The 55776-nt window shown below is 65.7% G+C and carries 53 protein-coding genes and 3 pseudogenes (2 of these 56 only partly in view); 27 read left to right on the top strand and 29 right to left on the bottom strand.

Going from position 1 to position 55776, the window contains the following annotated elements; genetic code table 11:
* Nucleotides 1–511: the start of a histidine ammonia-lyase gene (gene hutH / locus E4K64_RS01300; protein WP_135161802.1), read on the bottom strand. Its footprint begins 1061 nt before the window's first position; 511 of the gene's 1572 nt are visible here — the first part of the coding sequence; the start codon lies at nt 509–511; its stop codon lies off the left edge, out of view.
* Nucleotides 508–1722 (bottom strand): imidazolonepropionase, encoded by a 1215-nt coding sequence (gene hutI, locus E4K64_RS01295; protein WP_135161801.1) that lies wholly within the window; start codon nt 1720–1722, stop codon nt 508–510. Before hutI ends, hutH begins: the two co-directional genes overlap by 4 nt.
* Before the next feature lie 88 nt (nt 1723–1810).
* Here hutI and E4K64_RS01290 point away from each other — a divergent pair, with 88 nt between their 5' ends.
* From E4K64_RS01290 to E4K64_RS01265, 6 genes are all read left to right on the top strand, one after another.
* Nucleotides 1811–3169 (top strand): formimidoylglutamate deiminase, encoded by a 1359-nt coding sequence (locus E4K64_RS01290; protein WP_135161800.1) that lies wholly within the window; start codon nt 1811–1813, stop codon nt 3167–3169.
* The gene (gene hutC, locus E4K64_RS01285; RefSeq protein WP_135161799.1) at nt 3166–3894 is read left to right on the top strand and encodes a histidine utilization transcriptional repressor HutC; all 729 of its coding nucleotides are present in this window, start codon (nt 3166–3168) and stop codon (nt 3892–3894) included. Before E4K64_RS01290 ends, hutC begins: the two co-directional genes overlap by 4 nt.
* Before the next feature lie 102 nt (nt 3895–3996).
* Complete coding sequence (locus E4K64_RS01280) at nt 3997–4941, top strand: ABC transporter substrate-binding protein (RefSeq protein ID WP_135161798.1); 945 nt, start codon at nt 3997–3999, stop codon at nt 4939–4941.
* 72 nt (nt 4942–5013) lie between these two features.
* Nucleotides 5014–5787, top strand: coding sequence for an ABC transporter permease (locus tag E4K64_RS01275; RefSeq protein ID WP_135161797.1), 774 nt, complete (start codon nt 5014–5016; stop codon nt 5785–5787).
* Nucleotides 5784–6569, top strand: a complete 786-nt coding sequence (locus tag E4K64_RS01270) for an ABC transporter ATP-binding protein (RefSeq protein WP_167771735.1) — start codon at nt 5784–5786, stop codon at nt 6567–6569. Before E4K64_RS01275 ends, E4K64_RS01270 begins: the two co-directional genes overlap by 4 nt.
* Nucleotides 6562–7794, top strand: a complete 1233-nt coding sequence (locus E4K64_RS01265; protein ID WP_135161795.1) for a Zn-dependent hydrolase — start codon at nt 6562–6564, stop codon at nt 7792–7794. The genes E4K64_RS01270 and E4K64_RS01265 overlap by 8 nt, the downstream gene beginning before the upstream one ends.
* On the opposite strand, the gene bamA is transcribed toward E4K64_RS01265, so the two are convergent.
* On the bottom strand, nt 7791–10304 hold the full coding sequence (bamA, locus tag E4K64_RS01260; protein WP_135161794.1) for an outer membrane protein assembly factor BamA: 2514 nt from the start codon (nt 10302–10304) through the stop codon (nt 7791–7793). The genes E4K64_RS01265 and bamA overlap by 4 nt on opposite strands.
* 298 nt (nt 10305–10602) lie before the next feature.
* On the opposite strand from bamA, the gene E4K64_RS01255 reads away from it, so the two are divergent.
* The 8 genes from E4K64_RS01255 (at nt 10603) to E4K64_RS01205 (ending at nt 23562) form a co-directional block, all read left to right on the top strand.
* Nucleotides 10603–10971, top strand: coding sequence for a hypothetical protein (locus E4K64_RS01255; RefSeq protein ID WP_135161793.1), 369 nt, complete (start codon nt 10603–10605; stop codon nt 10969–10971).
* Between the two features lie 1625 nt (nt 10972–12596).
* The gene (locus E4K64_RS01235) at nt 12597–14039 is read left to right on the top strand and encodes an efflux transporter outer membrane subunit (RefSeq protein ID WP_235884468.1); all 1443 of its coding nucleotides are present in this window, start codon (nt 12597–12599) and stop codon (nt 14037–14039) included.
* Nucleotides 14036–15259: an efflux RND transporter periplasmic adaptor subunit gene (locus E4K64_RS01230; protein ID WP_135161790.1), complete on the top strand. Its 1224-nt coding sequence runs from the start codon at nt 14036–14038 to the stop codon at nt 15257–15259. The genes E4K64_RS01235 and E4K64_RS01230 overlap by 4 nt, the downstream gene beginning before the upstream one ends.
* Before the next feature lies 1 nt (nt 15260).
* Nucleotides 15261–17222 (top strand): MacB family efflux pump subunit, encoded by a 1962-nt coding sequence (locus E4K64_RS01225; protein ID WP_135161789.1) that lies wholly within the window; start codon nt 15261–15263, stop codon nt 17220–17222.
* 86 nt (nt 17223–17308) lie between these two features.
* On the top strand, nt 17309–18022 hold the full coding sequence (locus E4K64_RS01220; RefSeq protein ID WP_167771775.1) for a response regulator: 714 nt from the start codon (nt 17309–17311) through the stop codon (nt 18020–18022).
* Nucleotides 18019–19350 carry an ATP-binding protein gene (locus E4K64_RS01215; RefSeq protein ID WP_135161787.1) on the top strand — a complete coding sequence of 444 codons (1332 nt, stop codon included), beginning with the start codon at nt 18019–18021 and terminating at the stop codon, nt 19348–19350. Before E4K64_RS01220 ends, E4K64_RS01215 begins: the two co-directional genes overlap by 4 nt.
* A 58-nt stretch (nt 19351–19408) precedes the next feature.
* Nucleotides 19409–20563, top strand: coding sequence for an MFS transporter (locus E4K64_RS01210; protein ID WP_135161786.1), 1155 nt, complete (start codon nt 19409–19411; stop codon nt 20561–20563).
* A gap of 155 nt (nt 20564–20718) precedes the next feature.
* Complete coding sequence (locus tag E4K64_RS01205) at nt 20719–23562, top strand: ATP-binding protein (RefSeq protein WP_135161785.1); 2844 nt, start codon at nt 20719–20721, stop codon at nt 23560–23562.
* A gap of 17 nt (nt 23563–23579) precedes the next feature.
* Here E4K64_RS01205 and msrA read toward each other — a convergent pair whose 3' ends face one another.
* A complete protein-coding gene (msrA, locus tag E4K64_RS01200; RefSeq protein WP_135161784.1) occupies nt 23580–24095 on the bottom strand; it encodes a peptide-methionine (S)-S-oxide reductase MsrA in 516 nt (171 codons plus the stop codon).
* Between the two features lie 131 nt (nt 24096–24226).
* Entirely contained in the window at nt 24227–24649 is a 423-nt protein-coding gene (locus E4K64_RS01195; protein ID WP_135161783.1) for an OsmC family protein, read from the bottom strand.
* 244 nt (nt 24650–24893) lie between these two features.
* Between E4K64_RS01195 and E4K64_RS01190 the strand changes: the two genes are divergently transcribed.
* On the top strand, nt 24894–25601 hold the full coding sequence (locus E4K64_RS01190; protein WP_135161782.1) for a hypothetical protein: 708 nt from the start codon (nt 24894–24896) through the stop codon (nt 25599–25601).
* A 257-nt stretch (nt 25602–25858) separates the two neighbouring features.
* Nucleotides 25859–26362: pseudogene (locus E4K64_RS01185) on the top strand (helix-turn-helix domain-containing protein); the annotation flags it as partial.
* On the opposite strand, the gene E4K64_RS01180 reads toward E4K64_RS01185, so the two are convergent.
* A complete protein-coding gene (locus tag E4K64_RS01180) occupies nt 26290–28611 on the bottom strand; it encodes a molybdopterin guanine dinucleotide-containing S/N-oxide reductase (protein ID WP_135161781.1) in 2322 nt (773 codons plus the stop codon). The pseudogene E4K64_RS01185 and the gene E4K64_RS01180 overlap by 73 nt on opposite strands.
* A gap of 212 nt (nt 28612–28823) precedes the next feature.
* Here E4K64_RS01180 and E4K64_RS01175 point away from each other — a divergent pair, with 212 nt between their 5' ends.
* Nucleotides 28824–29174, top strand: a complete 351-nt coding sequence (locus tag E4K64_RS01175; RefSeq protein WP_135161780.1) for a RidA family protein — start codon at nt 28824–28826, stop codon at nt 29172–29174.
* Between the two features lie 36 nt (nt 29175–29210).
* Here E4K64_RS01175 and E4K64_RS01170 read toward each other — a convergent pair whose 3' ends face one another.
* Nucleotides 29211–29393: a hypothetical protein gene (locus tag E4K64_RS01170; protein WP_135161779.1), complete on the bottom strand. Its 183-nt coding sequence runs from the start codon at nt 29391–29393 to the stop codon at nt 29211–29213.
* 129 nt (nt 29394–29522) lie between these two features.
* The gene (locus tag E4K64_RS01165) at nt 29523–29717 is read right to left on the bottom strand and encodes a hypothetical protein (RefSeq protein WP_135161778.1); all 195 of its coding nucleotides are present in this window, start codon (nt 29715–29717) and stop codon (nt 29523–29525) included.
* 86 nt (nt 29718–29803) lie between these two features.
* Here E4K64_RS01165 and E4K64_RS01160 point away from each other — a divergent pair, with 86 nt between their 5' ends.
* Nucleotides 29804–30319: a YciE/YciF ferroxidase family protein gene (locus tag E4K64_RS01160; RefSeq protein WP_018318057.1), complete on the top strand. Its 516-nt coding sequence runs from the start codon at nt 29804–29806 to the stop codon at nt 30317–30319.
* A 296-nt stretch (nt 30320–30615) separates the two neighbouring features.
* Here the strand turns inward: E4K64_RS01160 and E4K64_RS01155 are convergent, their stop codons facing one another.
* From E4K64_RS01155 to ubiT, 4 genes are all read right to left on the bottom strand, one after another.
* Complete coding sequence (locus E4K64_RS01155; protein ID WP_135161777.1) at nt 30616–31473, bottom strand: SDR family oxidoreductase; 858 nt, start codon at nt 31471–31473, stop codon at nt 30616–30618.
* Nucleotides 31474–31584: 111 nt separating this feature from the next.
* Complete coding sequence (gene ubiV, locus E4K64_RS01150) at nt 31585–32520, bottom strand: ubiquinone anaerobic biosynthesis protein UbiV (protein WP_135161776.1); 936 nt, start codon at nt 32518–32520, stop codon at nt 31585–31587.
* Between the two features lie 26 nt (nt 32521–32546).
* Nucleotides 32547–33524 (bottom strand): ubiquinone anaerobic biosynthesis protein UbiU, encoded by a 978-nt coding sequence (ubiU, locus tag E4K64_RS01145; protein ID WP_167771774.1) that lies wholly within the window; start codon nt 33522–33524, stop codon nt 32547–32549.
* Nucleotides 33524–34069, bottom strand: a complete 546-nt coding sequence (gene ubiT, locus E4K64_RS01140) for a ubiquinone anaerobic biosynthesis accessory factor UbiT (RefSeq protein ID WP_135161774.1) — start codon at nt 34067–34069, stop codon at nt 33524–33526. The genes ubiU and ubiT overlap by 1 nt, the downstream gene beginning before the upstream one ends.
* 100 nt (nt 34070–34169) lie before the next feature.
* Between ubiT and E4K64_RS01135 the strand changes: the two genes are divergently transcribed.
* Complete coding sequence (locus tag E4K64_RS01135; protein WP_167771733.1) at nt 34170–35699, top strand: UbiD family decarboxylase; 1530 nt, start codon at nt 34170–34172, stop codon at nt 35697–35699.
* Entirely contained in the window at nt 35696–36298 is a 603-nt protein-coding gene (locus E4K64_RS01130) for a UbiX family flavin prenyltransferase (protein WP_167771732.1), read from the top strand. The genes E4K64_RS01135 and E4K64_RS01130 overlap by 4 nt, the downstream gene beginning before the upstream one ends.
* Here the strand turns inward: E4K64_RS01130 and E4K64_RS41845 are convergent.
* The 13 genes and pseudogenes from E4K64_RS41845 to dapA form a co-directional block, all read right to left on the bottom strand.
* Nucleotides 36223–36414 (bottom strand): annotated as a pseudogene (locus tag E4K64_RS41845) (hypothetical protein); the annotation flags it as partial. The gene E4K64_RS01130 and the pseudogene E4K64_RS41845 overlap by 76 nt on opposite strands.
* A 291-nt stretch (nt 36415–36705) precedes the next feature.
* A complete protein-coding gene (locus E4K64_RS01125; RefSeq protein ID WP_135161772.1) occupies nt 36706–37644 on the bottom strand; it encodes a dihydrodipicolinate synthase family protein in 939 nt (312 codons plus the stop codon).
* 6 nt (nt 37645–37650) lie between these two features.
* Complete coding sequence (locus E4K64_RS01120) at nt 37651–38451, bottom strand: amino acid ABC transporter ATP-binding protein (protein WP_135161771.1); 801 nt, start codon at nt 38449–38451, stop codon at nt 37651–37653.
* The gene (locus E4K64_RS01115) at nt 38448–39179 is read right to left on the bottom strand and encodes an amino acid ABC transporter permease (protein WP_135161770.1); all 732 of its coding nucleotides are present in this window, start codon (nt 39177–39179) and stop codon (nt 38448–38450) included. The genes E4K64_RS01120 and E4K64_RS01115 overlap by 4 nt, the downstream gene beginning before the upstream one ends.
* Nucleotides 39180–39196: 17 nt before the next feature.
* Nucleotides 39197–40033: an ABC transporter substrate-binding protein gene (locus E4K64_RS01110; protein ID WP_135161769.1), complete on the bottom strand. Its 837-nt coding sequence runs from the start codon at nt 40031–40033 to the stop codon at nt 39197–39199.
* Between the two features lie 123 nt (nt 40034–40156).
* Nucleotides 40157–40459, bottom strand: a complete 303-nt coding sequence (locus E4K64_RS01105; RefSeq protein WP_235884466.1) for a DUF4286 family protein — start codon at nt 40457–40459, stop codon at nt 40157–40159.
* A gap of 11 nt (nt 40460–40470) precedes the next feature.
* Entirely contained in the window at nt 40471–41424 is a 954-nt protein-coding gene (locus E4K64_RS01100; RefSeq protein WP_135161767.1) for a dihydrodipicolinate synthase family protein, read from the bottom strand.
* Nucleotides 41421–41852, bottom strand: a complete 432-nt coding sequence (locus tag E4K64_RS01095; RefSeq protein WP_135161766.1) for a MaoC family dehydratase — start codon at nt 41850–41852, stop codon at nt 41421–41423. Before E4K64_RS01095 ends, E4K64_RS01100 begins: the two co-directional genes overlap by 4 nt.
* A gap of 3 nt (nt 41853–41855) precedes the next feature.
* Nucleotides 41856–42263 (bottom strand): MaoC/PaaZ C-terminal domain-containing protein, encoded by a 408-nt coding sequence (locus tag E4K64_RS01090; RefSeq protein WP_135161765.1) that lies wholly within the window; start codon nt 42261–42263, stop codon nt 41856–41858.
* An 11-nt stretch (nt 42264–42274) separates the two neighbouring features.
* A complete protein-coding gene (locus tag E4K64_RS01085) occupies nt 42275–43144 on the bottom strand; it encodes an acyl-CoA dehydrogenase family protein (RefSeq protein WP_235884462.1) in 870 nt (289 codons plus the stop codon).
* The gene (locus tag E4K64_RS41025; protein ID WP_235884461.1) at nt 43138–43437 is read right to left on the bottom strand and encodes an acyl-CoA dehydrogenase family protein; all 300 of its coding nucleotides are present in this window, start codon (nt 43435–43437) and stop codon (nt 43138–43140) included. The genes E4K64_RS01085 and E4K64_RS41025 overlap by 7 nt, the downstream gene beginning before the upstream one ends.
* Nucleotides 43434–44624 carry a CaiB/BaiF CoA transferase family protein gene (locus E4K64_RS01080; RefSeq protein ID WP_135161764.1) on the bottom strand — a complete coding sequence of 397 codons (1191 nt, stop codon included), beginning with the start codon at nt 44622–44624 and terminating at the stop codon, nt 43434–43436. Before E4K64_RS01080 ends, E4K64_RS41025 begins: the two co-directional genes overlap by 4 nt.
* Nucleotides 44625–44638: 14 nt before the next feature.
* On the bottom strand, nt 44639–45547 hold the full coding sequence (dapA, locus tag E4K64_RS01075; protein ID WP_167771773.1) for a 4-hydroxy-tetrahydrodipicolinate synthase: 909 nt from the start codon (nt 45545–45547) through the stop codon (nt 44639–44641).
* Nucleotides 45548–45731: 184 nt separating this feature from the next.
* Between dapA and E4K64_RS01070 the strand changes: the two genes are divergently transcribed.
* The 6 genes from E4K64_RS01070 to E4K64_RS01045 are packed head-to-tail and all read left to right on the top strand — an operon-like array spanning nt 45732 to nt 51333.
* Nucleotides 45732–46817, top strand: coding sequence for a LacI family DNA-binding transcriptional regulator (locus tag E4K64_RS01070; RefSeq protein ID WP_135161762.1), 1086 nt, complete (start codon nt 45732–45734; stop codon nt 46815–46817).
* Nucleotides 46818–46820: 3 nt separating this feature from the next.
* Complete coding sequence (locus E4K64_RS01065; protein ID WP_135161761.1) at nt 46821–47189, top strand: tautomerase family protein; 369 nt, start codon at nt 46821–46823, stop codon at nt 47187–47189.
* Nucleotides 47190–47203: 14 nt separating this feature from the next.
* A complete protein-coding gene (locus tag E4K64_RS01060) occupies nt 47204–48346 on the top strand; it encodes an acyl-CoA dehydrogenase family protein (RefSeq protein WP_135161760.1) in 1143 nt (380 codons plus the stop codon).
* Nucleotides 48347–48362: 16 nt separating this feature from the next.
* Nucleotides 48363–49946 (top strand): acyl CoA:acetate/3-ketoacid CoA transferase, encoded by a 1584-nt coding sequence (locus E4K64_RS01055; protein ID WP_135161759.1) that lies wholly within the window; start codon nt 48363–48365, stop codon nt 49944–49946.
* Between the two features lie 10 nt (nt 49947–49956).
* Nucleotides 49957–50439, top strand: a complete 483-nt coding sequence (locus E4K64_RS01050; RefSeq protein ID WP_126255492.1) for a MaoC family dehydratase — start codon at nt 49957–49959, stop codon at nt 50437–50439.
* 57 nt (nt 50440–50496) lie between these two features.
* Nucleotides 50497–51333 carry an ABC transporter substrate-binding protein gene (locus tag E4K64_RS01045; protein WP_135161758.1) on the top strand — a complete coding sequence of 279 codons (837 nt, stop codon included), beginning with the start codon at nt 50497–50499 and terminating at the stop codon, nt 51331–51333.
* Nucleotides 51334–51351: 18 nt separating this feature from the next.
* Here E4K64_RS01045 and E4K64_RS41020 read toward each other — a convergent pair whose 3' ends face one another.
* Nucleotides 51352–51726, bottom strand: coding sequence for a Rieske 2Fe-2S domain-containing protein (locus tag E4K64_RS41020; protein WP_488225965.1), 375 nt, complete (start codon nt 51724–51726; stop codon nt 51352–51354).
* A 30-nt stretch (nt 51727–51756) separates the two neighbouring features.
* Here E4K64_RS41020 and E4K64_RS01035 point away from each other — a divergent pair, with 30 nt between their 5' ends.
* Nucleotides 51757–52656, top strand: a complete 900-nt coding sequence (locus E4K64_RS01035; RefSeq protein WP_126255490.1) for a LysR substrate-binding domain-containing protein — start codon at nt 51757–51759, stop codon at nt 52654–52656.
* 9 nt (nt 52657–52665) lie between these two features.
* Here the strand turns inward: E4K64_RS01035 and E4K64_RS01030 are convergent, their stop codons facing one another.
* From E4K64_RS01030 to E4K64_RS01020, 3 genes and pseudogenes are all read right to left on the bottom strand, one after another.
* Nucleotides 52666–54156 carry an amidase gene (locus tag E4K64_RS01030; protein WP_135161757.1) on the bottom strand — a complete coding sequence of 497 codons (1491 nt, stop codon included), beginning with the start codon at nt 54154–54156 and terminating at the stop codon, nt 52666–52668.
* A 16-nt stretch (nt 54157–54172) separates the two neighbouring features.
* Complete coding sequence (locus E4K64_RS01025) at nt 54173–54970, bottom strand: FAD binding domain-containing protein (protein ID WP_135161756.1); 798 nt, start codon at nt 54968–54970, stop codon at nt 54173–54175.
* 11 nt (nt 54971–54981) lie between these two features.
* Nucleotides 54982–55776, bottom strand: a pseudogene (locus E4K64_RS01020) (xanthine dehydrogenase family protein molybdopterin-binding subunit); it runs 1514 nt beyond the window's last position.

Raw genomic sequence — 55776 nt, 5'->3', positions numbered from 1 at the left:
GTCCGTCAACGATCGCCTGTCCCTCGCCGATCATCACCGCTGTCATATGCGCGAGCGGGGCGAGATCGCCGGAGGCACCGACCGAGCCCTGCTGCGGCACCAGCGGGGTGACGCCCCGCGCCATCATGGCCTGCAGCTGCTCGATCACCGCGCGGCGCACGCCGGAGGCGCCGCGGCCGAGCGAGATGATCTTCAACGCCATCATCAGGCGAACGATCGGCTCCGGAGTCGCGGGGCCGACGCCGCAGCAATGCGACACGATCAGGTTGCGCTGGAGCAGCGCGGTCTGATCGGGCGGAATGCGCTTCGAGGCGAGCTTCCCGAAGCCGGTGTTGATGCCATAGACTGGCGCAGCGGCTTGCGCGGCCTTTGCGACAATCTTCGCAGCCGCCTCCACGCGCGGCCAGAACGACGGATCGAGCACGACAGGAGCGCCCGCAAGCACGCGCGCGAGCTCGTCGAGGCTGACCGTTCCCGGCTTGACGATGATCGCTGCGCCCTGCTCCGTCACTGGCCCCTCCACACCCGGCGATGCAGCGGATTGAAGCCGATGCGGTAGACGAGCTCGGCCGGCCGCTCGACGTCCCAGATTGCGAGATCGCACCATTTGCCCGCTTCCAGCGTGCCGGTCTCATCGAGCACGCCGAGCGCCCGCGCGCCTTCGCGGGTGATTCCGGCAAGGCACTCAGCCACATTCATCCGGAACAACGTCGCGCCCATATTCATGGTGAGCAGCAGCGAGGTCAGCGGCGAGCTGCCGGGATTGCAATCGGTCGCGAGCGCCATGGGCACGCCCTGCCTGCGAAAGGCCTCGAACGGAGGCTTCTGCGTCTCGCGAATGAAGTAGAACGCGCCGGGCAGCAGCACGGCCACAGAACCAGCCTTCGCCATCGCGGCGACGCCGGCTTCGTCGGTATGCTCGAGATGATCGGCCGACAGCGCCGAGAATTTTGCCGCAAGCGCCGCGCCGCCGAGGTTCGACAGCTGGTCGGCGTGGAGCTTGACCGGGAGCCCAAGCGCTCTCGCCGTCTCGAATACAAGCGTCGTCTGCTCCGCCGAAAATGCGATGCCTTCCATGAAGGCGTCGACAGCGTCGGCGAGGCCAGCCTTCGCAACGGCAGGCAGCATCTGTTTGCAGACGAGATCGACGTAGCGATCCTTGTCACCGTCCGCCTCGACCGGCAATGCATGCGCGCCGAGAAAGGAGGTGCGGATCGCGACCCGCCGCTGGCGACCGAGGCTGCGCGCGGCCGCCAGTTGCCGCATCTCCGTCTCGGTGTCGAGGCCATAGCCGGATTTGATCTCGACGGTGGTTGCGCCCTCGCCAATCAACGCGTCGAGCCGCGGCAGCGCGCTCGCGACCAGCTCGGCCTCGCTCGCCTTGCGCGTCGCCGCCACCGTGGAGACGATGCCGCCGCCGGCGCGCGCGATCTCCTCGTAGCTCGCACCTTTCAAACGCAGCTCGAACTCGTGCGCGCGGTTGCCGCCATAGACGAGATGGGTGTGGCAATCGACGAGGCCGGGCGTGATCCAGCGCCCCTCGCAATCGATCCGCTCGATCGCGTCCGCATTCGCGGGAAAGTCCGTCGCCGCACCGGCGTAGCTGATACGGCCGCCGCGCGCGGCGATGACACCAGGCGCGATCTCGCCGAGATCGGGACGGTCGGCCCGCATCGTGGCGAGCCGGGCATTGTGCCAGATCCGGTCGAAGCGCTCTGCCATGCCACTTTCCCCTGGGGTGGGATGCTTGACTTATATGTCTAGACATATAATCGTAAGGCGGTTCTGTCCAGCCGGCGTGTAATCAATCATGACCCGACTGCATTTCGCCTCCGCGCTCCTGCCCTCGGGCTGGGCCAATGACGTGCAGGTGGTGATGACCGCCGGCGCGATCGCGGCGGTGACCGCGGGCGTGCAGCCTGCCGCCGGCGACGAGCGCCACGCCATTGCGCTTCCGGGATTGGCGAGCCTGCACAGCCACGCCTTCCAGCGCGGCATGGCGGGCCTTGCCGAGCTGCGCGGCGACAGCACCGATACATTCTGGACCTGGCGCGAGACGATGTACCGCTTCGCCCTCGCAATGACGCCGGACGACGTCGCGGCCGTTGCGACGCTGCTTTATGTCGAGATGCTGGAGCAGGGTTTTACCCGCGTCGGCGAATTCCACTATCTGCACCACGACCGCGACGGTTCTCCCTATGCCGATATCGCCGAGATGGCCGCGCGGATTGCGGAGGCTGCCGAGGCATCGAGCATTGCGCTGACGCTGCTGCCGAGTTTCTATGCGCACGGCTCCTTCGGCGGTGCCGCGCCGCATGCCGGCCAGCGCCGCTTCGTCTGCTCGGTCGATCGGTTCGCCGAGCTCATGGCCGCCTCCCGCAAGGCGATCAATGCATTGCCGGGCGCCAATATCGGCATCGCACCGCACAGCCTGCGCGCGGTCGCGCCGGATGAGCTCGCGGCCATCGTTCCGCTCGCGAACGGCGGACCGGTGCACATTCACGCCGCCGAACAGGTGAAGGAAGTCGAGGATTGCCTGGCCTGGTCGGGCCGCCGCCCGGTGCAGTGGCTATTGGAGCACGCGCCCGTCGGTCAGCGCTGGTGCCTCATTCATGCGACTCATATGACGGACGCTGAGGTCAGCGCATTTGCCAGGACGGGCGCAGTCGCCGGGCTCTGCCCCATCACCGAAGCGAGCCTTGGCGACGGCATCTTTCCGGCCCGCGAATTCCTCGACGCCGGCGGCGCGTTCGGTATCGGCACCGATTCCAACGTGCTGGTCGGCGTCGCCGACGAATTGCGCCAGCTCGAATACGGCCAGCGGCTCAAGCACCGCGAGCGCAATGTGCTTTCCGCCGGGGCCGGCCGCTCGACCGGACGGGCATTGTTCGACCATGCGCTCGCGGGCGGCGCGCAGGCGCTGGCGCAGACGACGGTCGGCCTCGCGCCCGGCGCGCGCGCCGACATCGTCACGCTCGACGCCGCACATCCCTCGCTGGCGGGACGCCGGGGCGATGCCGCGATCGACGGCTGGATCTTTGCTGCAGGCAGCGGCGCGATCGACTGCGTCTGGGCCGGCGGCGAGAAGGTTGTCGAGCGTGGCCGGCACAGGCTGCGCCAGGCGGCGCGCGAGCGTTTCAACGCGGTCGTTCGGAGGCTTGTTGCATGAGCCTCGTCACCGATGCCGCCGACAAGCCGACGCTCTACAAGCGGATTCGCGCCGACATCGAAAAGCGCATCCTGACCGGCGAATGGCCGCCCGGCCATCGCATTCCGTTCGAGCATGAGCTGGTGGCGCGCTACGGCTGCTCGCGCATGACGGTGAACAAGGCGCTGTCGGAGCTCGCGCAGGCAGATCTGATCGAGCGGCGGCGGCGTGCCGGCTCGTTCGTGCGCCGGCCGCAACACATGTCGGCGGTGCTCAAGATCGCCGACATCCGCGCCGAGATCACCGCGCTGGGGCGCGCTTACGGCTATGAGCTGATCCACCGCAAGCTGCGCGCCGCGACCGCTGCCGACCGTGATCGCCTCGGCGTGAAGAGGGCCGGCAAGGTGGTTGCGATCACCTGCCGGCACAGTGCCGACAACGTGCCGTTCGCCGTCGAGGACAGGCTGATCGACCTGTCGTCCGTGCCTGACGCCGCGAGCGCAGACTTCTCGCGCGAGCCGCCCGGCTCGTGGCTGCTTCACCACGTCCCGTGGACGGAGGCCGAGCACACGATCAGCGCCATCGTTGCCGACGATCATACGGCGGGCGCGCTCGCGATCGCCGTCGGCGCGCCCTGTCTCGTCATTGACCGTTACACCTGGCGTAGCGCGCGCACGATCACCGCCGTGCGCCTGCTCTATCCCGGTGACTCTCACCGCCTTGTCGCGCGATTCAAGGGAGGCTGAGTGGATATGTCGGCACAAATCGTGCAACGCTTCGAACAGCGGTCCACGTGGACCCACAGATCAACAGGACGTCAATCCATCGATCGGCAGAGGACGACAATCATGCGTAATTCGACAATATTTGCGACAATCATTGCTCTCGCGGCCGCCACTCCCGTGCTCGCCGACGACGTCAAGGTCGGCGTCGGCATCTCCGGATGGACCGGCTTTGCGCCGCTGACGTTGGCGAAGGAAGCTGGCATCTTCAAGAAGAACGGCCTCGACGTCAGCATCAAGAAGATTCCGCAGAAGGACCGCCATCTTGCCATCGCTTCGGGCGACATCCAATGTGCGGCGACGACCGTCGAGACCTGGATCTCCTGGAACGCCAACGGCGTTGCCACCAAGCAGATCTTCCAGCTCGACAAGAGCTATGGTGCCGACGGCATGGCCGTGCGCAACGACGTCGCCGCGATCAAGGACCTGAAGGGCAAGACCGTCGCCGCCTCCGCGCCCGGCACCTCGCCCTATTTCGCGCTGGCCTGGATGCTCAAGAAAAACGGGCTGTCGGTGAAGGACGTCACCGTCGTGAACCTGGAGCCGGCCGCCGCCGCACAGGCCTTCGTCTCCGGCCAGAACGACGCCGCGATGACCTATGAGCCCTATCTGTCGACGGTGCGCGCCGCCCCCGACAAGGGCAAGATCATCGCGACCACGCTGGACTATCCGATGGTCATGGACACCTTCGGCTGCACGCCGAAGTTCCTCACCGAGAATCCCAAGGCCGCCAAGGCGCTCGCCGACAGCTATTTCGAGGCGATCGAGATGATCGCCAAGGACCAGGCCAAGTCCTACGAGATCATGGGCGCCGACGTGAAGCAGACCGGCGAGCAGTTCGGCAATTCGGCGAAATATCTGCGCTGGCAGGACAAGGCCGCCAACCAGAAATTCTTCGCCGGCGACTTCCTGACCTTCAACAAGGAGGCCGCCGAGCTCCTGCTCGAGATCGGCATCATCAAGGCCGCGCCGAAGGTCGAGGATCTCTTCGACGCCAGCTTCATCAAGTAAGTCACTTCAGGAGCTGCCGGCCCCGTCTCGCGGCGGGGCCGGCAAATCCGTTCACCGCCCGGATAATCGTCGATGCGTCCCCTGGACCCTGTTACATCGAAGCAGCGCGTGGTCTATGGCCTTGCGTTCTTCGTGCTGTTCGTCGCCCTCTGGTCCTGGGCGACGTTCGGCGGCCATGTGTCGAAAACCTTCCTCGCCAATCCGCTGACCATGGTGCAGGAAGGCGTCGAGCTGCTCACCAAGCACGGCTTCCTGTTCGACATCGGCATGACGATCTGGCGCGTCGTCGGCGGTTTCGCGCTCGCGGCGATCATCGCGGTGCCGCTCGGCGTGCTGATGGGCGCCTACAAGCCGGTCGAAGCCTTCCTTGAACCGTTCGTCTCCTTCGCGCGCTATTTGCCCGCCTCCGCCTTCATTCCGCTGCTGATCCTGTGGGCCGGCATCGGCGAATTGCAGAAGCTGCTCGTCATCTTCATCGGCTCGGTATTCCAGGTCATCCTGATGGTCGCCGTGACCGTCGGCGCAACGCGGCGCGACCTGGTGGAGGCAGCCTATACGCTCGGAGCGAGGGACCGCGGCATCATCCGCCGCGTGCTGCTGCCCTCCTCCGCGCCCGAGATCGCGGAAATCCTGCGGCTGGTTCTGGGCTGGGCCTGGACCTATGTCATCGTCGCCGAGTTGATCGGCTCGTCCTCGGGCATCGGCCACATGATCACCGACAGCCAGGCGCTGCTCAACACCGGCCAGATCATCTTCGGCATCATCGTGATTGGGCTGATCGGCCTGCTCTCGGACTTCATGTTCAAGGCCTTCAACGCCTGGCTGTTTCCGTGGAGGCTCGCATGACGATCCTCAAGATCGAGCAGGTCTCGCGCACCTTCCCGGCGCGCCACGGCAACGCGCCGACCAAGGCGCTGGAGCCGACCGATCTCGTCATCGGCAACAACGACTTCGTCACCATCCTCGGCCCCTCCGGCTGCGGCAAGTCCACGCTGCTGCGCATCGTCGCTGGCCTCGATCGTCCGACAAGCGGACGCGTCACGCTCGACGGGCGCGAGGTGACCGCCCCCGGCGCAGATCGCGGCATGGTGTTCCAGTCCTACACGCTGTTTCCCTGGCTCACCGTGCGCGAGAACATCGCCTTCGGCCTGCGCGAGCGCGGCGTGCCGCAGGACGAACGCAACAAGATCGCCGACGCCTTCATCCGCCAGGTCGGTTTGTCCGGCTTCGAGAATCATTGGCCGAAGCAGCTCTCCGGCGGCATGCAGCAGCGCACGGCGATCGCGCGCGCGCTCGCCAACGATCCCAAGATCCTGCTGCTCGACGAGCCGTTCGGCGCGCTCGACAACCAGACCCGCGCGCTGATGCAGGAGATGCTGCTCGGGATCTGGGAACGCGACCAGAAGACCGTGCTGTTCGTGACCCACGACATCGAGGAGGCGATCTTCCTCGGCAGCCGCGTCATCGTCATGAGCGCGCGCCCCGGCCGGATCAAGGCCGAGATCGATGTGGACCTGCCGCATCCGCGCTCCTACAAGATCAAGACCACGCCGGAATTCGTCCAGCTCAAGGAACGGCTGGTCGAGGAGATCCGCACCGAGGCGCTGAAGGTCGCCGAACATGCCTGACGCTTCCCCTTCCGTCGACGGCGAGCGCGTGCTTGCCGATCTCAATGCGCTGCGCGCCATCGGCGCCTACAAGACTGGCGTGCACAAGCCGACGTTCTCCGAGCCGCACAGGCTTTCGCTGGACTGGCTCATGCGCAAGCTGCCGGACGCGGGGCTTGCCGCTTCGATCGACGGCATCGGCAATGTCTTCGGCACCAGCGCCAAGGCCGGACCCAAGCTGCTGGCCGGCTCGCATCTGGAGAGCCAGAACTACGCCGGCTGGCTCGATGGCCCGCTCGGCGTCGTCTATGCGCTCGAGGCCGCGCGCGTTCTCAATGCCGATCCCTCCGTGAACGGGGCCGTCGAAGTCGCCGCCTGGTGCGACGAAGAGGGACATTTTGGGCATTTCCTCGGCTCGCGATCGTATGTCGGACAGGTCACCGAGGCCGACATCGACGCTGCGCGCGATCGCACCAGCGGCCGCACCATGCGCGATGCGCTCGCCGAGATGGGGCTTGCGGGCCGCCCTCGTGCCAGCGCCGAGCCGGGCCGCCACGTCGGCTATCTCGAGGCTCATATCGAACAGGGCGACACGCTCGAAAGCGGCAAGCTCGCGATCGGAATCGTCACCTCCATCGTCGGCATCTGGCAGTACCGCATCAACTTCACCGGCGAGCAAAATCATGCCGGCACCACGCGCATGACGGTGCGCAAGGATGCCGGGCTGGCGCTGGCCAAGTTCTGCGTCGCGATCGACGAACGTTTTCCGGCCGCCTGCGGCCCGCGCACGGTCTGGACCACCGGCCGCATCACGCTCGATCCGGGCGCGCCGAGCATCATTCCTGGCGGCGCCGAAATGCTGTTCCAGATCCGCGACGACGATCCCACCGTGATTGCCCGGCTGGAGCAGTTGCTGCGGACCATGGCGGACGAGGCCAGCGCGAGCGGCCCGTGCACCGTCACCGTCGAGAAGCTGCGCACCGGCGCGCCCGCCATGATGAGCGATCGCTTTCAGGATGCGATCGAAGCCGCGAGCAAGGCGCGGGCCGGTGAACGATCGATCCGTATGCCCAGTGGCGCCGGCCACGATGCGCAGATGCTGGCCAGTGTCATGCCCGCCGGCATGCTGTTCGTGCCCTCGATCGGCGGCATCAGCCATCACTGGACCGAGAACACCGCCGACGTCGATATCGTCACCGGCGCAGAGGTCTTCGTCGATGCCTGCCGGCGGATCCTTACAAGTTAGAACGACGTCCCTCCGCCGAACCTGAACTCCTGCACGACGTCGTATTTGCCCTTCGTGATCGGCACGGCATAATCGAAGCGCAACGGCCCGAACGGGGAGGCCCAGATCAGGCCGACGCCGACCGAGGATCGCACCGTGCTGCCGTCGTCATATTGCAATCCGCAATTCGGGCACGCCTTGGAGTTGACTTCGCCCGTAGCCGACCACGAGGTCGGTCCCTGATAGCCCCAGAGCGATCCGGCATCGGCGTAGAGTGCGCCCTTCAGGCCGACTTCCTTGGGCAGGAACCAGAACGGCATCTGCAGTTCCGCGGACGCGCCCCAATATTTCGTGCCGCCGAGCGCATCGCCGCTGGAGCCGTAATTGTAGTAGGTGATGTCGCGCGGCCCGATGCCGTTCGAGGCGAAGCCGCGCACCAGGTTCGGACCCATCTGGAAGTGATCCAGCATGCGCAGATCCCGGTCACCGATCTTGCTCAGCAGGCCGCCCTGGAGGTGAATCACGCTGACGATCTCGGAGACCAGCGGCGTGTAGTATTTGGTGTCGAGCGCGGTCTTCAGATAGGTGACGTCGCCGCCGACCCCGGCGAAATCCTGCCGGAAGTCGACCAGCAATCCGTTCGTCGGGTTCTTGGTGTTATCGAGCGTGTTGTAGTTCAGCGTGTAGCCGAGCGACGAAGTCCAGGTCGCGCCGTTCGCCAGCTCCTTTCGAACCGGCAGGCTCGACTCGCCGTCCCCGTAGCAGCCGTAGCCATAGACTCCCGAGCTCGTGGAATTGGTCGGGTCCGCGCCGCCCAGGACGCTCTGGATGTAGGCCGGCGTCGGATTGAAGGCCAGCGAGGCGTTCGACGCGTTGTTGTTGCAATTATTGTAGGCGCTGGCGAGCGAGATGCTCTGCTGATAGAGCGAATAGCGCAGCTGCAGGGAGAGATCCTCGCGCAAGGCCAGGCCAATGCGGGGGGAGAAACCGAGGGTCGTCACGCCGTAGCTCGTATAGCTGTTCGCCTTCTGCTCCTTCCAATAGGTATCGAATCCAAGCGCCAGCCGGTAGTCGAGCAGGTAAGGCTCGACGAACGACAACGATATGCCCCGCGAATATTGGCCGTAAGTGACCGATGCCTTGGCATAGAGCCCGCGGCCGAGCAGGTTGCGCTCCGAGATCGAGACTTCGGCCAGCGCTCCGTCGGTGGTGGAATAGCCGCCCGAGATCGAGAAGTCGCCGGTCGATTTCTCCTCCATGTCGACGATCAGGATCACGCGATCGCTCGACGAGCCGGGCTCGGTGACGATCTTGACGCTCTTGAAGTAGTCGAGGTTCTTCAGCCGCCGCTCGGCGCGATCGACCAGCGCGCGGTTGTAGGCATCGCCCTCCGAGAGGTCGAATTCGCGCCGGATGACGTAGTCGCGCGTGCGCGTGTTGCCGCGCAGGTTGATGCGCTCGATGTAAGTCCGCGGGCCTTCGTCGACATTGAACACGACGGAGACGGTGTGCGCCTCGAAATTGCGGTCGCCGCCGGGACGGACCACGGCAAAAGCATAGCCGCGGCGCGAGGCCTCGATCTGCATCTCTTCGGTCGACTTCTCGACCAATTCGACGTTGTAGAGCGAGCCGGCGCTGACGCGCGAAAAGGCGCGGAGCGAGGCCGTGTCGAAATTGGCAATGCTGGAGCGGTAGTCGACGGAGCCGATGCGATATTGAGCACCTTCCTCGATCTTGAAGGTCACCAGAAAGCCCTTCTTCTCCGGATCGTATTCGGTGAGCGCAGCCACGACCTGGACGTCGGCGTAACCGTTCTTGAGGTAGAAGCGGCGGATCAGGTCGCGGTCGGCCTCGACGCGATCGGGATCGTAAACGTCGTTGTTGCCGAGGAAGCTGAGCAGGTTGCTCTCGTGCGTCTTGATGATGTCGCGCAGCCGCGAGGCCGAGAACGCGCTGTTGCCGATGAACTCGACCGACTTGACCGATGTCTTCGCACCCTCCCCGACCGTGAAGATGAGATCGACGCGGTTGTTCGGCTGCTCGATGATCTCGGGCGTGACGCGGACGTCGTAGCGGCCGGAGCGCCGGTAGATCTCGGCGATGCGCAGCGTGTCGGACTGCACCAGCGCCCGCGAAAAGGTCCCGCGCGGCTTGGACTGGATTTCCGCCGAGAGTTGCTCGTCCTTGATCTTCTTGTTGCCCTCGAAGGCGATGCGGCCGATCACGGCATTCTCGACCACCGACACCACGATGCGGCCGCCGGCCTGATTGATCTTCACGTCCTGGAACAGGCCGGTCGCGATCAGCGCCTTGAGCCCGTCATCGAGGGCGGATTGATCGAGACGCCCGCCCGGGCCCGGATTGAAATAGGAGCGGACCGTCTCGGCCTCCACCCGGCGATTGCCTTCGACGACGATCGCCTGCATCGCCTGCGCGGCCGCCGGCTGCGGCAACAGCGCAAGCGGGAGTGAGCTTGCAATCGATATAGCACTCGTCGCCACGATGATCAGCCAGGCCCGCAAAAACGACATTCCACACCTCAACAAAACCTCGCCTGCTCTGAGACGAGACAGCTGTGGCCGCGGTGTGGCCTGAAGATTGCTGGTTTGTTTCCGGTCGTTGAATTTGATTGGACGATCAGCAGCGTGAGCGCCGCCGCCGCGACGACCGCGCGCACTGTGGGCGGAGACCGAACCGCCTCGAAGCTGCCGCGCAGGTGCCCTGCCCATGCAGAGGTTCAGCAACATCGCGCAACGCCGGCATTCTTTACAGTCACTTAAGCCGGTGCGAGAGGCGGCCGCATCAGGAACTCGCACAGGATGTTGTCCGATGAACGCGCTTGTCACGACCCGAGCAGTGCTGGCCGCCCTCCTCGCCTCGACCTTCGCCGCTCATCCCGCCAGCGCCGGCAAGCGCGAGCCGCAGCGGGCGACCCAGGATGCGGTTTACGAGTACGGCCCGCGCGGCCCCAATCGTTCCTACCAGTCCGGTCCGCGCACGCGCATCTATGTCAGCAAGCGGTCGTGGCTTGACGGCGGGACCGAGGTGCTCCCCGGCGAGCGCAAGTTCACCGACTACGCCTTGCCGCCCGGCGCCTCGTTCGCAGGCAGCAACAACAACCGGCCACTCGACCGGCAGCCGCTCAGCCCCGATTCGGACCTGGGTGGATTTGCGCAGCGGATTCCGATTACGTGGTGAGCGCAGTTCTCGTGTCCCGGACAAGCCGCAACGCGCAAGCGGTGCAGCGCAGAGCCGGGACCCAGGAAGCGGCACGGCAGCGCGCGGTGAGATGGGCCCCGGCCCAGCAGCGCACCGCCAAAGCGGCGCTGCGCTGCGTCCGGGGCACGCGTGGAGACTGGTACGCAAACTTCTCCTCCTCGTCATTGCGAGATGCACGCAAGTAAGTCGGCGCCTCTGCCGCACTCTCGTGTCCCGGACAAGCTGCAACGCCCTCGGCGTTGCGGCGCAGAGCCGGGACCCAGGGCGCCACGTTCCAATGCCGCGACATGGGCCCCGGCTCTGCAGCGCACCGTCGAAGGGACGCTGCGCTGCGTCCGGGGCACGCGAGCGGAGTGTGGCGCACATGCTCTCTCCCCGTCATTGCGAGGAGCCCTTGCGACGAAGCAATCCAGAATCTTTCCGCGGAGGGATTCTGGATTGCTTCCGCCTTCGCCAAGGCTTCGGCGGACAAGTCGCTGCGCTCGCAACGACGGAGGATGAGGCGATAGCTGGTCCTCCAAGTGAGGCTGTCATTCCCCGCGAAAGGCGGGGAATCCAGTACGCCGCGGCTTCTCGGTTCAATCATAGGGGCCTCTGGAATACTGGATCGCCCGCTTTCGCGGGCGATGACAGTGAGCGTGTGGAGATAGACATGCTTCGTCAGCCTCGCGGCTGAATTCGCCCGAGCTTTGCTTACGTCTCGCTACCCTCTCAAACCAAGAGGGCGCAGGGAAGGCCGGGTGCCAGCTCGCACCCGCGGTCCGCTGCGCGAAAATGCACACGCAGGAAGAACCGCACAGCAGCATACAGGTGTGGCCAATCACTCGGCCTTCCCTGCGCGGTGGTCGGACGGCTTATGCCGTGCTCTCCCGGGAGCCGAACTTTCCTTCTGGCCTCCCTCGCCCCCGCGAATTGGATGATGCAGTCTGCCCGGTTGGGCTCGCTCGCACCTTCGCAAGAGCTTGACCGTAGCAACGACGGCCAGGACCACACGGTTTTGCCGTACGCACGGCCCGCCATGTCGCCGCAGTTTTTCCAGCCCTGTCGACGAAGCCGGAAACTTACAGGCGAGACGAAGCCTAGCAGCGCCGTTCGTCCGCACGCGGCCACGGGCTCACAGGGACTACCCGCCCTGCCCGCGCCATCTCGTGCCGACGCTGCCGCGTCCACCGCAAGCCCGGCTCGCGAAATTGACGACCGCAAGATCGCCCCTCCTGGATGAGCCGGGATGGCCGACACATACGCTAAAACCGAATTTCGGTAAAGTGGAATATTTCACTTGGATGGATTGACAGAGGGCGACACAGGCACGGTGGCGAGGCCCGGGACATCAGCTCTGCGGCCTTGCCGAGACGTCCGGCAATACCTGTTTACATTCAGCAACATTCCGGCTGCCGAAAGGCCACGATCGGCCGGCTAGTGGCGGTTGCCTCGCCCTCCCCCAGAGGACCGTGGAAATCCCTCCGGACCGAGGCCCATGGATTTCAACCGATTTGATGCCGCCGTACCCGTTCGCCGCTAGTCCCCTGCCATCTGCCGAGAAGGCTCACCGTCCGCCGTTGCGTAGCCCGATGTCGCGCGCCGGATCAGCCTGCGTTGCGCTGATGCTGGGCAGCGCCCTGGCCGGCTGCGCGGTCGGGCCGGATTATGCCGGCCCGCCCAGGCTCGCCCTGCCCTCGCACTGGAGCAGCAACCCCGCCTCGCATCGGGACGCCGGCAGGCTCGATCGCTGGTGGCTGCGCTTGCGCGATCCCCTGCTCAACCGGCTGATCGAGGAGGCCGTCGAAGCCAATCCCGACGTTGCGAAGGCAAAAGCAGTGGTGCGCGAGGCGCGCGCCACGCTGCAACAGACGGCGGCCGGCCTGTTTCCGTCCGTGAGCGGCACGGCCTCGGTGACGAACAACAAGACCAGCGCCGGTTCCTCGTCCGTCCTCGTCGACAGCGCGCCCTACTCGCTTCACCAGGCCAGCTTCGATTCCAGCTGGGAGCTCGACCTGTTCGGCGGCACGCAGCGGGGCATCGAGGCGGCGCTGCGCAGCGCGCAATCCGCCGAGGAGGATCTGCGCGACAGCCTCGTCACGCTGATCGGCGACGTCGCCGCCTATTACGTCGAGGCGCGCGGCTACCAGGCGCGGATCGCGCTGGCGGAGCGGACCGCGGTCTCGCAGCGCGACACCGAAAAGCTCACCCGCAGCAAATACGAGGCCGGCAGCGGCAACGCGGTCGATCTCGCCAAAGCCACCGCGCAGGCCGCGAGCACGGAGGCCAACGTTCCGACCTATCAGGCGTCGCTTGCGGCCGACATTCACCGGCTCGGGATTCTGCTCGGGCGACCGCCCGACGGCGTCGCCTCGCTGCTGGCACGGTCCGCGCCCGTGCCGGCGCCGCGCATGCCGCTGCCCACGGGACTGCCCGCCGATCTCCTGATGAGCCGCCCCGATGTCGCCAGTGCCGAGCGCAAGCTGGCGCAGGCGACCGCCAAGATCGGCCAGGCGGAGGCCGACCGCTATCCGGCGGTGTCACTGACCGGTTCGGTCGGCACCTCGGCGATACGTGCCGGCGATCTCGCCAAATATTCGAGCCTGAGCTGGTCGGTCGGGCCCTCGATCACCGTGCCGGTGTTCGACGCGGGCAAGCGCCTGGCCACCGTCAGGATTGCGGAGGCGCAGCGCGACCAGGCGTTCGCCACATTCCATTCGACCCTGCTCACCGCACTCGAGGACGTCGAGAACGCCCTGGTCTCGCTGTCGCGCGAACGCGTGCGTGCCACCAAGCTGACGGAAGCGGCCAGGAACTACCGCGAAGCCGCACGGCTGTCGCGCTCGCTGTTCGAGACCGGCAGCGCCAGCTTCATCGACGTGCTGGACGCCGAGCGTTCGCTCTATTCGGCCGAGGATTCGCTGATCCAGAGCAAGGTATCGGCGGCCAAGGACTACATTGCGCTGGCAAAGGCGCTCGGCGGCGGCTGGTCCGATCCGGTCGACGTGTCGAGGCCGATCATCGTGGACACCAACACGGGACCTCACTTGCGAGAGACGCAGAAGTGACCGAGATCATCACCGCCAAACGCCTGAAGATCGCCGCGGCGATCGTTGCCGTCGTGGCCACCGGCGTGGTCGCGGCCACGCGCTTTCCGGGAACGTCGAGCAAGGCGCAGTCCTACATCACCGCGCAGGTCACCGTCAGCGATCTGCGCGAGGAGGTGCTCGCCAGCGGCACGCTGAAGCCGGCGCGACTGACCGCGGTCGGCGCACAGGTGTCGGGCCGGATCACCGCCCTCAACGTCCGCGTCGGCGATACGGTGAAGGCCGGCGACGTCATCGCCCAGATCGACCCCGTCACCAAGCAGAACGATCTGCGCAGCTCCGAGGCGTCGCTGAAGAACTACCGTGCGCAGAAGCTCGAGAAGGAGGCCGCGCTGGTCCTGGCCGAGGCGAACCTCGCGCGCCAGCAGGCGACACTGGCGCAACGCGCCACCTCGCGCAGCGATTTCGACAGCGCGGATTCGACCGTGCGGCAGACCCGCGCCCAGATCGCCGCCCTCGAAGCCTTGATCATGGGGGCGGAAGCCAGCGTCGAGACCGCGCGCGTGAACCTCGAATATACCCGCATCACCGCGCCGATCGACGGCACCGTGCTCGCCACCGTGGTGCAGGAGGGACAGACGGTCAACGCGGTGCAGTCGGCGCCGACCATCGTCGTGCTCGGCCAGCTCGAGACCATGACGGTACGGGCGGAGATCTCCGAGGCCGACATCGTCAAGGTCAAGCCGGGGCAATCGCTGTACTTCACCATCCTCGGCGACCAGGACCATCGCTATGAAGCGCGGCTGGAGCAGATCGAGCCGGCACCCGAATCGATCAAGAGCGACGCCAGCTTCTCCTCGACCACCACCAGTTCGAGCACGAGCTCGTCAAGCTCGACCAGCACGGCGATCTATTACATCGGCGTCTTCAACGTCCCGAACAAGCAGCTTTCGCTGCGGACCTACATGACAGCCGAGGTTCACATCGTCACGGGCGAAGCGAAGCGCGTGAAGGTGGTTCCCGCTCTCGCCGTCATGCGCAAATCGGATGGCCGCAGCACCGTCCGCACCCTCAGCGCATCCGGCGAGGTCAGTGAGCGCGAGGTCAAGACCGGCCTCAACGATCGCACGATCGTCGAGATCAGGTCCGGTCTTGACGAGGGCGAGCGGGTCGTTACCGGCGAGGCCGGCGAGCAGACCACATCGCGCGGCATGCAGGGCGGCCCGCCCGGAGGCCTCTGACATGGCCGATCCGATCATCGCACTCGAGACCGTTCGGCGGGAGTTCGCGGCCGGCGACGTCAGCGTGGTCGCGCTCGACGATGTCTCGCTGAGCATCCAGCCCGGCGAGATGGTGGCGATCATCGGCTCGTCCGGATCTGGCAAATCGACGCTGCTCAATATCCTCGGCTGCCTCGACCGCCCGACATCCGGCACCTATCGCGTCGCCGGCCAGAACGTCTCCGAGCTCGACGCCGACGCGCTGGCGGCGCTGCGCCGCGAACATTTCGGCTTCATCTTCCAGCGCTATCATCTCCTCGGCGACCTCTCGGCCGGCGAGAATGTCGAGATCCCCGCGATCTATGCCGGGATGAAGGCCCGCGAGCGCCGCGCGCGCGCCGAGCAGCTTCTCGCAAGACTCGGCGTCAGCGACCGGCGCGGCCATCGCCCGAACCAGCTCTCGGGCGGCCAGCAGCAACGGGTCTCGATCGCGCGTGCGCTGATCAACGGCGCCGAGGTCATCCTGGCGGACGAGCCCACCGGCGCGCTCGACCGGCGCAGCGGCGAGGAGGTCCTGAAGATCCTGAAGGAGCTGCATCGCGAGGGCCGGACCATCATCATCGTCACCCACGATGCCGACGTCGCCGCACGGGCCGAGCGCATCATCGAGCTGCGGGACGGCAAGATCGTCTCCGATCGCCGCACCGAGACGACCGACACTCCGGAGCGGCCTGTCGCCGTCTCCCGGATGCCGTGGGACAACGTCCCCGGCTGGTCCGGCGCCTTGCGGCGCCTGCGCGAGGCCTCGCGGATGGCGCTGGTGGCGATGGCCGCGCACCGGCTGCGCGCCTTCCTCACCATGCTCGGCATCATCATCGGCATCGCCGCGGTGTCGTCCGTGGTGGCGCTCGGCAATGCGTCCCAGCGCAAGGTGCTGTCCGACATTTCGAGCCTCGGCACCAACACGATCGAGGTGTTTCCAGGCAAGGATTTCGGCGACGCGCGCGCCGGCAAGATCAAGACGCTGGTGCTCGACGACGCCCGCGCCCTCGACCGGCAGGACTTCATTGCAGGGGTCACCCCGACGGTCTCGACCAGCACCACGGTGCGGTATCGCGGCAACGAGTCCAACGTGCTGGTGAACGGCGTCGGCGAGAGCTATTTCCAGGTCAAGGGGGCCAAGCTCGCGAAGGGCCGCCTGTTCGACACCGACGCGATCCGCAACATCGAGCGGCAGGTCGTCATCGACGACAATACCCGCAAGACGTTCTTCGCCGACGACCAGACCTCGGGGATCGGCCGCGTGATCTGGCTCGGCAAGGTGCCGTGCCGCATCGTCGGCGTGATTGCCCAGCAGCAGGGTGGGTTCGGATCGAACCAGAACCTGTCGGTCTACCTACCCTACACCACCGTGCAGGCCCAGTTCACGGGCGATCATTCGCTGCGCAGCATCCTGCTGCGGATCAGCGACGATATCTCGACCAATCTGGCGCAGGACGCGGTGACGACGATGCTGACGCTGCGGCACAACACCCGGGATTTCGTCATCCTCAACACCGACGATATCCGCCGCACTATCACCAGCACGACGCAGACGCTGGCGTTCCTGGTGGCGGCGATCGCGGTGATCTCGCTGGTCGTCGGCGGCATTGGCGTCATGAACATCATGCTGGTCTCCGTGTCGGAACGGATCAGCGAGATCGGCGTGCGCATGGCGGTCGGCGCCAGGCGCAGCGACATCCTCCAGCAATTCCTGGTGGAGGCGACCCTGATTTCGTCGATCGGCGGCATCGCCGGCATTCTCGTCGCGATGCTGCTCGGCCTTGCCATCAACCTAGCCGTGCCCGGCTTCGAGGTCAGCTATTCGACGTTCTCGATCGGCGCGGCGTTCCTGACCTCGACCGGGATCGGGGTCGCCTTCGGCTTCTTCCCGGCCCGCCGCGCCGCCTTCCTCGACCCCGTGGTGGCGCTGAGCCGCGACTGACCCTAGGATTGCCCATGACCGCAGTGCTTCGGACGCCACATTCGTCCGCAAATCGACCAACGACCGGCCCCGATGCGAATCCGACCATGACCAACGGCAGCCCGAACATCCTGATCGTCGAAGACGACAAGCCGACCCGCGACCTCATCACGCGCTATCTGCGCGATCACAGCTTCTCGGTCGACGCGGTCGCGAACGGCAAGGAGATGGACCGCCATCTCTCCCACGACCGGGTCGACCTGATCATCCTCGACCTGATGTTGCCGGGGGAGGACGGCCTGAGCCTCTGTCGTCGCCTGCGGATGGACTCCACGACGCCGGTCATCATTCTCACCGCGAAGGGCGAGGATCTCGACCGCATCCTCGGCCTCGAGATGGGCGCCGACGATTATCTGGCAAAGCCGTTCAACCCGCGCGAGCTTCTCGCCAGGATCAATGCGGTGCTGCGCCGGCGATCGAGCGGCCTCGGCGCCGGCTCCGCCCCAGCGCGTCTCACATTCCAGGGCTGGACCATCGATCTTCGCTTGCGCGAGTTGCGCGACCCGCAAGACGCGCAGGTGCCGCTGACCAGCGCCGAGTTCGATCTGCTGCAGGCCTTCTGCGAGCGGGCAGGACGCGTTCTCACCCGCGACAACCTGCTGAGCATGACGCGCGGTCGTCCCGGCGGAGGCTTCGGCCGCAGCATCGACGTGCTGGTCAGCCGGCTGCGCCGCAAGCTCGACCGTACCGAAGGCACATCCGTGATCAAGACCGTCCGCATCGGCGGCTACGTCTTCACGCCGGTGGTGGAGGAAGCATGAGCCGCGCCGCCGATATCGTCGCGCTCTTCAGCTTCAGGCGGATCAGCGGCCAGATCGCCGCCTTGATCCTGGGATCGCTGATCCTGATCCATGTCCTGATCGCCGGGTATTTTCTCCTCAACCAGCCGAAGCTGCTGGCGGACGCGTCGCTGGAGCAGATCGAGCTGATCGTGCGGATCATCGCCAACACGCCGAAGGACGAGCGCGCGCTCGTCCTCGACAGCGTCAGCCGCACCTTTCCACCGCTCAAGCTCCAATTGCGAGACGGCGCCGCGGTCTCGACCACGCCGCAGCCGGCGCGAACATCCTTGAGCGTCCCTTCCGCGCTCGGGGTCAGGGCCGAGTTCATTCGCGGCAGCGGCGCGGAGGACGAGCGCCTCTGGTTCCACCTTCCGGGCGACGACGTGCTCGAAGCCGTGATCGGATCGCCCAGGATGCCGGCCTTCGTCAGCGGCCTCTGGACCTCGACGCTGCTGTTCCTGGTGGCGAGCCTCACGCTGATGGGCGTCTGGGCCGGCCGCGCGCTCTCCTCGCCCCTGTCGGCCTTCGCGCGCGCGGCGGAGGACTTCAGCCTGAGCCGGTCCTCCGCGCCGCTGCCCGAAAACGGGCCGGAGGAGATCAAGTCCGCAGCGCGAGCGCTCAACCGGATGCGCGATCGCATCACCACGCTGATGAACGACAGAACCCGCATGCTGGCGGCCATCAGCCACGATCTGCGCACGCCGATCACGCGTCTGCGGCTGCGTTCGGAATATATCGAGGATCCGGCCCAACGCGCCCAGACCGTGCGCGACCTCGACCAGATGCAGTCGATGCTGGAATCGGTGCTGTCGCTCCTGCGCAGCGAAAGCCAGGCCAAGCCTACGCTGGTGGACGTCGCGGCGCTGCTTCAAATGGTTTGCGAGCAGTTTTCGGATTCCGGATTTGCCGTGACCTATTCCGGCCCAGACAGGGCCGCCTTCGTGCTGCGGCCCGACGAGATCATCCGCGCGGTCACCAACCTCGTCGAGAACGCGACGCGCTTCGGAACCAAGATCGACGTCGCGCTGGTGACGGTCGAGGAGCGGCTCGTCATCGACGTCTCCGACGACGGGCCCGGCATTCCCGACGAACGGAAGGCAATGATGCTGGAACCCTTCGTGCGCGGAGAGGAAGCCCGCACCATGGACGAGACGGCGGGATTTGGCCTCGGCCTCTCGATCGCGCAGGCGATCGTGACCGCGCATGAGGGAACACTCGAGCTGCTCGACAACGCGCCAAGGGGACTGCGCGTCCGCTTGCGGCTTGCGCGGGGTGCCGGCGACAATTCGCCAGCGCCTCGGCCATAAAGCTGCGGCATTTGTCGGGTCTGTCGGCCGCCCTGCCCCCGCTTTCCCGGAGATTCCATTGTCTTCTGCCGACCGGCCGGCGACACGCCTGGCGACCCGGCTTGCCTTCCTCGTTGCGGGCTTCGGCATCGCGTGCTGGGCGCCGCTGGTGCCGTTCGCGAAGACGCGGCTCGGCGTCGATGACGGCGTGCTCGGACTGCTCCTGCTCAGCCTCGGCATCGGCTCCGTCGTCGCGATGCTGCTGACCGGAGTCATAAGCGCGCGCTACGGCAGCAAGCCGATCATCATTGCGGGCGGGTTCGGTCTGGCGCTGGTCCTGCCCCTGCTCGCGGTCGCAAGCTCGCCCGCGACGCTGGCGCTGGTCCTGTTCGCGTTCGGCGCCGCGCTGGGCTCGATCGACGTCGCCATGAACATCCATGCCGTGGAGGTGGAGCGCGCCGCAAAACGCCCGCTGATGTCCGGCTTCCACGCGCTGTTCAGCATCGGGGGCTTTGCCGGATCCGCGCTGATGACGGGGCTGCTCTCGCTGCAATTCGGCCCGCTCGCCTGCACGCTGATCTGCTCCGTGTTGATGCTGATCACGATGGCCGTGACCTCGCCGCGCCTGCTCCGCTCCGTGCAGGTGCAGGAGGGCCCGCTGTTCGTGCTGCCGCACGGATCGGTGCTGCTGCTCGCGCTGCTCGGCGCCATCACCTTCCTGGTCGAGGGCGCGATGCTCGATTGGGGCGCGCTGCTCGTGATCGGCGCCGGGCTCGTCACCGAGGCACAGGGCGGAGCCGGCTACATCGTGTTCTCGATCGCGATGACGGCGGGGCGGCTCGGCGGCGATGCCGTCGTTGCGCGCATCGGAGACCGCGCGACATTGCTGTGGGGCAGCCTGATCGCGATCGCGGGTTTTGTGGTCCTGCTGACGGCGCCGGTTGCGGCGGTCGCCATCGGCGGATTCCTGCTGATCGGGCTCGGCGCCTCGAACCTCGTGCCGGTGCTCTTCCGCCGCGCCGCTCGGCAAACGGTGATGCCGACGGGCCTCGCGGTCGCGGCGATCACGACCGCGGGCTATGCAGGAATCCTGATCGGCCCTGCCGGCGTCGGCTTCGTCGCACAGCTAGGCGGATTGCCGCTGGCATTCTGGTTGCTGGCTGCGCTGATGGGCCTCGTCACGCTGTCGGCGGGCATCGTCACGAAGCATGCGTCTCGGACCATGGCGGCCTAACCCTTTCCGTCTCAGGCGTTATTTTGCTTGCCGGGCGACCCAAGCCATCCACGCAGGTCTGTCAGCCATGCGCCTTTCGGCCAGTTTACTGGTCGCCTCGTTCTGCTAGACCAGAACAAAATACCTTTTGACCCCGTCGCGGGGGGCAATGGCACGTGCCAGCTCATAACAATCAAGACTCGGTCATTTCATTCGGGCCATTTAGGCTGTTTCCAAAGTCCCGGCTCCTGGAGAGAGATGGGGAGCCGCTGCATGTCGGCGGCCGCGCGCTGGATATTCTCATCCTGCTTGCCGGGCGCCCGGGGGAGGTCGTCGACAAGAGAGAGCTGGTCAAGCGCATCTGGGCCGACGTGAATGTCGACGAGGGCAGCCTGCGCTTTCATGTCGCAGCGTTGCGCAAGGTGCTCGGCGATACCGGCAAGTCGGCCCGCTATGTCCTCAACGTGCCGGGCCGTGGCTATTGCTTCGCCGCTCCGCTCGCTGAAGCGGCACCGCCGGCGGCGCCGGCCTCCGCCGAAATCACTCCTCCCCGCTCGCTGCCCGCTCAGCTTGCGAAGATGATCGGACGCGAGGAGGTCATCGAGAAGATTTCGAACGGCCTGACGCTCCATCGCTTCATGACCGTGGTCGGCCCGGGCGGCATCGGCAAGACCGCCGTCGCCGTCGCGGTCGGGCATCGCCGCTCGGCGGATTTCGGCGGCCGCGTCTTCTTCGTCGATTTCGGTCCGCTGCGCGACGCCGGCCATGTCACGACCACCATCGCCTCCGTCCTCGGACTGGCCGTCAGCGCGGAGGATCCGACGCCGGCCATCCTGACATTTCTGAAGACCGGACCTGCCCTGCTGATCTTCGACAGTTGCGAGCATGTGCTGGACACGTTGGCTCCGATCGTGGAGCGAATCGTGCGCGAGGCACCGCAGCTTCGCGCTCTCGCAACCAGCCGCGAGTCGTTCCGCAGCGAAGGCGAGCGGATTTTCCGGCTGTTTCCGCTGGATTGTCCGCCCGAGCGCGAGCACCTCGACGTCGCCGAGGTCCTGGCCTATCCCGCCGCCCAGCTCTTCGTCGAGCGCATCGCGCAGAGCTCGGGACCGTTCCAGCTCAGCGCCGAAGAGGCGCCGCTCGTCGCCAACATCTGCCGGCGCCTCGACGGCATCGCATTGGCGATCGAGCTCGCGGCCGGCCGCGTCAACGCCTATGGCATCGCCGGCACGGCCACCCTGCTCGACAGCCGCTTTTCGCTGCAATGGCGCGGGCGGCGAACGGCCGTGCCGCGGCACCAGACGCTCGCCGCCGCGCTCGACTGGAGCTACGACCTGCTGCCGCCGGCGGAAAGCGCCGCCTTGCGGCGATTGTCGGTGTTCGCCGGCCCGTTCGCGCCGGAGGCCGCCGCCGCCGTCGCGTCGGGCGACGGTCTCAGCACCTCGGAGACGCTGGAGGCGATCGACAGCCTGATCACCAAATCGCTGATCTCGCCATCGGGCTCGCGGACGCTGCATTACCGCCTGCTCGACACCACGCGCACCTACGCGCTCGGCGAGCTCAGCGAGCTCGGCGAAGTCAGGCAATTCGCACGGCGCCATGCCGAGCATTTTTGCGACTTCTTCGAGCGCGCGGAGGCCGACAATTCGACGCCGCTTCCGGAATGGCTGAGCAGCTATGGCGGCGAGCTGGACAATGTGCGCGCGGCGCTGGACTGGGCCTTCGCGCCCGACGGCGATGCGAGGCTCGGTATCGCGCTGACGGCGACCGCAGTGACCCTGTGGGTGCGCCTTTCGCTGTTTGCCGAATGCCGCGAGCGCTGCAGAACGGCACTGGCGGCGCTCGGCGAGGACCGCGGCGACGACCACGTCCGCATGCAGCTGCTGTCGGCACTCGGCTGGTCGCTGATGTATGGCGAGGGCCGCGCGCGCGAGGCGCGGGCGATCCTCGAGACGACGCTCGAGCTCGCCGAGCGCCTCGACGACCAGGATTTCCGCCTGCGCGCGCTCTGGGGCCTGTGCATCGACCAGTTCAACAACGGGCAATTCGGCAAGGCACGGGCGCTCGCCGACCGCTTCGCGAACGCTGCCGCGCACTCACCCGACAACACCGATCTCATGCTCGGCGACCGCCTGACGGCCGTCGCGCTGCATTATCTGGGAGACCAGAACGAGGCGCGCCAGCGCATCGACCGGGTCAACGCCTCGCTGCATGTGCTGGTCGCCAAGCCGAAGATCTTCCCGCTCGACCTCCGGATTTCGACGCAATATTTCCGGGCCCGCATCCTGTGGCTGCAGGGCTTCGCCGATCAGGCCCGGGCGCTCGCCGCCGACAACATCGAGCAAGGCCGAGCCAACGGCCATGCGCTGACCTTCTGTAGCGTGCTGGGGCAGGCCGCCTGCCCGATCGCGTTCTGGTCCGGCGATTTCGATGCCGCGGAGCGCCACGGCACCGAGCTGCTCGAGCACACCGAACGCCACGCGATCCGGCTCTGGGGCCTGTGGGCACGCGCCTTCAACGCCGCAGTCATGGCCAGGCGCGGCGACGTCGCGACAGGCCTGCCGCTGCTGCGCGACGAGCTCAATCGCGCCGGCGACGCGCGCTTCCTGCCGCGCTTTCTCCCGCTGCTCGGCGAGCTCGCCGCATGTTTCCTGGAGGCCGGCCAGATTGACCGTGGCCTCGAAATGATCGAGGACGTCCTCGCCCGCTGCAACGAGCGGCAGGAACTCTGGTATCTGCCAGAGCTGATCCGCATCAAGGGAGAATTGATGCTCAGAGCCGCGCGGCACTCGGGGGACGCCGAAGCGCGCTTTCGCGAGGGAATCGACATTGCTCTCCGGCAGGGCGCGCGCTTCTGGCAGCTGCGCTGCGCAACCAGTCTCGCGCGGCTCTTGGTCGACGCAGGCCAGCGCGCGGACGCCCTGGCGGTTCTGAAGAACGTCACCGGATCCTTCGCCGGAGGATCCGATATCTCCGACATGCGCATGGCCCGCGAGCTGACGGCGCAATTGCGCGCCTGACGTCACGCGGCCGAAATTTAGCCTCCGACGGCAGCCGCGCGGCGCGGCAGCTTCCAGCCGGGCCGGATGAAGTGGCAGGTGTAGCCGTCCGGATAACGTTCGAGATAATCCTGGTGCTCCGGCTCGGCCTCCCAGAATTCGCCAGCGGGCGCGACCTCGGTCACGACCTTGCCCGGCCAAAGGCCCGACGCCTCGACGTCGGCGATGGTGTCTTCGGCGATCCTTTTCTGTTCGTCGCTGGTGTAGAAGATCGCCGAGCGGTAGCTCGTGCCCAGATCATTGCCCTGGCGATTGAGCGTGGTGGGATCGTGGATCTGGAAGAAGAACTCCAGCATGGTCCGAAAACTGGTCCTTGCGGGATCGAACATGATCTCGATCGCCTCGGCGTGGCCTTCGTGATTGCGGTAGGTGGCGTTCTTGACGTGTCCGCCGGTGTAGCCGACGCGGGTGGAGATCACGCCCGGCTGCTTGCGGATCAGATCCTGCATGCCCCAGAAGCAGCCTCCGGCCAAAACTGCGCGCTCTGTCGTCATCTGTCCGCTCCCGATTGCTTTCCGTTCTGCATCTGCCGCAACATAAGCTTTCGGCCGCCCGGCCGAAAGCCATGCCTTGCACGCGTGTCCGGCCGGTTCCCAGAACCGTGGACCCGAAACAAGCGCCCGCCCTAGCCCAGCTTGGCGTCGAGCGTGATCGCGGCGTTCAGCACCTTCGACACCGGGCAGTTCTTCTCGGCCTCGCCGGCGATCTTGGCAAAGGCTGCGTCGTCGAGGTTCGGCACCTTGGCCCGCAGGGTCAGCGCGGACTTGCTGATCTTGAAGCCCTTGCCTTCGGGCTCGAGGGTCACGGCGGCTTCGGTCGAGAGCTCGTCCGGCGTGAAACCGGCCATCTGAAGCCCGAAGGCCAGCGCCATCGTAAAGCAGCCTGCATGGGCCGCCGCGATCAACTCCTCGGGATTGGTGCCCTTCTCGTTCTCGAAGCGGGTCTTGAACGAATAGGGCGTCTGCGCCAGCACGCCGGATTCGCTTGTGAGGTGGCCCGTGCCGTCGCGACCGGTGCCCTTCCAGACTGCCGTTGCCTTGCGGATCATCTCAAGTTCTCCCTGTGTGATTTCAGCACCGGCGCTTCGTACCGAAGGAAGGCGACATTGGCGTGGCGGGCGAGCAGGCCCGCGATCCGATCGCCGCATCAAATCTGCTGATGCGCCTTGAATTGAGAGTATCTTCAACAGGATGCCGTCGCCCGCCCCGCTCGCAAGTCCTAACAAATTCTAACACGCCAAGCCGCATACGCCCCGCCATGGTGGAGACGCTGCACGGTGGACATGGCGGGACATGGCGCTTCTTGATGACGTGATCGATGCCAGCGGCGGAATGGCCCGCTGGAACAGCTTGAAGCGATTCACGCTCCACCTTTCCGTTGGCGGGTCGCTGTTCTCCAGTGCCGGACACGCCCGGGAATTCAAGGATGTGACCGCGGAGGGCTCGACCCACACCCAATCGCTCCGCTTCACCGGCATCACGGGAGGCGAACGTTCCGGCTCCTTTCAACCCGACGCCATCACCATCGAGAAGCTGGATGGTGAAGTGCTGCAGGCCTGGAGCAACCCCGTCCTTTCGTTTGCCGAGGCCGGCTCGTCTGCGCTTGCGGACGAGCTGCATCTCGTCTTCTTCTGCGGCGTCGCGATCTGGACTTGCCTGACGATTCCATTCCTGCTTGCGCACCCCGATGTCGTGACCGAGGAGCTGTCACCTTGGCAGGACAGCACTGAAACCTGGCGCCGGCTACGGGCGCAATTCCCGGCGCACCTGATCACGCTGGCCTCGGAGCAGATCTTTTATTTCGACCAGAGCGGCCTGCAGCGGCGCACGGATCACGCGCTGTTCGGGATGAAGATCGCACACGCCTCCTGGGCACATGACAGTTTTGGCGGCATCGTGCTGCCGACGCTCCGACGCATTCAGACCTTGCAGCCGGATGGAACCGTGACCGCCAAGCCCGTGCTGATGGATGTCGAAATATTCGACGCCGTGTTCGAGTAACGCCTGTGATTCCGGGAGTGGATCGAATTTTCAGCATCGAAATGACGAGCTCTGCGGCGGGCTGTCGCACCCGGTCGCACAAAATCTAACAGATCCTCATCACCCCTAACGAGAGTCCTGGTCCGCTCGGGTCTATCCTCCGAGCATGGAAAGCATTGGTTTGCGCGGTGCCGGGCGTCGCAAACAGCGGCGAAGCCAGGAAGGGACGAGCGATGTCGAACAATCTGCAGGCGGCGCAGGCCGATGGTCCGGCCCGAGCACGGATGGAATCGCCGCGCGTCGGGGTCAATGCCCTGCCGAAATGGCGACTGCGGCGGGTCGAGCAACATATCGCCGATCATTTCGGCCGTTGCATCAGCCTGGCTGAGCTTGCCCATGTCGCCGGCCTGTCCAGGATGCATTTTGCGGCACAATTCCGCACCGCGACCGGCTACCGACCCCGCGAATATCTGCTCCGTCACCGGACCGAGCATGCGAAGACGCTGCTTGCGACCACAGAGCGTCCATTGGCGGAGATCGCGCTGGCGGTCGGCTTCAGCACACAGGCGCATTTTTCGACCGTCTTCAAGCGCATCAGCGGCGAGTCTCCGGCGCGCTGGCGCCTTGCCGGCAAAGGCAAACGGCTCGCGGTCGAAGCGCCTCCACCGCGTCGTCCTGCCCCGGAGGGCAACTGGGTCGCCGGCGCTCCCTATGCCGGATCGAACGCGCGGATCGGCGGCAGATTGCCGGTGAACTTCTCCACCTCGACCGTCGTCAGCTGACCGGTGCAGCCCTGCGCCAGGGACGAGGTGCCGACGTCGCGGGTGAGCACGTTGGGATTGCCGTGAACGCAGAGCGGTGCCTCTTCTTCCGGATCCATCGGATCGTACCAGGCACCGGTGGGAAGCTGCACGACGCCGGGCGCGATGCCGTCGGTGACGTGCACCGCGGCAAGGCAGGCGCCGCGCGCGTTGAACAGGCGGATGATGTCGCCATCCCTGATGCCGCGCGTGTCCGCGTCAACCGGGTTCATGCGGGCGACCTCGCGGCCGCGATGCTTGGCGGCCAGCGAATGACCGCCGAAATCGAGCTGGCTGTGCAGGCGCGTCACCGGTTGGTTGGCGACGAGGAAGCACGGCGAGCCGGGCTTCGGCATGTCGGACTTCTCCAGCCAGACCGGATGCCCCGGACAATCGGCATCGCCATGGGCCGCGATCTTCGCCGAATAAATCTCGATGCGGCCGCTCGGCGTCGGCAGCGCGTGATTGACGGGATCCTCACGGAAACGACGCAGCCGGCCGCCGTCATCGGGCTGCTGCGGCACGACCAGGCTGCCGCGCGTCCAGAATTCGTCGAAACTCGGCGCCTCCAGGCCGCGCTTGGCGAGCGAGGCGCGGGTCGGCTCGTAGAGATGCTCCAGCCATTGCCGCGACGTGCGCCCCTCGGTGAAGGGTTCGCGGGCCCCTAAACGCTCGGCGAGATCGGCGAAGATATCGTAATCGTCGCGGGCAAGCCCAAACGGCTCTGCGATCCTGTGCATGGCGACCATGAGGGGATCGTTGGTGGAATAACCGATGTCCTCGCGCTCGAGCGTCATCGTCGCGGGCAGCACGATGTCGGCGTGCCGGGCCGTGGCGGTCCAGGCCAGCTCGTGCACGACGAACGTATCGAGTTGCGCAAAGGCCTTGCGCAGGCGGTTGATATCCTGGTGATGATGGAAGGGATTGCCGCCGGCCCAATAGACGAGACGGATATCCGGATAGGTGCGCGTCTCGCCATTGTAGCGATAGGTGGTGCCGGGACCCAGCAGCATGTCGGCGATGCGGGCCACCGGAATGAAATCGGCGACGCCGTTGCGGCCCTGCCCCAGCGTCGGCCCCGGCACGTCGTTGACGCGGCGGCCGTAATAGCCGATCGCCCCAAGCGAATAGGCGTAGCCGCCGCCGGGAAGGCCGATCTGGCCGAGGGCTGCCGCCAGCACCATGCCCATCCACACCGGCTGCTCGCCATGCTCGGCGCGCTGCAGCGAATGCGAGACGGTGATCAGCGCCCGCTTTCCGGCGAGCCGGCGCGCAAGCTTTCGGATCGTGTCGGCCGCGACGCCTGAGATCGCCGCAGCCCATTCGGCATGCTTGGCTTGCCCATCGCTTTCGCCGGTGAGATAGCGCAGGAAGACCGGCCAGCCTTCGGTGTAGCGATCGAGGAAGGCCTGATCGTGCAGCCCCTCAGTCACCAGCGTGTGGACAATGCCGAGCATCAAGGCGGTATCGGTGCCGGGCACGCAACTCATCCATTCCGCACCAGCTTCCACCGGCAGATCGTCACGCAGCGGGCTGACCAGGATGAATTCGCACCCGCGCAGCCGCGCCGCTGCCATCGCGCCGCGCTCGACGTGCTTGCTGATCGAGCCGCCGGCCACCATGGAGTTCTTCAGCGCCATGCCGCCGAAGGCCAGCACGATCTCGGTCTCGGCCGCGATCTGCTCCCAGGTGACGTTGCGCTTGGTGATGTCCTCGTAGCCCGCCAGAATCTGCGGCAGCAGCACCGAGGACGCACCCGACGAATAGGTGTTCACCGAGCGCACATAGCCGCCCATCGCGATGTTGAGGAAGCGATGCACCTGGCTCTGGGCGTGATGAAAGCGCCCGGCACTCGACCAGCCATAGGAGCCGCCGAACACGGCGCCCGGCCCGCGCGTATCGCGGATGCGGCCGAGCTCGTCGCCGAGCAAATCGAGCGCCTTCTCCCAGCTCACCGGGACGAACTCGTCGCGGCCGCGGCGATTGTCGGGGCCCGGCCCGCGCTCGAGCCAGCCGCGGCGGATCGCCGGCTGGGCGATGCGCGCCTGGTGGCGGAGCGCACCGGGAAAATTGTCGATGATGCCGTTCGGATCGGGGTCGCCCGCATAGGCCCTGACCTCGAGGCCGGCAGCGCCCTGACGCGCGGAAAACACGCCCCAATGCGAGGTGTGCGGCCTGAAGCCGTCCGACAGGTCAAGACCGGGGTCGGGAAAGCCAATCGTATCGTCCATCATGTGTTCCTTGTTCCGGCACGAGGTGGCAGTATACCGATCATGCCGGGATGTCGTCGAGATCAGCGCCGACAGAAACGCCGGGCTGTCCTGCGCGAGGGCGGGCTGGCAACCCTCGCCGGACCACGCGACTGCGATTCGCAGACGCCGGCGCTCGCGTTTGCCCGGAATGTGCGATATGCCGCTGCTCTCACAGCGACAACGGACTCCTCATGATCAAACGCGTCTTGCCGTACGAAGGTCTGCTCCACGAAGTGGTCGAGCACAATGGCGTGCTTTACATCGGCGGCATCGTCCCCGAGGACACCAGCCTCGGTATGTCGGGCCAGGCCAACGACGTGCTCACCCAATTGACGCAACTGTTGAAGACCCTCGGATCCGATCCAGCCCACGTCTTGCAGGTGACGATCTACATGGCTGATCTCAAGGAGAAGGCAGAGTTCAACGCGGCCTGGAAAGCGCACTTTGCAGAAGCTCATCTGCCGGCACGTGCCGCAATCGGCGTGGCCGACCTCGGTCCGGGCGTCAAGCTCGAGATGACGGCCATTGCCGCCCGGCCATAGCGGCGCGCCAACGCCCGGCGCCGGGGCTCGCCGGCATCATCCACGTGCGCAGCAATCGACCAGCAGCTGCCAGATCCGCTGCGTCTCGCCTCTCTCGTGCCCGTCCGGCACCTTCTCGGCGCCGGGCTGACCATATCCGACGATGGTGTGCGTTTCGCGAGGCACGATCCATCGTTCCGAGATCGGGTCGTACCATTTTCCGATGTTCACCTCAGTCACGGCGATCAACTCACAGATCTGATCAACGGTCCGCGATGCGCCTGCCGCGGCCTGATTCAGAAGCCATTCGGCGACACGTCACTCAGTTTTACCAATCATGAGCCCGCACGATCGTTCCGTTTTCCTGCATCATCCCGGCCGAGCCGGATGAAGCGTGCGCGGATGCCGCTCGTGCAGCAGCCGGGCGAGATCCTCGCGCTCGGTCTCGCGTCCCTTCATGGCGGTCTCGAACAGCGCTTCCTGGATGTCGCGAGGCATGTCGCCCCAAACGTCCATCGCCGCGCGTCCGAGCAAGCCCGCAAGATGATCAATTCCATCGTTCATTCGGCCCTCCTGGTCTGGACACGGAATGGAACAGCTGCCGCCGTGGAGCGTTCCACTGCCATCATTGTGAAAAGGAGGCGTCATTTATGGGTTTCTTCACCAAGGACATCAAATCGATGGAAGACCTGCTGCTGCACGGGCTGCAGGACATCTACTACGCGGAGCAGCAGATCCTGAAAGCGCTGCCGAAGATGATCGACAAGGCGACCAACAGGGATCTCGCCGCCGGCCTGAAGGCGCATCTGGACGAGACCAACAAGCAGGTCGAACGGCTCGACAAAGTGTTCGCCAAGCTCGGCAAGGAGCCCAGCGGCACGCAATGTCCGGCCATCGACGGCCTCATCGAGGAAGCCGACGCGACCGCCGGTGAGATCGAGGACAAGGCCGTGCTCGACGCCGCGATCGTCGCCAACGCGCAGGCTGTGGAGCACTACGAAATATGCCGCTACGGCACGCTGATCGCCTGGGCAGAAGAGCTCGGCCACGACGACATCGTGCGCTTCCTCACGACCAATTTGAACGAGGAGAAGGCGGCCAACACCAAGCTGAACACGGTGGCGCTGCGCAAGGGCGTCAACGCCAAGGCGTCCAACGCCGCCTGATCGATTTGCCGAGACGGACGTGGCGGCCCCGGCCTCCGGCGCCGCCACGATCCTGCTAGAGCGGAATGCGAAACATGCCCCGCGCGCCGCAGGGCTAGTGCGTATGAGGCGATCTCGCCTGTGGCCATTCTTCGAGACGCCCGCCGTTGGCGGCCCTCATGATGAAGACTGGGTGGCGCGGCAATCGTTTCGACAAGCACGAATGCTGCTTAGCTTCATCCTGAGGAGGCCGCGAAGCGGTCGTCTCGAAGGACGAGGCGTGCGCTCAGATCTCAACACGCTCCAGGCGCGTTCGATCAGATGAACGGCTTCCCGCCGGTGACGGCGAGCGTCGCTCCCGAAGTGTAGCTCGAGAGCGGATCGGCCAGCATGACATAGGCGGTTGCGAGCTCGGCCGGCTGGCCGGCGCGCTGCATCGGGACCTGCTTGCCGAAGTTCTTGACCCTTTCCTCCGACATGGTCGACGGGATCAGCGGCGTCCAGATCGGACCCGGGGCCACCGCGTTGACCCGAATGCCCTTCTCGGCCAGCATCTGGGCAAGCCCACCCGTAAAATTCTGAATGGCGCCCTTGGTCGTGGCGTAAGCCAGCAGCGTTGGGTTTGGCATGTCCGAGTTCACCGACGCCGTGTTGATGATCGCAGCGCCCGGCCGCATATGAGGGACGGCCGCCTTGGTCAGATAGAACATGGCGTGGATGTTGGTCGCGAACGTGCGCTGCCATTCTTCGTCGCTGATGTCGGCGATGTCCTTGAACGTGGCCTGATGCGCCGCATTGTTGACCAGGATATCGATGCCGCCGAGCTCCTCCACAGTGCGACGCACGACCGACCGGCAGTGATCGGGATTGCTGATATCGCCGGGGATCAGGACGACCTTGCGTCTCTCCCGCTCCACCAGCGCCTTGACCTCGGCCGCATCCTCGTCCTCGTTCAGATAAGAGATGACGATGTCGGCACCTTCACGCGCATAGGCGATCGCGACCGCACGGCCGATGCCGCTGTCGCCGCCGGTGATCAGCGCCTTTTTTCCGGCCAGGCGTCCGGCGCCCTTGTAACTTTCCTCGCCGTGGTCCGGCCGAGGCCGCATCGCCCGCGTCGAACCAGGCATCGGTTGCTGCTGCGGTGGATAGGGAGGCTTTGGATAATCGGTCATGGACAACTCCCGGGAAGTTTGCTGCGCTAACGGAGCGCCGCCGAAACTGTTCCTGGCGATTTCCTGGCGATTTCCTGGGATTATCCGGACGAAGCCCTAGCTCTATCCGGATTAGACGGCCCCGATCTGCGACACCGGGCCGTGCGCATCCCCCGATCGGGCCTGACGATAGAGGTGACCCGGCTCCGCCCACAGGAACCCATTCGAAAACGGCACACCAGGATAGGCCGCCGCAAGCCGGCGGTTGCCGCCGTCGACATCGTCGCGACCGTCGAGCACGTCGCGAAAGGTCCTGGCGACGGCGACCATGTCGCAATCCTGCGGCGACAGGCGCAGCGAGCCGACATTGCTCTCGCGCAACAGGCCGGCCTCCCCAAGCAGATTGGCGCAGGTGTGAGACAGGGTCTGCACGCCGTTGATGGTCAGAAAATCCTGCTGCTCCAGCGTGTTCAGAATCAGACCATCCGGATCCTTCTCACAGACGAAGCGGCAATTATCCTTGGCGAGCTTGTGAAGGCGCGCATGATAGCAGCGGGCGGAGATCGCCAGCGGCACCCTGCCGAACGCGAACAGCTCGATCGTGACATCGGGAACGGCCTTCGCGATCGCCGCCACCGAGACCAGCGGCAACTCGGGCGGCAGGCAGATGCGCTCCGCCCCCTGCGCGGCGTGAAAGGCCGCGCTCGCCTCGTTGTAGATGTTGACGAAGGGCCCGATGGCATGCGGCCGGCCTGCGAGCGCCCTGAGACAGGTCAGATCGTTCACCTCGACCAGCACGCCTTCGGCCGAAGCGAGCTCTTCGGTCTGGCGGCGCTCGCGCCGCAGCGAGACCAGGATCAGCGAGCCCAGCAGCACCTGCTTGCCTGCCTTCTGCAGCCGTTCGACCACGGCCGGGATGTGGTCGGCGATGAACGGCGACCGTTTCGAGCAGACGACCTCGCCGACCGATACGACGTCGACCGGCGCTTCGTCGGCGATACGGAAATAGAAGTCGCGCCAGCGTTCCGGCGCCCAATTGTACAGAACTGGACCGAGGCTGAGCTGCATCGCTGGATCTCACATATTCGAGAAGATCAACGCCAGGTCTTGCGATAGGCGCCGAGCGTGGAGGCCTGTCCTTCGGTGAACGGCTTCAGGCCCGCAATGTCCGTCTCGCTGCCGCTCTCGAGCGCCGCAAGCGCATGGCGGAAATGGCGCACCACGCTTTCGACATAGGCGCGGCCGCGCTGGCGGCCCTCGATCTTGAGCGCGGTCACGCCGGCATCGCGCAAACCCCTGAGCAGGGTCGTGGCGTCCAGGCTGACGGGATCTTCGAAAATGTAACCAGCGCCCTGTGCGGTCGAAAAACGGCCCTTGCACAGCGTCGGATAGCCGGCGGGCTCGCTCGTCCCGAACCGGTTGATGGTGAAGCCGCCGAGGCTGGACTTGGTCCCCTCCGCGGTCTGTTCGTAGGTCACATGGCTCGGCGGCGAGCAGACGCCCTGCATGTTCGGCGATTTGCCGGTGGCATAGGACGACAGCGAGCAGCGCCCCTCGGCCATCACGCAGAGGCCGCCGAACACGAAGACCTCGGTCTCGCAGGCCGACTCCCGGGTGATCTCGGCGATCTCCGGCACGCTCAGGACACGCGGCAGCACGACGCGCCGCGCCCCGAAATTTTCGGCATAGAAGGCGATGGCATCCGGATTCGCGGCCGCGGCCTGAACCGAGACGTGCAAACGCTGGTTCGGATGGCGCCGCGCCGTGTAGTCCATCAACCCGATGTCGGCGAGGATCAGTGCATCGGCTCCAGCACTCACCGCATCGTCCACGGCGCGATGCCAGATGTCGACGGCGGCGGCGCGCGGAAAGGTGTTGATGGCCACCAGGATCTTCGCGCCGCGACCATGCGCCAGCGCGATTGCCTTACGCAGCTCGTCGCGGCTGAAATTCAGCCCCGGAAAGTTGCGCGCGTTGGTCTCGTCGTTGAAGCCGCAATAGATCGCGTCGGCGCCGGCATCGATGGCGCTCTTCAGCGCCGCCGGCGTCCCGGCGGGACAGATCAGTTCCATCATCTCGATTGCTCGCTTTGCCCCGATGAGCCGATCACGTGACCCCGGGCGGCCTCGAAGGCGCGCCGCGCCGGCGCGCCCAGCGGGCCGAACAGCGAGGACAGTTCAATGGCGAGATCGAGCTGGGCGTCGTCGATCGCATTGCGCAGCGCCAGCACCGCCTCGACATCGCCCTCGACCACGAGCTCGCGCGAGAACATCAAGGCATCGCCATCGACCCTGCCCTCGAGCAGGGCCAGCAGATTGGCGAGCGAGGCCGAGATGCGCGCATCCAGACCCTTCGGCAGCTCGCGCACGACGGACAGGCGCGGCGGCTTCGCCTCGACCACGAAGGCAAAGGGCAGATCGATCGGCCTGATGCCGAACCGCGCGCGGGCGTGCGCGCCCAGCCGGTCGAATATTGCAGGGTTGCGCCGGTGGATGCCCCGCAGGACAGCGCCGAGAGCGAGCTGCAACGGCAGCAGAGGCAGCGGACGCATGGCCAATGCGACAAGCGGCGGAATCGTCGGCAACGGGCCGGACGATGCGGCGGACGGGTCATTCATGGCGTCACATCTGGACGGATTGCACGCCGCTGTATTTGAGCCGGAACAATGAAGACCAAAAACAGGCCCGCTAGCTGTGATTTTTTGGGAGCTGCTTCAGTTGCAACGTGATGTGCCGCGCTTTCGCGACCTGGCCGACTTCCTGCGCTTCATCGAAAGCCGGGGGCAGTTGCGACGCGTTCGCGAGAAGGTCTCCGTCGTCCACGAGATCACGGAAATCCACCGGCGTGTGCTCGGGGCACACGGACCGGCATTATTGTTCGAGCAGCCCGTCAAGGCCGACGGCCGCCCCTCGGAGATGCCGCTCCTCGCCAATCTGTTTGGAACGGTCGAGCGGATCGCGTGGGGCATGGGGATCGCGCCCGACCGCCTTGAAGAGCTCGGCCAGCTGATGGCCGAGTTGCGCGCGCCGCGACCGCCGAACAGCATCAGGGAAGCCTTCGGCAAGCTTCCGCTCGCCCGCGCCGCGCTGGCGACGCGCCCGCGCACGCGCGCGGCTGCCCCGGTGCAGGATTGCGTCGCGATGGGCCCCGACATCGATCTCGCGAGATTGCCGGTGCAGATCTGCTGGCCCGGCGAGCCGGCGCCGCTGATCACCTGGCCGCTCGTGATCACCGTGCCGCCGGACTCCGCCACGGCCGACCAGGAGGAGAATGTGGGCGTCTACCGCATGCAGGTGCTCGGTCGCGACCGCGCCATCATCCGCTGGCTTGCGCATCGCGGCGGCGCCCGCCATCACCAGCAATGGAAGGCGGTCGGGCGCGATATGCCGGTCGCGATCGTCATCGGAGCCGATCCAGCCACCATCCTGGCCGCGGTGCTGCCGCTGCCCGAGACCATGTCGGAGCTGCGCTTCGCCGGAATCCTGCGCGGCGAACGGCCCGACCTCGCGCCATGCCTCACCGTCCCGCTCGCGATCCCGGCCGAGGCCGAAATCGTCATCGAGGGCTTCGTCTCCGCCACCGAGACCGCGCCCGAGGGTCCGTATGGCGATCACACCGGGTATTACAATTCCGTCGAGGAATTTCCCGTGATGCGCGTGACCGCGATCACCAACAGGCGGCAGCCCGTCTATCTCTCGACCTTCACGGGCCGGGCGCCGGACGAGCCGTCGCGGATCGGCGAGGCGCTCAATCGCCTGTTCGTGCCGCTGATCCGTCAGCAATTCCCCGAGGTGACCGACTGCTGGCTGCCGCCGGAGGCCTGCTCCTATCGCATCGCGGTCGCGGCGATCAAGAAGCGCTATCCCGGCCAGGCGCGGCGGCTGATGCTCGGCCTGTGGTCGATCCTGCCGCAGTTCAGCTACACCAAGCTCCTGATCGTGGTCGACGACGACATCGACGTCCGCGACTGGCAGGCCGTGATGTGGGCGGTCTCGACGCGCAGCGACGCCTCGCGCGATCTCGTGACCCTGACCGATACGCCGATCGACTATCTCGACTTCGCCTCGCCGAAATCGGGGCTCGGCGGCAAGCTCGGCATCGACGCCACTACCAAGATTCCCCCCGAGATGGATCGCGAATGGGGCGTTCCGCTGACCATGGATCCCGCCGTGATCGCCCGTGTCGATGCGATGTGGTCGAATCTCGGCCTTTCCGGCATGCCCGTGCGCGCGCCGGTTCTCACATGAGCAAGCGGCAAGGCCTCATCGTCGGCATCAGCGGCGCCTCGGGCGCCGCGATCGGCATGCGTATCGTCGAGCTGCTGGCGGACAATCCGCACTATGCGGTGCACCTCGTGGTCTCGCCCGCGGCCGAGCGTACGCTGAGCGAGGAAGTGGGGAGCGATGCGCTGGCGCGGCTGCGCGCGATCGCCTTCCGCCATCATCCTCATTCGGACGTCGGCGCCGCGATCGCCAGCGGCTCGTATCCGGTCGCGGGCATGATCGTCGCCCCCTGCTCGATCCGTACGCTCTCGGCCATCGCCTGGGGGCAGCTCGACAACCTCCTGACGCGCGCGGCCGACGTGCAGCTCAAGGAGCGGCGCCCGCTGGTGTTGCTGGTCCGCGAGAGCCCGCTGCATCTCGGCCATTTGCGCAGCATGCTGCAGGCAACCGAGATCGGCGCGATCATTGCCCCGCCCATGATGCGAAGGTCGGGATGGCCCTTCGGCTTCTCCCGGCGGATCCGGTCGGCCAGGTTCTTGCTGTGCGCGATGGCGGCACCGTCGCTGACAAGGTCCAGTCCGGATCTATCCCGGACGGGCACGCCGTCCTTCATGTCGAAATAGTATGTGGGCATGAACTCATTTCCGCGTTCCACACGCGGCTCGGTTGACGTCATCGTCCCGGAAAAATGGGAGCTGCCGAGGCTCGGGGGCGGCCGCAGCGACCTGGAAAACCGCATCATAATGAGCCAGCGGGGTCAAATCTTGACCCGGATCAAACCTGGAAAAATCAGGCAGGGGTCCCAGAAGCGCCCGCCTGTTCTGGCGGTATCATGACAGGGGCTTGATGCCGTCGCATGTCATCTGACAGCGCAGACCAAGCTGCGCGATCACGGCGCCTGGCGCCGTCACGCGGCGACCGGCTTGCTTTCTCCGCTGCGCTTGCCGAGCAATGGCGCGAACTGCTCGGACGTGACCGTTTCGTTTGCGATCAACAGGTCAACGCCGGCGTCGAGGTTGCCCGCCGAGGCCTAGAGCGCTCCGGCGATCCGCAGTGCCTGTTGGAGCGCCTGCAACTCGCCTGGTGTCACCGGTGGCTGCGGCGGTCGTACTGCATCGCATGAAAGACGCGCGAGCAGCTTCAGGCAGGCCTTGAGCCGCACTGTTGCCCGTCCCCCGGGCGCATCGCGGTAGATCGCGACCGCAAGCGGATAAAGCTTCGCGTGCGCCGCACGCGCCTGCTCCCAGTCGCCGGCCTCCGCCGCGTTCCAGAGAGTAACGACAAGCTCCGGCACGACGCAGGCAAGGCTGACTTGGCTACCGGCCGAGCCGACGAGATAGCTCGTCAGCAAATGCTCGTCGCCGGAGCCAAGCACGACGAACTCAGGGCGTAGCTTGCGGATCAGCCTCAGGTTCTGCTCATAAGTTGCGACCTCCCAACTGCCCTCCTTGATCGCGACAAAGCGAGAATCCGCGACGAGCCGTTCCAGCAGCGACGGCACATAAGCCATGGCCCCCGCACCAACGGGCGCGGCGTAGAGCATCAACGGCACGGTCGTGGCATCGCGGATATGGCGGTGATGCTCGATGACACAGTCGTCGGAATGACCGAGCGCCCAGCTGTTCGGAGGAAACACAAGAAGCCCGTCGGCGCCGGCCTGTTCCAGTGCGGTCGCCTCGCGCGCGGCCTCCAGGCTGGATTCGTGATTGACGCCGGAGACGATCAGGCAGTTCTTCGGCGCGTGCTCACGCGCCAGCTCCACCACGCGCCGTTTCTCGGCCAGCGACAGCACAAAATTCTCCCCGGCGTGGCCGTTGACCAGGAGCCCATTGATGCCCGGCGTGGACGCGACCGAAGCGAGATGCGCTACGAGCTTCGCATCGTCAATCGCAAAATCGGGCGTCATCGGCACGATTGTGGCGGCATGGATGCCGCGCAGGCGATCGCCGAATGTCTGCAACCCCGACATCGCTACCTAGTGGATGATCTGGTCGAGGAAGGTCCTGGCACGCTCGGACTTTGGATTCTTGAAGAACTCCTCCGGCGCGGCCTGCTCGACCACCTTCCCTTCGTTCATGAACACGATGCGGTCGGCGACCTCGCGGGCAAAGCCCATCTCGTGGGTCACGCACAACATGGTCATGCCCTCTTCCGCCAGCTTCTTCATGGTCTCCAGCACTTCCTTGACCATCTCGGGGTCGAGCGCGGAGGTCGGCTCGTCGAACAGCATGATCTTCGGCCGCATGCACAGCGCGCGTGCGATGGCGACGCGCTGCTGCTGGCCACCCGAGAGCTGCCCGGGGAATTTCTCGGCCTGGTCGGGAATCCGGACCTTGGTGAGGAAATGCATGGCGAGGTCCTTTGCCTCCGCCTCGCTCATCCCACTCACGGTCATCGGCGCCAGGATGCAGTTCTCCAGCACCGTCATATGCGGAAACAGATTAAAGCTCTGGAACACCATGCCGGTGTCGCGTCTGACCGCGTCGATGTTCTTGCGCTGATGATCGAGCTCGATGCCATTGACGTAGATCAGGCCCTCATCGTGCTTCTCGATATGGTTGATGCAGCGAATGAGCGTCGACTTGCCCGAACCGGAGGGACCGCAGACCACGATCTTCTCGCCCCTGGCGACCTTGAGATCGACCTCGTTCAACGCGGTGAAATCGCCATAATGCTTGTAGACGGCCTCCATGCGAACCGCTGGCACCTCACGAAGCTGCGGCTGCGCCGCTGCGCCATCGGCACCGCTGGCCGTATTCATTGACATCTCGCTCATGCGCGGGCCCCCACGCCTGCTTGCGCAACCGGCGCGCTCGCCGCGACCCGCCTCGTCTTCGCAGCATTCGACCGACCAAAATGCTTCTCCAGCCGGCGCTGAACCGCATCCCAGACCGAAGTGAGGATCAGGTAATAGGCCGTGGCCGCCGCGTAGACTTCGAGAATCTGGAAATGCTCCTGCATCAGCATGTCGCTGCGACGCATGAGCTCCTCGACCGAGATCACCGAGGCGAGCGACGTCGCCTTCAAGAGCGAATTGATGGAGTTGCCGAGCGGCGGGATCATCAGCCGGAACGCCTGCGGCAGGGTCACGCGGCGGAATGTCACCCAGGGCGATAGGCTGAGCGCCCAGGCCGCTTCGCGCTGCCCCGCCGACACCGCCATGAAGCCGCTGCGCACGATCTCGGCGAGATAGGCCGCCTCGTTGAGGATGAGCCCGACCAGCGCGCAGGTGATCACGGAGAACTTGATCCCGAGCTGCGGCAAGCCGCTGTAGATCACCACGAGCTGGATCAGCAGCGGCGTGCCGCGGAAGAACCAGATGTAGAAGCGCGAGAAGCCTGACAGCACCGGGTTGGACGACATGCGCATCAACGCGATGCCCATGCCGAGGATCAATCCGCCGATGACAGCCGCCACCGTCAGGCCGATGGTGACCAGCACACCCTTCATCAGGAAGTAGTTGAAGAAGTAGTTGACGGCGGCCGTCGGACTGAAATGGCTCATCGGCTCGTCTCCGTATCTCAGGCCGGACCGGGGCCGGCGATCGCAAGCGGCTGATCGGCCGGCATGGCGGTCAGGCCGAACTTGTCGAACAGCGCCTGATAAAAGCCGTCGGCCCGCATCGCGTTCAGCGCCTTGACGACGGTATCGGCCACCGTCTTGTTGCGGAAACCGAGCGTGGTCCTGGCCATGCCGAGCCCGCTCAGGACTTCCTTGACGCGACCGCGGCCTACTAGATCACGCGCTACGCTGTCGACCAGCAGCGCGTTGTCCACCTGCCCCGCAAGAAGCGCGCTGACGACGTTGGTCGCGGTCGGGAACGTGCGCATCTCGACGGCTGCGCCACCCTTCGCCACGCTCGCATCGCTGAGTTTCTTGAGCCAGTTCATCTGGTAGCTGCTGACTTCGACCGCGGATGATTTTCCGATCAGGTCGTTTTCGGTAGCAATTTTTGTGCCGCTGTCGGGTGCGACCACGACCGAGATCGCCTGAATGGCGTATGGCACCATGTACATCAGCTTCGAGCGTTCCTCGGTCCAGAACATGCCGGTATTGACGCCGTCGATGCGCGCTGCGCCCAAGGCAGGAATCATGGCCGGAAAATCCATCCGGACGAGTTCGACCGGAAGACACAACCGCTTGCCGAGCTCGGCGGCCAGTTCCACGTTGAGGCCCTGCAACTGGCCGTCCTTGTCGACGAATTGCTGCGGCGGATTGGTCGGATTGATCGAGAGCTGCAGCTTGCCCGGTGCGATCAGATCGCTGTCGGCGATCGCGGGCGTGCAGGCGGCATGTGCAGCAGCCGATGAAAGAACGAGTGCGGCAGCGGCACCCAAGCGAAGCAGTGTCGAGACCATGTATTACCTCCAGTAAGACGCCAATGATCGATGCAGTTCCTCGCCCCGGGATTCCCCTCGACATTTCGTGGATGCGGTCGGCCGGATCTCGCGACACGGCAGGCAGCATCGTCTTCGATCTGCTCAAGCCGGTCCCGACATCGGCCTGAGCTGGATGCGCATGAAGTTCTTCACCAGGGATTCGAACGGACCAAAGCCCTTCACCTTCAGGAACTCCGGCGTCTCGAATGCCCACCTGCCCGCGACCTCGTACATGGCGGCATATTTCGGCCCGTCGCCCACCGAGACGAAGCGCTCGGCCGAGAGCCAGCCGGGACAAGCGAGCAGATCGGGAAAATGCTTCTGCTCGTACCAGGCGTTGAACGCAGCCTCGTGCTCAGGATCGATGTCGACCCGCACGATGTGGATGAAGGCTTGGTCCGGCATGAGCTCGTTCCTCATGCCACGCGAATATTGCCGGCCGCGCGCTCCGCGCCGACTGTCGTTGCAATGGCGTCGCACAACGCCGGAAGCACAGGCAGCAGCGGCGGCCGTGGATCGGCGTTGCGGATCAGGCCGAGCGCCTTCAGCCCGACCTTCATGCGCGTGTGCATGTCCATGATCGGTGCAGGGCCATAGACCGCGCGGACGATCGGGTAGAGCCGCTCGTTGACGGCGCGCATCGCCTTGAGATCGTCGGCCAGCGCGGCCTGCCAAAGTTCTGCGAACAGATGCGGTGCAAGACTGACGAGACCCGAGAGTATGCCGTCGCCACCGACGGCCAGCTGCGGCAGGAACCAGTTGAAGTTCGACGGCAGGATCGCGACAGAGGGATCGGCCTGCTTCACCGCTCGCCGGTTCTCGTCATAGGCCAGCATGGTGTCGCTGCCCTCCTTGATGGCGATGACGCTGTCGAGGGCTGCGATCTTCGCCAGCGTCTCCGGCGAATAACCGAAGCCGGACGCGAGTGGATATTGGAAGATCGACACGGGAATGCCGATGGCGGAGCTGACCGCCTGCACGAAGGCCACCGGTGCGCGCGAGGTCACCGATGCACCGCCGCCGAGCGGCGCCGGCGGAAACAACACGGCGCAATCGGCGCCGGCAGCTTCCGCGAGCTGCGCCTGGTGGATCGCTTCCGCCGTGGAATGCGCGATGATGCCGGCCAATAGCGGCTTGCCGCCGATCCGCCTGCGCGTCCGCTCGATCACCGCCTGACGTTCGTCGTCCGAAAGCGATCCGCCCTCGCCGGCATGGCCGTTGACGAACACCGCCGCGATGCCGTCCGGGCACGCGCAATAGTCCAGCACGCGGGCGTAGCCGTCCCAGTCGATCGAACTGTCGCCTCTGAAGGGCAGTACGGTCGCGACCGTGACGCCGCGCAAATCCGGTTTCTTCATCGGCTTGCTCATGACGGTTTCCGCCGCGGGAATTTCAGGCTCGCCCGTGCCTTCAGCACTTCGAGGCCGCCCTCGTTGCGCGCGCTGGCTTCCCAAATGATCGTGCGGGTCTCGTCGCGCTGCTCGGCGATCCAGACATCGAAGGTGAGCGTGTCGCCGTAGAACACGGGACCGGTGAACCAGAACCGGTCCTCCACCGACACGCCGATGGTGCCGACCAACTCGCTGGTGAGAATGCTGGTACAGAGGCCCGCGACCATGATCCCCGGCGCCAGCCTGCGGCCAAAACGCGTCGCGCCGGCATAGACCTCGTCGACATGGACCGGGCCGAAATCGCCGGTCGCGGCGATGTAGAGCGCACCATCCGCCTCGGTGATGGTCTTGCTCAGGCTGACCCTGTCATTCACCTTGAGATCGTCGAAGGACTTCGGCTCGTACATGGCTCAGCCCCGTGCGAAGGGAACGAGCGTTGCGGTGCCGTCGATCACCGTCGCGCCGGAGGGCGACAGCGTGCAGGTGACGCGACAGGTCGCCTCGTCGCCTGCAACCGAGACGATCTCGGCCCTTGCCTCGACGGAATCGCCGACAATCACGGGCGCGGCAAAGTTCAGCGCAATGCTGCCGATCCGCCGTGTCGGCCCGCCGAGCTGGCTGAGGCAGGTGGTGGCGAGGCCGCCGACCGCGAGCTCGAACGCGACCATGTTGGAGGCGCCCGCCTTTTTGGCTCGGACGGCATCGACATAGAGACCGCCGAGATTGCCGCTGATGCCGGTGAACATCGCCTGCTCGGCGACCGTCATGGTCTTGCGGAAGGCGAAGGCAGCGCCGGGCTTGAGAGGTGCGTGAGACATCGATCGCTTCCCTAGAGCTGCAAGCCGTTCTTGATGGTGCTGCGCGCAACCAGCATGCGGTGGATTTCCGAGGTGCCGTCATAGATGCGGGTGACGCGCGCATCGCGATACATCCGCTCCAGCGGCAGGTCCTTGCTGAACCCCATGCCGCCGAACACCTGGATGGCGCGGTCGACGACGCGGCCCTGCATCTCGGACGCCGCGACCTTAATCATCGAGACCTTGTCGCGCGCGTCCCGGCCCTGATCGATGTCCCAGGCAGCGTTCATCACCATCATCTTGACGCCGAAGATCTCGGTGGCGGAATCGGCGATCAGCTTCTGCACCATCTGGAACTCGCCGATCAGCTGGCCGAACTGACGCCGCTCGCCGGCATGCCTGCGCATCATCTCCAGCGCGCGCTGCGCCATGCCGACGGCGCGGGCGCCGATATGGGCGAGCCGGATCTGCAGCACGCTCTGCATGATCAGCTTGAAGCCGGCGCCGACCTCGCCGAGCACGGCCGCTTTCGGGATGCGGCAATCCTCGAAGCTCAGCTCGGCATGGCCATAGCCGCGATGGCCCATCATCGGCTGGGTGCGTGCGACCTTGAAGCCGGGCGTGCCGCGGTCGACCAGGAACAGCGTGATGCCGCCGCGGGCGCGCTTGTCCTTGTCGGTCAGCGCCATCAGGATCACATAGTCGGCGATGTCGCCATCGCTGATGAAATGCTTGGTGCCGTTGAGCACCCATTCGTCGCCATCGAGATGCGCCCTCGTGCTGATCGACGCGGCATCGGAGCCGGCGCCCGGCTCGGTGATCGCCATGGCGCAGATCTTGTCGCCCTTCACCGTGGGCAGCAGGTAGCGCTCGACCTGATCGCCCTTGCAGGCCATCAGCATCGGATGACCTGGCCGAACACGCGGCGAATCAGCGCGTCGGAGGTCTTGCCGAACTCTTCCTCGACCAGGCAATGCTCCACGCAGGACAGCCCGCCGCCGCCGACATCCGCCGGCATGTTCATGGCGTAGAGGCCGAGCTTCTGCGCCTTGGCCTTGGTGACGGCCAGCGCCTCGGCCGGCACCGTAGCCGTCTGCTCCACGACGTCTTCGAGCGGCTGCACCTCCGTCTCGACGAAACGGCGGACGGTGTCGACCAGGAGGCGCGTCTCCTCGGGGACAGAAAAATCGATCATCGCGCCACTCCCACGGCCTTGCCGGCGACCATCGCGTCGATCTCCGCGGCACCGTAGCCGATCTCGCCAAGCACCTCCCGCGTCTGCGCACCCAGCCGTTGCGGCACCAGCCGCACCTCCGGCGTCTGGCCGTCGTAGCGGGCGGGATGCGCGACCATCCGGATCGGCGCGCCCCCTGCGCTCTCGGCGCTCTTGAACACGCCGAGATGGTTGAGCTGGGGATCGGTCTCGAGGTCACGATAGTCCTGCACTGGCGCGTGCCAGATCCGCGCCGCTTCAAGCGAAGGCAACCAATCGGCGGTCGACTTCTGTTTCAGCCTGCCAGCAACGATCCGCGTGATCTCCTCGCGTTTCGAGAAACTGTCGGCCTCCCCGAACTGCTCCAACTCCTCGCAGTCGAGCCCCACTGCGAGCGCCTTGGGTGCGGCCATCGAGATCGCGAGATGACCGTCGGCCGTCGCATGAATTCCGTAAGGCCCCGGGCTGAACCACGCTGCGATGCCGGCCGGGCCGCGCGAGGTCGGCGACGGCGCGCCGTTGAGCCAGGCGGTCAGCGGCTCGACCTGGAGATCGAGCGCAGCCTGATAGAGGTTGACCTCGACGAGTTGGCCCTTCCCGGTCTTGGTTCTAGCAAACAGCGCTGCAAGGATGCTCATGGCATAGAGCGAGGCGGCGTGCTGATCGACGATGACAGCGCCGACCGCCGTCGGCTCACCGTCCGCCCGCCCCGTCCGCATCGCAAGGCCCGACATCGCCTGGAGCAAGAGGTCCTGGCCGGGACGATCCCTGTACGGCCCCCCCGATCCGAAGCCGGTCGCCACGGCATAGATCAAGCCCGGGTTGATCGCCTTGAGCGTCTCGTAACCGAGACCGAGCTTGGCCATGGTGCCGGGGCGGAAATTCTCCATCACGACATCGGCCGTCGCGACCAGCTTCTTTACCGCGGCAATGCCATCGGGATGCTTGAGATCGACGGCGAGACTGCGCTTGTTTCGGCCGGTCGCCAGATGATTGACGCTGTCGCCTGCGACGAAATGGTTGGCGACCGCCCAGTTGCGCTGAAACGCACCCTCGATCGGCTCGACCGCGATGACGTCGGCGCCGAGATCGGCGAGCGTCTGCGCGGCCAACGGGCCCGCAAGATAATGATTGAAGCTGAGGATCTTGACGCCGTCGAGCAGGTTCATCCGTTCACACCCAATTAAGCAGCAGCACCCGGCGCGCCGCGCCACGCCAGATCGAACGTCTTGACCAAAGCGCGCGCGACCGCATCCTGCGCGGCAGGCAGCGGCAGCCGCGGCGGGCGCGGATTGCCGGCTGCAAAGCCCATATGACTGAGCAGCGCCTTGCTGCCCGCGACATAGGCCTGGCCGCCGACGAATTCGATCACCGGCAGGTATTTGAGATAGAGCTCGCGCGCTTCCTTGATCGCGCCGTGGTCAGCGACAAGGCTGAAGATGCGGGACATTTCCGCCGGGACCACGTTGGAGGCCACGGCCACCCAGCCCTGCGCGCCCTCGACGAAGGATTCGAAGCCGAGGATGCCGCCGAACACCGTCATCCTGTCGCCGCAGAGGCGGATGATGTCGCGCACGCGCGTCACCTCCAGCGTCGACTCCTTGATATAGAGACAGTTGTCGATCTCGGCGATCCGAGCCACGAGCTGTGGCTTGAGATCGACATTGGCGGTTGCCGGATTGTTGTAGACCATGATCGGCAGCGCGATCGCGTCGGCCACCGTCCTGTAGTGATGGACAAGCTCGTCGTCGGTCGGCGTCGAATAGAACGGCGGGATGATCATCACACCGTCGGCGCCCAGTTTTTCGGCACGGCGACTGAGACGCACCACCTCACGCGTATCCTCCGCACCAGTACCGATCAGCACGGGCACGCGCCCCGCCGCCTGGGTGATGACGACCTCTGCCACCAGCGCCTTCTCGTCATCCTCCATGGACAGGAACTCGCCGGTCGAGCCAAGCGGGATCAGTCCGTGAATGCCCTCCGTGATCTGCCAATCGACGAAGGCGCGCAATGCCGCAACATCGACCTCGCCCGCTGCCGTAAACGGGGTGATCATGACGGTGTAGGTGCCGCGGAACGCCTTCATCAGGGAACTGCCGGGTGCTCGGGTGAATTCAAGCGATGACCGCCGCCTGCGGAATATCCGCACGATTTATGCAATCGTTTGCATAAATGGCTCTGCATTGGGCAACACCATCCATTTTTTGAGCTTGATCCGCGTAGAATAAGCTCATAGCGTTTCTGCAATCGTTTGCAGTTTATCGGCAGGTTGGATGAGCGTCACGCTCAAAGATGTGGCACAGGCGGCTCGTGTTTCAGTCAGCACCGCTTCGCGAGCGCTAACGGGAACCGGCCTGACCAGCGATCGTACGCAGCAGCGCCTGGTGCGCATCGCGCGCGAGCTCGGCTATCGGCCGAACCCGATCGCACGGGGCCTCAAGACCGGGCAGTCGCGGCTCGTGGCTCTTCTCGTCCACAATCTCACCAACGCCTCGTTCCAGGTGATGGCCGAAGTGGTGCAGGCACGCCTGAAGGCGCTGGGTTATCAGATGCTCCTGTGCATCGGCGGCGACGACCCGCAGCAGGAGAGCGACACCCTCACCACGCTGGTCGACCACCGCATCGACGGGCTGATCGTGGTGCCCACGGGCAAAAATGGCGCGCAGCTCAAGACACTTGCGAAGGACGTGCCCATCGTCTGCCTGGTGCGGCGCGATGACGCGACCGATCTCGAGACTGTGCTCGCCGACGATCCGCAGGGCGCTTATCTGGGCACGCGTCATCTGATCGAGCTCGGGCACACGCGCATCGGGCTGATCGTCGGCCGCCAGGACACGACGTCCGGCCGCGAACGGCTGTCCGGTTATGTCCGCGCGCTGCGTGAGGCCGGCATCGCCAGGGACGACACATTGATTCATGCCGGCCACTACGTGCCCGAGACCGGCGCGAGCTGCTGCCGCAAGCTGCTCGACCTTTCCCGCCCGCCGAGCGCGATCTTCGTCGCCAATCACGAAGCGACGCTCGGCGTGCTGCGCGTCACCGCGGAACGGAACATCGCCATTCCCGATGATCTCTCGCTGCTCTGCTACGAGGACATGCCGTGGTTCGAATGGCATCGCCCGGCCATCAGCATCGTCGACAACGGCGCACGGGACCTTGCCAATCTCGCCGTCGACCGGCTGCTGCATCGCATGGACGCCAAAGGCAATGGCAGTGAGGGTGTTCGCGAGTATCGCGTCGGCGCCCGGCTGATCAAGCGAGACTCTTGCCGTCAGGTCGACACTCCGGCCCCTGCGAGATCGGCGAAGCCCAAATCGTCTTCATCCAAATCATCTGCGGCCAAATCCGCGAAGGCCTGATCGATGCCCTACGTCGAAGTGCTCGCCCCGCAAGCTCCCTCCCAGCGCAAGGCGGCGCTGGCGCGGTCCGTGACCGACGGCCTGATGTCGGCCTTCGGCGTCACCGCTGATACGGTCACGCTCTATTTCCTGCCCATTGCGCCTGATGACTACGCCCACGCCGGCACGTTCGGCGCTCAGGCCACCGGCCAGCGCATCCTGCTCAAGGTCCACGCCTTCCGCCGCAGTGAGGCCGAGCGGCGCGCGGCCGCCATCGCGCTGACCCGCGGCGTGTGTAGCGCCTATGGCGTGCCGGGCGACGACGTCGCGGTCTATTTCCTCGATCGCGACCGCAGCGAAGTCTCCCACGATTCCAAGCTCGCCAGCGACTGACGGGAGCCGCACCCATGGACCGCTTCTACAGCCAAGACCAGAAAGCCCTGCGCGAGACCGCCCGGCGCTTCGCCGAAGCGGAGATTCTGCCCCGCGCCGCAGCGATCGACCGCGAGGACCGCTTCGATCGCACGCTCTACAAGGGCATGGCCGATCTCGGCCTGTTCGGCATCTGTCTGCGCGAAGGCGCGGGCGGCGCCGGTCTCGATGCGGTCGCTGCCTGCATCGCGATGGAGGAGCTGGCGCGCTGCTCCGGCGCAGTCGCCAACGCCTTCGCGATCCCCGTCGAGGCTGTGCTGTTCTTCGATCATCATGGCACCGACGCGCATAAGGCGCTGATCCCGAAGATCCTGAGCGGCGACATCATTCCCGCCACCGCGGTCTCCGAACCCGACCACGGCTCCGACGTCGCGGGCATCCGCACCAGCGCGGTGCGCGAGGGCAATGGCTGGCGGCTCAACGGCACCAAGGCCTGGGTGACTCTCGGCGGCGTCGCCGATCGCATCATGGTGTTCGCGCGCACCGGCGCGGATGCTGGCCAACGCGCCATCTCCTGTCTTCTCGTGGACGGCGCCCTGCCCGGCATCGCCCGCGGCAAGAACGAGGAGCTGCTCGGCATGCATGGCCTCGACGACTGCCAGATCACGTTCTCCGACGTGCGGCTGCCGGCCGACAGCGTGATGGGTCCGGAGAACCAGGCCTTCAAGATGGCCATGAGCAATTTCAACTTCAGCCGGCTGATGATGGCCTCGATGGCGCTCGGCATGGCGCAGGCTGCGTTCGAGGATGCCACCGCATACGCAAAGGACCGCAAGCAGTTCGGCCAGGCCATCATCGGCTTCCAGGCGGTGCAGTTCATGCTCGCGGACATGTCGACCGACATCGCCGCCGCGCGCCTTTTGATCCACCACGCCGCGCGCCTGCACGATGCCGGCGAGCCGATCGCCAAGGAGGCGGCGCAGGCCAAGCTGTTTACCACCGACATGGCGATGAAGCACGTCTCGAACGCGCTGCAAATCCACGGCGGCAACGGCTATTCGCGCGAGTACCGCATCGAGCGCATCTTCCGCGATGTCCGCCTCGCCCAGATCTACGAGGGTACCAACCAGATCCAGCGCTTGATCATCGCCCGCCAGGTCGAGAAGGAGGCCGCGTGATGCGGGAAGCGCACTCATGCTGAGCATCATCACTGCGGCAGAGGCCGCCGGTCTCATCCGCGACACCGATACGCTGATCGTCGGCGGTAATGGCGGCACGGGCGCTGCCGAGGCCATCCTCGACGCGCTGGAACGGCGTTTTCTCGGCGGCCAGGGCCCGCACAATCTGACGCTGATCAACATCACCGGTATCGGCGCCGTGACCGAGAAGGGTCTCTGTCATCTGGCCCATGAAGGCCTGATCGCGCGCGTGATCGGCGGTAATTTCGGCCTGCAGGTGCCGTTCATGCGCCTCGTTCGTGACGAGCTGATCGACGCCTACAATTTCCCGCAAGGCGTGATGAGCCAGCTCTGCCGTGCCATGGCCGCCAAACATCCCGGCGTGCTCACCCATGTCGGCCTCAACACCTACATGGACCCGCGCCAGGATGGCGGGCGCATGAACAAGCGCACCACCGCGCCGCTCGTCGACCTGCTCGAGCTGCACGGCCAGTCGTGGCTGCTCTACCGCGTCCCTGGTCCGCCTGACGTTGCCATCATCCGCGGCACCTCCGCAGATGAAGATGGTTACATCAGCATGGAGCACGAGGGCACCACGCGCGAGGATCTCTCGATCGCGCAAGCTGTGCACAATGCCGGCGGCACCGTGATCTGCCAGGTCAAGCGCATCGTGAAGCGCGGATCGATCCATCCGCAGATGGTGAAGATCCCTGGCTTCCTGATCGACCACGTCGTGCTCGAGCCCGAGCAGATGCAGACCTACGGCACGATTTACGATCCCGCGCGCTGCGGCGAGACGCGCGTGCCGGAGGCGATGATCACGCCCGATCCGCTGACCGAACGGCGGGTGATCGCCCGCCGCGCTGCCTTCGAATTGCGCCCGCGTGACGTCGTCAATCTCGGTGTCGGCATTTCCGCGATGATCCCCAATGTCGCGGCCGAGGAAGGCATCTCCGACCTGATCACGCTGACGGTGGAGTCCGGTGTGGTCGGCGGCGTACCCGGTCACGCCCGGGAGTTCGGCACAGCGATCAATCCGCGCGTCATCCTCGATCAGGCTTATCAGTTCGACTTCTACGATGGCGGCGGACTGTCCTGCGCCTTCCTCTCCTTCGCCGAGGTCGACGAGGCGGGCAACGTCAACGTCACCCGCTTCGGCGAGCGCCGCGACGGCTCCGGCGGCTTCATCGACATCACCCAGAACGCCAAGCGCCTGATCTTCAGCGGCACCATGACCGGCGGAAAGTTCGACATCGGCGTCGAGAACGGTCGCCTCGCGATCCGGCGCGACGGTGCGTTCCGCAAGTTCGTTTCGCAGGTCGGCCAGATCAGCTTCAGTGCGTCACTCGCGGCGCAGCGAGGCCAGCAGGTGAGCTACGTGACCGAGCGCGCCGTGTTCGAGCTCGAGAACGGCAGCGTGACGCTCACCGAGATCGCGCCGGGCGTTCGGCTGGAAGAGGATATCCTCGCCCATATGGGCTTCAGGCCGCGCATCAGCCCGCAATTGAAGGACATGGACCCGCGCATCTTCCGCTCCGGACCGATGGGGATCGCGCAAAGTTTCAAAGCCCTGCCAGCGCGACCGCGCAAGGTCGCCTGAGGACATACCCATGGACACCTCCGCATCGACCAATCTCCACTATGAGGACATCGCGCTCGGCGCGGAGTTCGAGACCGCCGTGCACACAGTGACGGAAGCCGACATCGCGGCCTTTGCCGACGTCACACGCGATCACCACCCGCTTCACGTCGATTCAGCTTACGCGAGGTCGCGTGGCTTTCCCGCCGTGATCGGCCACGGCCTGTTCGGCCTGTCGCTGATGGAAGGGCTGAAGTCGGAGCTGAAGCTGTACGAGGAGACCTCGGTGGCCTCGCTCGGCTGGGACGAGGTGAAGTTCAGAGGTCCCATCCTCGCCGGCGATACCGTGCGTGTCCGTTTCCGCTTCGTCGAGAAACACCGGACCAAAAATCCCGCGCGCGGCATCGTCGTCGAGACGCTCGATCTCCTTAACCAGCGCGACGAGGTGGTGACCGCGGCCCGCCACGTTTCGCTGATCCTGACCCGGCAAGCCGACGCGACGGCCGCCACATGACGAGACAATGAAGAAGAATTCGGACCGAGCCACCCACGATTTGATCGGAGTATTCAGATGCGATTTCCAAAGATCTTCTCCGCGCTCGCTCTTCTGGTCGGCCTGGCCCAGGCGGCCGGCGCCCAGACCTGCACGCCGAAAGTGCCGGCATCGAGCCTGATCGAGGCGCCGAAATGGCAGATGTCGATCAACCCGACGCTGCCGCCACAGCAATTCGTCGACGACAAGGGCGAGCTGCAAGGGCTCAATGTCGAACTTGCCAGGGAGATCGCCAAGCGCATCTGCGTCGAACCGGTGTTCCTCCGCATGGACTTCCCGCCGATGATCCCGGCACTCCGCTCCGGCCGCTTCGATGCCATCAACACCGGCCTGTTCTGGACGGAGGAGCGCTCCAAGATGCTTTACCTTGTGCCTTACGCGCAGCAAGCGATCAGCATCTACACCGATCCATCCTCCAGCCTGAAGCTGGAGAAGTTCGAGGATCTCGCCGGCCGCGTCGTGGGCGTGGAATCGGCGACCTACACCGAGCGCAAGGCCCGCGAATTCAGCACTGCGATGGAAGCCAAGGGCCTCAAGCCGGTCGAGCTGCGCACCTTCGCCACGGTGACCGCGACCTCGGCGGCGCTGCGTGCCGGCCAGCTCGAAGCCGCGCTCAACATCAACGAGACCGCCAACTCGCTGGAGCAGAAGGGCATCGCAAAGATCTGGGTCCGCGACATCGCCGGCACCGACATCACCTTCGCCTTCCGCGACAAGCTGCTCGCCCAGGCCGTCGCCGACGCACTAACCGCGATCCGCGCCGACGGCACCTATGACAAGCTGTTCGACAAGTTCGGCATGACCAAGCTGAAGGCCATCACCTTTGCCATCCGCGGCGACGGGCCGACAAACTAAGAGCACACAACTCGGTCATCAATCACGCTGAACGAAAACCGCGAAAACAACCCCATGCAAAGCAGAATGCCCTTGTTTCAAAAGGCAAATTTCTGAAGACAAATTGCGTAATTCATCCCTTTGCCTCGTCGGGCAAAACAGCGGCACGATGTCATCATTGCATCGGCTGTGTGCCGCCCCCTCACGACCTGCTCTGTCGTGACGCGCACCGGATAGCCGCAACGGTGGGCTCGGCCAGCCCGAGCTGATCGGCCCATCGCGCAAATCGAATGATGCCGCATGGCGTGGACAGAACCGCCGTCCCGCCGCAACATGCCCTCGGCCAAGATCCGCCTGTTCGTGAGGGCATGCGCGTTCGCATGCGGTGTCCTCGCCGGGCGCTAGCATGGAAATTGCATAAATTCTGGGCGAAACGGGCGCCTCATGAACCTTATCAGTCTCGACATCCGCATGCTTCGGTCATTGATCTCGGTCGTCGAGACCGGCAGCATCACGGAGACGGCACGCCGGCTGGGCCGCACCCAGCCGGCAATCACCCTGCAGCTACAGCGCCTGGAGGAACTGACAGCCAAGCAGCTCTTCCTGCACGGGGGACGTCGGCTGACGCTGACCGAGGATGGCTCCATGGTTCTGACCTACGCCAAATCCATCCTGCGGTTGCATGACGAATTGATCTCGCAACTCGCGTCGCAGGAGATCGAGGGTCAGGTCGTGCTTGGCACGCCTGACCTCTATGCAGCCTTCATGCTGCCGTCGATTCTGAGCGTGTTCCGTAAGTCCTTTCCGCGCATCCAGGTCGAACTCAACTGTGCGTTGTCCACCCCTCTGGTCGGCCTGGTAAAACGCGGCGATGTCGACATCGCCCTTGTCACCCGCATGAACGATTTCACCGGTGGACAGGTGGTGCGGCGCGAACAGCTCGTCTGGATGACCGGCGAGCAATCTGCCGCGTATCAGGAGAGGCCCATCCCGCTCGCCCTGCTACCACCGGGCAACATCTATCGCGACTATGCGATCGATACTTTGGAGCGCGCGAACCTGCGCTGGCGCATCGCCTGCGTCAGCGAAAGCGTGGGCGGATTGCAGGCTGCCGCCTTTGCCGGTATGGCCGTGACCGTGCTCGGCCGTAGCGCGCTGGTGCCGGCGATGCGAGAGATCGGCCTTAACGAAGGCCTGCCGCCGCTGCCGAAGGTCGAACTGCTGCTCTACAAGTCCAGCGGCGCGACCTCGAAGGCGGCCACCGCGCTGCACGACTATCTCGCGCACTATTTGCGCCTCGACGAAGAGCTCAGTGGACGCGGTGTTCCGATCGAGCTCTCTTGAGCGCGCAGCTTACGTTTTCGCCCGCGCGCGTCCCTCCTCCCGCAGCGCCAGCGGCGGCCAGAACTTTGACCAGGGTTGGGCCTGCTCGAAGGCGGCAGCGATGCGGAAGATCGTGGGTTCGTCGAGCCAGGGCGCGACGATCTGAAGGCCGATCGGCATTCCATCGCGGTCGAAGCCGCAGGGCAGCGTCGCCGCCGGAAGACCGGCGAGATTGATCGGCCAGGTGAATGGCGACCAGCCGAGATGCGGATCGACCTTGCTGCCATCGATCGTGCCGACGCCGATCCGGCCGGCCTCGAACGCGGTCACCGCGACCGTCGGTGTCACCAGCGCATCGACGCGTTCGAACAGTTTTACGAAAGCGCCGCGCGCCTGGCCGCGCCGGTAGCCGGCTTCGATATAATCCGTACCGCTATAGCGCCGTCCGGCTGTGACGACGTCACGGTAGTCGGCCTCTGAGCTTGCGAGATCGGCCGTGGACTTGGTCGCCACTGCCGCCGCCTGTTCGGTGAAGGCAATCGGCTTTAGCGTATGCTCCAGAATGCCGGGATCGAGGCCCGGCCCATCCATGGTGACCTGCGCGCCACAGGCGTCGAGAATGGCGAGCGCCTTGCCAAACGCCGCACGCACGTCCGGATTGACAGCGGCGTAGCCGAGATCGACGCTGGCGCCGATGCGGATGCCGTTGAGTGATGCAGCGTTGGTATCGAAGCGACGCGCGGACACAGGCAGGCTCGCGGGATCGCGCAGATCGTAACCGGCGATGATCTCCAGCGTCAGCGCCGCATCCGCGACCGTACGCGTGATCGGACCGGTGTGTGCAAGCGAGGCCCAGGACGGCGGCGAGAAGCCGGGCGAGCGCGGCACCAGACCGAACGTCGGTTTGAGCCCGAACACACCGCAGAAGGACGAGGGTACACGGATCGAGCCGACGCCGTCCGTACCGATTGCGATCGGGCCGCAGCCAGCCGCCACGCCTGCCGCCGCGCCGCCGCTCGATCCACCGCTGGTGCGGCCGGGATTCCAGGGGTTTCGCGTCGTGCCAGTGACCGGGCTGTCGGCCGTCAGCTTGTAGCCGGACTCGCAGGTCGTGGTCTTGCAGGTGATGATCGCGCCGGAGGCCTTCAGCGCAGAGACCACAGCGGCATCGGCCTCGGGCACGAAGCTCTTGTTCATGGGCGAGCCGCCATAGGCCGGCACGCCCGCGACGAAGACGAGATCCTTGATCGTGACAGGCACGCCGGCGAGCGGTCCCTTGGCCTCGCCTGCACGCATCTGCTTGGTGAGACGATCGGCCTCCGCCCTCGCCTGATCATACATCGGCGTCACCACCGCGTTGTAGGCCTCGTTGGTCGCCTCCAGCGCGGCAATGGTGTCGTCGACCACATCGCGCGGCGTGAACGCCTTGCGCCGGTAGCCGGCCATGATCTCGGTTGCAGAAAGTGCTCCAAGGCCAGTCGGCGCCGGCGGGAAGGCCGTTCGGCCGGAACTATCAGTCATCATCAACCCTGAAGAGCTAGCTGAGCGCCGCGTCGACGGCGCGCTTGGCCATGACCGTGACGAGATGCGCCCGGTAATCGGCTTCGGCATGAATGTCGGAGGTCAGACCGTCGGTGTCGATCTTGATCGCTGCGATGGCCGAGGGATCGAAATTGGACGACAGCGCGGCTTCCATCGGCGGCACGCGGAACACGCCCGGGCCCGCACCTGTCACGGCGACGCGGACGCCATCGGCGACTTGCGCAACGAACACGCCGACCAGTGCATAGCGCGACGCCGGCGCCTTGAATTTTGCGTAGCCTGCCTTGAGCGGTACGGGAAAGCGGATCGCCGTGATGATCTCGCCGGGCCCAAGCGCGGTCTCGAACAGGCCGAGGAAGAACTTGTCGGCCGCGATCTCGCGCATGCTGGTGACGATGGTGGCACCGAGACCGAGCACGCCGGCGGGATAGTCCGCCGCTGGATCGTTGTTGGCGACGGAGCCACCGATGGTACCGCGGCTGCGCACCGCCGGATCGCCTATCATCGAGGCCAGCGCGGCGAGCCCCGGGATTTTCGTCTGGACCAGCTTGGAGGCGGCGACCACCGCATGCGGAGTCATTGCGCCAATCGTGATCGTCGCGCCGCCATCGGTGATGCCCTTCAGCGACCCGAGCTTCGACAGATCGACCAGCGCGACGGGGCTCGCCAGCCGCTGCTTCAGCGTCGAGATCAGCGTCATGCCGCCGGCGACGAGCTTGCTGTCCTCGATCGAGGTCAGCAGCCTGGCCGCATCGGGAATCTGGTCAGGCTGGTGATAGGCAAACGGTTTCATTGCTGTCCTCCCTATTCCGCGGCGACCGGCAGCGACGCGTTTTGCAGCAGGCGCCAGATCCGGTTCGGCGTGGCCGGCATGTCGACATGGGTGACGCCGAGATGCGACAGCGCGTCGACCACGGCATTGATGACGGCTGCGGGCGAGCCGATGGTGCCGACCTCGCCGCAGCCCTTCACGCCCATCGGCGTGTGCGTGCAGAGCGTGGAATGGGTTTCAACCTTCATCATCGGCAGATGATCGGCGCGCGGCATGCAGTAATCCATCAGCGAGCCCGACAGCAGCTGGCCGGAGCCTTCGTCGTAAACCGCGTTCTCGAACAGCGCCTGGCCGACGCCCTGCACGATGCCGCCATGCAGCTGGCCCTCCACGATCATCGGGTTGATGACGGTGCCGACGTCGTCGACCGCGGTGTAATTGACCAGCGTCACCGTACCGGTCTCGGGATCGACCTCCACCTCGGCGATGTGACAGCCGCCAGGATAGGTGAAGTTGACGGGATCGTAATAGGCCTGCTCCTCCAGCCCAGGCTCCAGCACTTCCAGCGGATAATTGTGCGGCACATAGGCCGCGCCGGCGATCTCCTCGAAGCTCTTGCTGCGGTCCGTGCCCGCCACCGAGAACTTTCCGGCCTCGAACTGGATGTCGACCTCGGCCGCCTCGAGCAGATGAGACGCGATCTTCTTGCCCTTGGCGATCACCTTGTCGGTCGCCTTCGACAACGCGGCGCCGCCGACCACGAGGGAGCGCGAGCCATAAGTGCCCATGCCGAACTGCACCCGGTCGGTATCGCCGAACACGATGTC

Source organism: Bradyrhizobium frederickii (assembly GCF_004570865.1).
GTDB lineage: Bacteria > Pseudomonadota > Alphaproteobacteria > Rhizobiales > Xanthobacteraceae > Bradyrhizobium > Bradyrhizobium frederickii.
Note: the sequence above shows the minus strand (reverse complement) of the source record. Positions and strands in the feature narration are given on the sequence as shown.

What these genes read in the sequence shown, in the direction of transcription:
- hutI (WP_135161801.1), bottom strand. Translation starts at nt 1,722, where the DNA reads ATGGCAGAGCGCTTCGACCGGATCTGGCACAATGCCCGGCTCGCCACG.
- E4K64_RS01290 (WP_135161800.1), top strand. Translation starts at nt 1,811, where the DNA reads ATGACCCGACTGCATTTCGCCTCCGCGCTCCTGCCCTCGGGCTGGGCC.
- hutC (WP_135161799.1), top strand. Translation starts at nt 3,166, where the DNA reads ATGAGCCTCGTCACCGATGCCGCCGACAAGCCGACGCTCTACAAGCGG.
- E4K64_RS01280 (WP_135161798.1), top strand. Translation starts at nt 3,997, where the DNA reads ATGCGTAATTCGACAATATTTGCGACAATCATTGCTCTCGCGGCCGCC.
- E4K64_RS01275 (WP_135161797.1), top strand. Translation starts at nt 5,014, where the DNA reads ATGCGTCCCCTGGACCCTGTTACATCGAAGCAGCGCGTGGTCTATGGC.
- E4K64_RS01270 (WP_167771735.1), top strand. Translation starts at nt 5,784, where the DNA reads ATGACGATCCTCAAGATCGAGCAGGTCTCGCGCACCTTCCCGGCGCGC.
- E4K64_RS01265 (WP_135161795.1), top strand. Translation starts at nt 6,562, where the DNA reads ATGCCTGACGCTTCCCCTTCCGTCGACGGCGAGCGCGTGCTTGCCGAT.
- bamA (WP_135161794.1), bottom strand. Translation starts at nt 10,304, where the DNA reads ATGTCGTTTTTGCGGGCCTGGCTGATCATCGTGGCGACGAGTGCTATA.
- E4K64_RS01255 (WP_135161793.1), top strand. Translation starts at nt 10,603, where the DNA reads ATGAACGCGCTTGTCACGACCCGAGCAGTGCTGGCCGCCCTCCTCGCC.
- E4K64_RS01235 (WP_235884468.1), top strand. Translation starts at nt 12,597, where the DNA reads ATGCTGGGCAGCGCCCTGGCCGGCTGCGCGGTCGGGCCGGATTATGCC.
- E4K64_RS01225 (WP_135161789.1), top strand. Translation starts at nt 15,261, where the DNA reads ATGGCCGATCCGATCATCGCACTCGAGACCGTTCGGCGGGAGTTCGCG.
- E4K64_RS01220 (WP_167771775.1), top strand. Translation starts at nt 17,309, where the DNA reads ATGACCAACGGCAGCCCGAACATCCTGATCGTCGAAGACGACAAGCCG.
- E4K64_RS01215 (WP_135161787.1), top strand. Translation starts at nt 18,019, where the DNA reads ATGAGCCGCGCCGCCGATATCGTCGCGCTCTTCAGCTTCAGGCGGATC.
- msrA (WP_135161784.1), bottom strand. Translation starts at nt 24,095, where the DNA reads ATGACGACAGAGCGCGCAGTTTTGGCCGGAGGCTGCTTCTGGGGCATG.
- E4K64_RS01195 (WP_135161783.1), bottom strand. Translation starts at nt 24,649, where the DNA reads ATGATCCGCAAGGCAACGGCAGTCTGGAAGGGCACCGGTCGCGACGGC.
- E4K64_RS01190 (WP_135161782.1), top strand. Translation starts at nt 24,894, where the DNA reads ATGGCGCTTCTTGATGACGTGATCGATGCCAGCGGCGGAATGGCCCGC.
- E4K64_RS01180 (WP_135161781.1), bottom strand. Translation starts at nt 28,611, where the DNA reads ATGGACGATACGATTGGCTTTCCCGACCCCGGTCTTGACCTGTCGGAC.
- E4K64_RS01175 (WP_135161780.1), top strand. Translation starts at nt 28,824, where the DNA reads ATGATCAAACGCGTCTTGCCGTACGAAGGTCTGCTCCACGAAGTGGTC.
- E4K64_RS01165 (WP_135161778.1), bottom strand. Translation starts at nt 29,717, where the DNA reads ATGAACGATGGAATTGATCATCTTGCGGGCTTGCTCGGACGCGCGGCG.
- E4K64_RS01160 (WP_018318057.1), top strand. Translation starts at nt 29,804, where the DNA reads ATGGGTTTCTTCACCAAGGACATCAAATCGATGGAAGACCTGCTGCTG.
- E4K64_RS01155 (WP_135161777.1), bottom strand. Translation starts at nt 31,473, where the DNA reads ATGACCGATTATCCAAAGCCTCCCTATCCACCGCAGCAGCAACCGATG.
- ubiV (WP_135161776.1), bottom strand. Translation starts at nt 32,520, where the DNA reads ATGCAGCTCAGCCTCGGTCCAGTTCTGTACAATTGGGCGCCGGAACGC.
- ubiU (WP_167771774.1), bottom strand. Translation starts at nt 33,524, where the DNA reads ATGGAACTGATCTGTCCCGCCGGGACGCCGGCGGCGCTGAAGAGCGCC.
- ubiT (WP_135161774.1), bottom strand. Translation starts at nt 34,069, where the DNA reads ATGAATGACCCGTCCGCCGCATCGTCCGGCCCGTTGCCGACGATTCCG.
- E4K64_RS01130 (WP_167771732.1), top strand. Translation starts at nt 35,696, where the DNA reads ATGAGCAAGCGGCAAGGCCTCATCGTCGGCATCAGCGGCGCCTCGGGC.
- E4K64_RS01125 (WP_135161772.1), bottom strand. Translation starts at nt 37,644, where the DNA reads ATGTCGGGGTTGCAGACATTCGGCGATCGCCTGCGCGGCATCCATGCC.
- E4K64_RS01120 (WP_135161771.1), bottom strand. Translation starts at nt 38,451, where the DNA reads ATGAGCGAGATGTCAATGAATACGGCCAGCGGTGCCGATGGCGCAGCG.
- E4K64_RS01115 (WP_135161770.1), bottom strand. Translation starts at nt 39,179, where the DNA reads ATGAGCCATTTCAGTCCGACGGCCGCCGTCAACTACTTCTTCAACTAC.
- E4K64_RS01110 (WP_135161769.1), bottom strand. Translation starts at nt 40,033, where the DNA reads ATGGTCTCGACACTGCTTCGCTTGGGTGCCGCTGCCGCACTCGTTCTT.
- E4K64_RS01105 (WP_235884466.1), bottom strand. Translation starts at nt 40,459, where the DNA reads ATGCCGGACCAAGCCTTCATCCACATCGTGCGGGTCGACATCGATCCT.
- E4K64_RS01100 (WP_135161767.1), bottom strand. Translation starts at nt 41,424, where the DNA reads ATGAGCAAGCCGATGAAGAAACCGGATTTGCGCGGCGTCACGGTCGCG.
- E4K64_RS01095 (WP_135161766.1), bottom strand. Translation starts at nt 41,852, where the DNA reads ATGTACGAGCCGAAGTCCTTCGACGATCTCAAGGTGAATGACAGGGTC.
- E4K64_RS01090 (WP_135161765.1), bottom strand. Translation starts at nt 42,263, where the DNA reads ATGTCTCACGCACCTCTCAAGCCCGGCGCTGCCTTCGCCTTCCGCAAG.
- E4K64_RS01085 (WP_235884462.1), bottom strand. Translation starts at nt 43,144, where the DNA reads ATGCTGATGGCCTGCAAGGGCGATCAGGTCGAGCGCTACCTGCTGCCC.
- E4K64_RS41025 (WP_235884461.1), bottom strand. Translation starts at nt 43,437, where the DNA reads ATGATCGATTTTTCTGTCCCCGAGGAGACGCGCCTCCTGGTCGACACC.
- E4K64_RS01080 (WP_135161764.1), bottom strand. Translation starts at nt 44,624, where the DNA reads ATGAACCTGCTCGACGGCGTCAAGATCCTCAGCTTCAATCATTATCTT.
- E4K64_RS01070 (WP_135161762.1), top strand. Translation starts at nt 45,732, where the DNA reads ATGAGCGTCACGCTCAAAGATGTGGCACAGGCGGCTCGTGTTTCAGTC.
- E4K64_RS01065 (WP_135161761.1), top strand. Translation starts at nt 46,821, where the DNA reads ATGCCCTACGTCGAAGTGCTCGCCCCGCAAGCTCCCTCCCAGCGCAAG.
- E4K64_RS01060 (WP_135161760.1), top strand. Translation starts at nt 47,204, where the DNA reads ATGGACCGCTTCTACAGCCAAGACCAGAAAGCCCTGCGCGAGACCGCC.
- E4K64_RS01055 (WP_135161759.1), top strand. Translation starts at nt 48,363, where the DNA reads ATGCTGAGCATCATCACTGCGGCAGAGGCCGCCGGTCTCATCCGCGAC.
- E4K64_RS01050 (WP_126255492.1), top strand. Translation starts at nt 49,957, where the DNA reads ATGGACACCTCCGCATCGACCAATCTCCACTATGAGGACATCGCGCTC.
- E4K64_RS01045 (WP_135161758.1), top strand. Translation starts at nt 50,497, where the DNA reads ATGCGATTTCCAAAGATCTTCTCCGCGCTCGCTCTTCTGGTCGGCCTG.
- E4K64_RS01035 (WP_126255490.1), top strand. Translation starts at nt 51,757, where the DNA reads ATGAACCTTATCAGTCTCGACATCCGCATGCTTCGGTCATTGATCTCG.
- E4K64_RS01030 (WP_135161757.1), bottom strand. Translation starts at nt 54,156, where the DNA reads ATGACTGATAGTTCCGGCCGAACGGCCTTCCCGCCGGCGCCGACTGGC.
- E4K64_RS01025 (WP_135161756.1), bottom strand. Translation starts at nt 54,970, where the DNA reads ATGAAACCGTTTGCCTATCACCAGCCTGACCAGATTCCCGATGCGGCC.